The 56,100-nt window shown below is 53.1% G+C and carries 61 protein-coding genes (2 of these 61 only partly in view); 17 read left to right on the top strand and 44 right to left on the bottom strand.

The window, feature by feature from the left end; all coding sequences use genetic code 11:
• From OGX67_RS13455 to pmbA, 8 genes are all read right to left on the bottom strand, one after another.
• A protein-coding gene (locus tag OGX67_RS13455) for an amidohydrolase/deacetylase family metallohydrolase (protein WP_032948404.1) crosses the window boundary here: on the bottom strand, positions 1-925 show its 5' portion. It extends 209 nt beyond the left edge of the window; only the first 925 of its 1,134 coding nucleotides appear in the window; it begins with the start codon at positions 923-925; its stop codon lies off the left edge, out of view.
• A 58-nt stretch (positions 926-983) separates the two neighbouring features.
• A complete protein-coding gene (locus OGX67_RS13460; RefSeq protein WP_257651290.1) occupies positions 984-1,628 on the bottom strand; it encodes a DUF4310 family protein in 645 nt (214 codons plus the stop codon).
• An 11-nt stretch (positions 1,629-1,639) separates the two neighbouring features.
• Entirely contained in the window at positions 1,640-2,416 is a 777-nt protein-coding gene (locus OGX67_RS13465; RefSeq protein ID WP_003025764.1) for a DUF4311 domain-containing protein, read from the bottom strand.
• Between the two features lie 22 nt (positions 2,417-2,438).
• On the bottom strand, positions 2,439-2,738 hold the full coding sequence (locus OGX67_RS13470; protein WP_003025762.1) for a DUF4312 family protein: 300 nt from the start codon (positions 2,736-2,738) through the stop codon (positions 2,439-2,441).
• Positions 2,739-2,740: 2 nt separating this feature from the next.
• Positions 2,741-3,103 (bottom strand): SFCGS family glycine-rich protein, encoded by a 363-nt coding sequence (locus OGX67_RS13475; protein WP_003830384.1) that lies wholly within the window; start codon positions 3,101-3,103, stop codon positions 2,741-2,743.
• A 10-nt stretch (positions 3,104-3,113) separates the two neighbouring features.
• Positions 3,114-3,422: a glycine dehydrogenase gene (locus tag OGX67_RS13480; protein WP_003025758.1), complete on the bottom strand. Its 309-nt coding sequence runs from the start codon at positions 3,420-3,422 to the stop codon at positions 3,114-3,116.
• Between the two features lie 332 nt (positions 3,423-3,754).
• Positions 3,755-4,141 (bottom strand): cytochrome b562, encoded by a 387-nt coding sequence (gene cybC, locus OGX67_RS13485; RefSeq protein WP_003025756.1) that lies wholly within the window; start codon positions 4,139-4,141, stop codon positions 3,755-3,757.
• Between the two features lie 46 nt (positions 4,142-4,187).
• On the bottom strand, positions 4,188-5,540 hold the full coding sequence (gene pmbA / locus OGX67_RS13490) for a metalloprotease PmbA (RefSeq protein WP_257651291.1): 1,353 nt from the start codon (positions 5,538-5,540) through the stop codon (positions 4,188-4,190).
• Between the two features lie 95 nt (positions 5,541-5,635).
• Between pmbA and yjgA the strand changes: the two genes are divergently transcribed.
• Positions 5,636-6,187, top strand: coding sequence for a ribosome biogenesis factor YjgA (yjgA, locus tag OGX67_RS13495; protein WP_003025750.1), 552 nt, complete (start codon positions 5,636-5,638; stop codon positions 6,185-6,187).
• A gap of 107 nt (positions 6,188-6,294) precedes the next feature.
• Here the strand turns inward: yjgA and mpl are convergent, their stop codons facing one another.
• Complete coding sequence (gene mpl, locus OGX67_RS13500; protein ID WP_003025745.1) at positions 6,295-7,674, bottom strand: UDP-N-acetylmuramate:L-alanyl-gamma-D-glutamyl-meso-diaminopimelate ligase; 1,380 nt, start codon at positions 7,672-7,674, stop codon at positions 6,295-6,297.
• A gap of 175 nt (positions 7,675-7,849) precedes the next feature.
• Between mpl and fbp the strand changes: the two genes are divergently transcribed.
• The gene (gene fbp / locus OGX67_RS13505; protein WP_003025742.1) at positions 7,850-8,848 is read left to right on the top strand and encodes a class 1 fructose-bisphosphatase; all 999 of its coding nucleotides are present in this window, start codon (positions 7,850-7,852) and stop codon (positions 8,846-8,848) included.
• Positions 8,849-8,962: 114 nt separating this feature from the next.
• Here the strand turns inward: fbp and OGX67_RS13510 are convergent, their stop codons facing one another.
• From OGX67_RS13510 to ytfQ, 5 genes are all read right to left on the bottom strand, one after another.
• Positions 8,963-10,075 (bottom strand): methyl-accepting chemotaxis protein, encoded by a 1,113-nt coding sequence (locus tag OGX67_RS13510; protein WP_257651292.1) that lies wholly within the window; start codon positions 10,073-10,075, stop codon positions 8,963-8,965.
• Positions 10,076-10,178: 103 nt separating this feature from the next.
• A complete protein-coding gene (gene yjfF / locus OGX67_RS13515; protein ID WP_286526643.1) occupies positions 10,179-11,180 on the bottom strand; it encodes a galactofuranose ABC transporter, permease protein YjfF in 1,002 nt (333 codons plus the stop codon).
• A complete protein-coding gene (ytfT, locus tag OGX67_RS13520; protein WP_008323019.1) occupies positions 11,167-12,189 on the bottom strand; it encodes a galactofuranose ABC transporter, ATP-binding protein YtfT in 1,023 nt (340 codons plus the stop codon). The genes yjfF and ytfT overlap by 14 nt, the downstream gene beginning before the upstream one ends.
• Positions 12,190-12,202: 13 nt before the next feature.
• Entirely contained in the window at positions 12,203-13,705 is a 1,503-nt protein-coding gene (gene ytfR / locus OGX67_RS13525; RefSeq protein WP_016149467.1) for a galactofuranose ABC transporter, ATP-binding protein YtfR, read from the bottom strand.
• A gap of 102 nt (positions 13,706-13,807) precedes the next feature.
• Positions 13,808-14,764 (bottom strand): galactofuranose ABC transporter substrate-binding protein YtfQ, encoded by a 957-nt coding sequence (gene ytfQ, locus OGX67_RS13530; RefSeq protein ID WP_003025728.1) that lies wholly within the window; start codon positions 14,762-14,764, stop codon positions 13,808-13,810.
• Between the two features lie 309 nt (positions 14,765-15,073).
• Between ytfQ and ppa the strand changes: the two genes are divergently transcribed.
• Complete coding sequence (gene ppa / locus OGX67_RS13535; RefSeq protein ID WP_003025726.1) at positions 15,074-15,601, top strand: inorganic diphosphatase; 528 nt, start codon at positions 15,074-15,076, stop codon at positions 15,599-15,601.
• Positions 15,602-15,705: 104 nt separating this feature from the next.
• Here ppa and OGX67_RS13540 read toward each other — a convergent pair whose 3' ends face one another.
• From OGX67_RS13540 to tamA, 3 genes are read right to left on the bottom strand one after another with little or no spacing between them, the layout of a single operon-like run.
• On the bottom strand, positions 15,706-16,050 hold the full coding sequence (locus tag OGX67_RS13540) for a gamma-glutamylcyclotransferase family protein (protein WP_003025723.1): 345 nt from the start codon (positions 16,048-16,050) through the stop codon (positions 15,706-15,708).
• 2 nt (positions 16,051-16,052) lie between these two features.
• Positions 16,053-19,829, bottom strand: coding sequence for an autotransporter assembly complex protein TamB (tamB, locus tag OGX67_RS13545; protein ID WP_086504843.1), 3,777 nt, complete (start codon positions 19,827-19,829; stop codon positions 16,053-16,055).
• The gene (gene tamA, locus OGX67_RS13550; RefSeq protein WP_191213496.1) at positions 19,826-21,559 is read right to left on the bottom strand and encodes an autotransporter assembly complex protein TamA; all 1,734 of its coding nucleotides are present in this window, start codon (positions 21,557-21,559) and stop codon (positions 19,826-19,828) included. The genes tamB and tamA overlap by 4 nt, the downstream gene beginning before the upstream one ends.
• A 212-nt stretch (positions 21,560-21,771) precedes the next feature.
• Between tamA and msrA the strand changes: the two genes are divergently transcribed.
• Complete coding sequence (gene msrA, locus OGX67_RS13555) at positions 21,772-22,410, top strand: peptide-methionine (S)-S-oxide reductase MsrA (RefSeq protein WP_003025715.1); 639 nt, start codon at positions 21,772-21,774, stop codon at positions 22,408-22,410.
• Between the two features lie 274 nt (positions 22,411-22,684).
• Positions 22,685-24,025: a polyamine export protein PaeA gene (paeA, locus tag OGX67_RS13560; protein WP_048219853.1), complete on the top strand. Its 1,341-nt coding sequence runs from the start codon at positions 22,685-22,687 to the stop codon at positions 24,023-24,025.
• Between the two features lie 66 nt (positions 24,026-24,091).
• On the opposite strand, the gene OGX67_RS13565 is transcribed toward paeA, so the two are convergent.
• Positions 24,092-24,298, bottom strand: coding sequence for a DUF1107 domain-containing protein (locus tag OGX67_RS13565; RefSeq protein WP_003025710.1), 207 nt, complete (start codon positions 24,296-24,298; stop codon positions 24,092-24,094).
• A gap of 328 nt (positions 24,299-24,626) precedes the next feature.
• On the opposite strand from OGX67_RS13565, the gene OGX67_RS13570 reads away from it, so the two are divergent.
• Complete coding sequence (locus OGX67_RS13570; RefSeq protein ID WP_257651293.1) at positions 24,627-25,184, top strand: YtfJ family protein; 558 nt, start codon at positions 24,627-24,629, stop codon at positions 25,182-25,184.
• On the opposite strand, the gene cysQ is transcribed toward OGX67_RS13570, so the two are convergent.
• Entirely contained in the window at positions 25,174-25,914 is a 741-nt protein-coding gene (gene cysQ / locus OGX67_RS13575; RefSeq protein ID WP_003025705.1) for a 3'(2'),5'-bisphosphate nucleotidase CysQ, read from the bottom strand. The two genes, OGX67_RS13570 and cysQ, sit on opposite strands and share 11 nt — an antisense overlap.
• A 188-nt stretch (positions 25,915-26,102) precedes the next feature.
• Here cysQ and cpdB point away from each other — a divergent pair, with 188 nt between their 5' ends.
• A complete protein-coding gene (gene cpdB / locus OGX67_RS13580) occupies positions 26,103-28,046 on the top strand; it encodes a 2',3'-cyclic-nucleotide 2'-phosphodiesterase (protein WP_286526647.1) in 1,944 nt (647 codons plus the stop codon).
• Between the two features lie 97 nt (positions 28,047-28,143).
• On the opposite strand, the gene OGX67_RS13585 is transcribed toward cpdB, so the two are convergent.
• The gene (locus tag OGX67_RS13585) at positions 28,144-28,524 is read right to left on the bottom strand and encodes a winged helix-turn-helix transcriptional regulator (protein ID WP_003839526.1); all 381 of its coding nucleotides are present in this window, start codon (positions 28,522-28,524) and stop codon (positions 28,144-28,146) included.
• Between the two features lie 90 nt (positions 28,525-28,614).
• Between OGX67_RS13585 and OGX67_RS13590 the strand changes: the two genes are divergently transcribed.
• The 3 genes from OGX67_RS13590 (at position 28,615) to OGX67_RS13600 (ending at position 31,411) form a co-directional block, all read left to right on the top strand.
• Positions 28,615-29,463, top strand: a complete 849-nt coding sequence (locus OGX67_RS13590) for an SDR family oxidoreductase (protein ID WP_003839523.1) — start codon at positions 28,615-28,617, stop codon at positions 29,461-29,463.
• An 81-nt stretch (positions 29,464-29,544) separates the two neighbouring features.
• The gene (locus OGX67_RS13595; RefSeq protein WP_003025695.1) at positions 29,545-30,369 is read left to right on the top strand and encodes an AraC family transcriptional regulator; all 825 of its coding nucleotides are present in this window, start codon (positions 29,545-29,547) and stop codon (positions 30,367-30,369) included.
• A gap of 76 nt (positions 30,370-30,445) precedes the next feature.
• A complete protein-coding gene (locus OGX67_RS13600) occupies positions 30,446-31,411 on the top strand; it encodes a DMT family transporter (RefSeq protein ID WP_003025693.1) in 966 nt (321 codons plus the stop codon).
• Positions 31,412-31,474: 63 nt separating this feature from the next.
• Here the strand turns inward: OGX67_RS13600 and OGX67_RS13605 are convergent, their stop codons facing one another.
• The gene (locus tag OGX67_RS13605; RefSeq protein ID WP_286526650.1) at positions 31,475-33,028 is read right to left on the bottom strand and encodes a methyl-accepting chemotaxis protein; all 1,554 of its coding nucleotides are present in this window, start codon (positions 33,026-33,028) and stop codon (positions 31,475-31,477) included.
• Positions 33,029-33,273: 245 nt separating this feature from the next.
• On the opposite strand from OGX67_RS13605, the gene ytfE reads away from it, so the two are divergent.
• Positions 33,274-33,936 carry an iron-sulfur cluster repair protein YtfE gene (gene ytfE, locus OGX67_RS13610; protein ID WP_003025690.1) on the top strand — a complete coding sequence of 221 codons (663 nt, stop codon included), beginning with the start codon at positions 33,274-33,276 and terminating at the stop codon, positions 33,934-33,936.
• A gap of 83 nt (positions 33,937-34,019) precedes the next feature.
• Here ytfE and cycA read toward each other — a convergent pair whose 3' ends face one another.
• The gene (gene cycA, locus OGX67_RS13615) at positions 34,020-35,429 is read right to left on the bottom strand and encodes a D-serine/D-alanine/glycine transporter (RefSeq protein ID WP_003025688.1); all 1,410 of its coding nucleotides are present in this window, start codon (positions 35,427-35,429) and stop codon (positions 34,020-34,022) included.
• A 308-nt stretch (positions 35,430-35,737) separates the two neighbouring features.
• Positions 35,738-36,358, bottom strand: coding sequence for a BamJ family beta-barrel-assembly machinery protein (gene bamJ / locus OGX67_RS13620; protein WP_003025685.1), 621 nt, complete (start codon positions 36,356-36,358; stop codon positions 35,738-35,740).
• A gap of 219 nt (positions 36,359-36,577) precedes the next feature.
• Between bamJ and OGX67_RS13625 the strand changes: the two genes are divergently transcribed.
• Positions 36,578-37,228: a LysM-like peptidoglycan-binding domain-containing protein gene (locus tag OGX67_RS13625; RefSeq protein ID WP_257651296.1), complete on the top strand. Its 651-nt coding sequence runs from the start codon at positions 36,578-36,580 to the stop codon at positions 37,226-37,228.
• A gap of 29 nt (positions 37,229-37,257) precedes the next feature.
• On the opposite strand, the gene OGX67_RS13630 is transcribed toward OGX67_RS13625, so the two are convergent.
• The 6 genes from OGX67_RS13630 to OGX67_RS13660 all read right to left on the bottom strand — a co-directional run bounded on the left by OGX67_RS13630 (position 37,258) and on the right by OGX67_RS13660 (position 40,686).
• Complete coding sequence (locus OGX67_RS13630; RefSeq protein ID WP_200022314.1) at positions 37,258-38,181, bottom strand: DMT family transporter; 924 nt, start codon at positions 38,179-38,181, stop codon at positions 37,258-37,260.
• 142 nt (positions 38,182-38,323) lie between these two features.
• Complete coding sequence (rplI, locus tag OGX67_RS13635; RefSeq protein ID WP_003025676.1) at positions 38,324-38,773, bottom strand: 50S ribosomal protein L9; 450 nt, start codon at positions 38,771-38,773, stop codon at positions 38,324-38,326.
• Positions 38,774-38,814: 41 nt separating this feature from the next.
• Positions 38,815-39,042 carry a 30S ribosomal protein S18 gene (rpsR, locus tag OGX67_RS13640; protein WP_000135199.1) on the bottom strand — a complete coding sequence of 76 codons (228 nt, stop codon included), beginning with the start codon at positions 39,040-39,042 and terminating at the stop codon, positions 38,815-38,817.
• Between the two features lie 4 nt (positions 39,043-39,046).
• Positions 39,047-39,361 (bottom strand): primosomal replication protein N, encoded by a 315-nt coding sequence (gene priB / locus OGX67_RS13645; RefSeq protein ID WP_003025674.1) that lies wholly within the window; start codon positions 39,359-39,361, stop codon positions 39,047-39,049.
• A 6-nt stretch (positions 39,362-39,367) separates the two neighbouring features.
• Positions 39,368-39,763 (bottom strand): 30S ribosomal protein S6, encoded by a 396-nt coding sequence (rpsF, locus tag OGX67_RS13650; RefSeq protein WP_003025672.1) that lies wholly within the window; start codon positions 39,761-39,763, stop codon positions 39,368-39,370.
• Between the two features lie 158 nt (positions 39,764-39,921).
• Positions 39,922-40,686 (bottom strand): TSUP family transporter, encoded by a 765-nt coding sequence (locus OGX67_RS13660; protein WP_003025670.1) that lies wholly within the window; start codon positions 40,684-40,686, stop codon positions 39,922-39,924.
• 298 nt (positions 40,687-40,984) lie between these two features.
• Here OGX67_RS13660 and yjfY point away from each other — a divergent pair, with 298 nt between their 5' ends.
• On the top strand, positions 40,985-41,260 hold the full coding sequence (gene yjfY, locus OGX67_RS13665; RefSeq protein WP_003025668.1) for a DUF1471 family protein YjfY: 276 nt from the start codon (positions 40,985-40,987) through the stop codon (positions 41,258-41,260).
• Positions 41,261-41,391: 131 nt separating this feature from the next.
• Here the strand turns inward: yjfY and OGX67_RS13670 are convergent, their stop codons facing one another.
• Genes OGX67_RS13670 through ulaA form a run of 6 tightly spaced genes read right to left on the bottom strand, consistent with a single transcriptional unit; the run spans position 41,392 to position 45,801 of the window.
• Positions 41,392-42,078: an L-ribulose-5-phosphate 4-epimerase gene (locus OGX67_RS13670; protein ID WP_071696493.1), complete on the bottom strand. Its 687-nt coding sequence runs from the start codon at positions 42,076-42,078 to the stop codon at positions 41,392-41,394.
• The gene (locus OGX67_RS13675; RefSeq protein WP_003839508.1) at positions 42,078-42,932 is read right to left on the bottom strand and encodes an L-ribulose-5-phosphate 3-epimerase; all 855 of its coding nucleotides are present in this window, start codon (positions 42,930-42,932) and stop codon (positions 42,078-42,080) included. The genes OGX67_RS13670 and OGX67_RS13675 overlap by 1 nt, the downstream gene beginning before the upstream one ends.
• A 9-nt stretch (positions 42,933-42,941) precedes the next feature.
• Positions 42,942-43,592, bottom strand: a complete 651-nt coding sequence (gene ulaD, locus OGX67_RS13680; RefSeq protein WP_257651297.1) for a 3-keto-L-gulonate-6-phosphate decarboxylase UlaD — start codon at positions 43,590-43,592, stop codon at positions 42,942-42,944.
• A 12-nt stretch (positions 43,593-43,604) separates the two neighbouring features.
• The gene (gene ulaC, locus OGX67_RS13685; RefSeq protein ID WP_003025658.1) at positions 43,605-44,072 is read right to left on the bottom strand and encodes a PTS ascorbate transporter subunit IIA; all 468 of its coding nucleotides are present in this window, start codon (positions 44,070-44,072) and stop codon (positions 43,605-43,607) included.
• A gap of 10 nt (positions 44,073-44,082) precedes the next feature.
• Positions 44,083-44,388 (bottom strand): PTS ascorbate transporter subunit IIB, encoded by a 306-nt coding sequence (gene ulaB / locus OGX67_RS13690; RefSeq protein WP_003025655.1) that lies wholly within the window; start codon positions 44,386-44,388, stop codon positions 44,083-44,085.
• Between the two features lie 15 nt (positions 44,389-44,403).
• Positions 44,404-45,801, bottom strand: coding sequence for a PTS ascorbate transporter subunit IIC (gene ulaA / locus OGX67_RS13695; protein WP_257651304.1), 1,398 nt, complete (start codon positions 45,799-45,801; stop codon positions 44,404-44,406).
• A gap of 367 nt (positions 45,802-46,168) precedes the next feature.
• Here ulaA and ulaG point away from each other — a divergent pair, with 367 nt between their 5' ends.
• Both ulaG and ulaR read left to right on the top strand, forming a co-directional pair.
• Entirely contained in the window at positions 46,169-47,233 is a 1,065-nt protein-coding gene (gene ulaG / locus OGX67_RS13700; protein ID WP_003025649.1) for an L-ascorbate 6-phosphate lactonase, read from the top strand.
• A 106-nt stretch (positions 47,234-47,339) separates the two neighbouring features.
• Positions 47,340-48,095, top strand: coding sequence for an HTH-type transcriptional regulator UlaR (ulaR, locus tag OGX67_RS13705; protein ID WP_003025646.1), 756 nt, complete (start codon positions 47,340-47,342; stop codon positions 48,093-48,095).
• Here the strand turns inward: ulaR and yjfP are convergent.
• On the bottom strand, positions 48,092-48,841 hold the full coding sequence (yjfP, locus tag OGX67_RS13710) for an esterase (protein WP_048219860.1): 750 nt from the start codon (positions 48,839-48,841) through the stop codon (positions 48,092-48,094). The two genes, ulaR and yjfP, sit on opposite strands and share 4 nt — an antisense overlap.
• Positions 48,842-49,022: 181 nt before the next feature.
• Between yjfP and bsmA the strand changes: the two genes are divergently transcribed.
• Both bsmA and yjfN read left to right on the top strand, forming a co-directional pair.
• Positions 49,023-49,352, top strand: a complete 330-nt coding sequence (bsmA, locus tag OGX67_RS13715) for a biofilm peroxide resistance protein BsmA (protein WP_003025640.1) — start codon at positions 49,023-49,025, stop codon at positions 49,350-49,352.
• 147 nt (positions 49,353-49,499) lie between these two features.
• Positions 49,500-49,775, top strand: coding sequence for a DUF1471 family protease activator YjfN (gene yjfN, locus OGX67_RS13720; RefSeq protein WP_003025637.1), 276 nt, complete (start codon positions 49,500-49,502; stop codon positions 49,773-49,775).
• A gap of 85 nt (positions 49,776-49,860) precedes the next feature.
• On the opposite strand, the gene OGX67_RS13725 is transcribed toward yjfN, so the two are convergent.
• The 8 genes from OGX67_RS13725 to rlmB form a co-directional block, all read right to left on the bottom strand.
• Entirely contained in the window at positions 49,861-51,483 is a 1,623-nt protein-coding gene (locus tag OGX67_RS13725; protein WP_286526656.1) for an isovaleryl-CoA dehydrogenase, read from the bottom strand.
• An 84-nt stretch (positions 51,484-51,567) separates the two neighbouring features.
• A complete protein-coding gene (locus OGX67_RS13730) occupies positions 51,568-52,734 on the bottom strand; it encodes a glutathionylspermidine synthase family protein (protein WP_032948382.1) in 1,167 nt (388 codons plus the stop codon).
• Positions 52,735-52,736: 2 nt separating this feature from the next.
• Positions 52,737-53,378, bottom strand: coding sequence for a DUF1190 domain-containing protein (locus tag OGX67_RS13735; protein WP_286526659.1), 642 nt, complete (start codon positions 53,376-53,378; stop codon positions 52,737-52,739).
• Between the two features lie 9 nt (positions 53,379-53,387).
• Positions 53,388-53,786, bottom strand: a complete 399-nt coding sequence (locus OGX67_RS13740; protein ID WP_061547582.1) for a DUF350 domain-containing protein — start codon at positions 53,784-53,786, stop codon at positions 53,388-53,390.
• Between the two features lie 17 nt (positions 53,787-53,803).
• Positions 53,804-54,463, bottom strand: a complete 660-nt coding sequence (locus OGX67_RS13745) for a YjfK family protein (protein ID WP_061547583.1) — start codon at positions 54,461-54,463, stop codon at positions 53,804-53,806.
• Positions 54,464-54,521: 58 nt separating this feature from the next.
• A complete protein-coding gene (locus OGX67_RS13750; protein ID WP_086504830.1) occupies positions 54,522-55,220 on the bottom strand; it encodes a PspA/IM30 family protein in 699 nt (232 codons plus the stop codon).
• A gap of 15 nt (positions 55,221-55,235) precedes the next feature.
• On the bottom strand, positions 55,236-55,640 hold the full coding sequence (locus tag OGX67_RS13755) for a YjfI family protein (RefSeq protein WP_257651298.1): 405 nt from the start codon (positions 55,638-55,640) through the stop codon (positions 55,236-55,238).
• A 115-nt stretch (positions 55,641-55,755) separates the two neighbouring features.
• Positions 55,756-56,100, bottom strand: the 3' end of a protein-coding gene (gene rlmB / locus OGX67_RS13760; protein WP_003025615.1) for a 23S rRNA (guanosine(2251)-2'-O)-methyltransferase RlmB. Its footprint extends 387 nt past the window's final position; the window shows 345 of its 732 coding nt (coding positions 388-732); its start codon lies beyond the right edge, outside the window; the stop codon is at positions 55,756-55,758.

A 56,100-nucleotide genomic window follows, 5' to 3' on the forward strand; every position in this document is an offset into this window, starting at 1 on the left:
CGTCGGCAGCATTGGCGGTAACGCACTCAATAACCTGCGGAAGCGACATCCCAATGGCGAGAAATTTCGACATCACATTCGCCAGAGAATGCACCGGGCCGCTGATACGGTTGCGACAGTAAATATCGGAACTGATGGTGTGTGGCAAAATCCCCAGTTCAATAGCGCGTTTTGCCACCGCAAAGCTCAGGCTGGCGGTGCCATGCCCAACGTCCAGACGCACGCCGCGTGAAATCGCCCGCGTCACTGACGCCCGCAACTCGCCTTGCGGCGTCAGAATGCGGTTCGGCTTACCGTTGTAGCAGTGGGTAATGATGTCACCCGCGCTCAGGCGCTCGGCGATCTCATCCAGGTCCGGCGGGTTGTTGCCGATGTGCACCATCAGCGGCAGGTCGCCGTTCTCTTTTTGCATCGCTTTGGCGCGATCCAGCGGGGTGATGCCATTTTCACCGACTACGCTGCTACTCATACGTGCCTTCAGACCGACGATAAAATCAGGGTGGCGTTTCACCGCCTCTCGCACCGCATCAGCGTCAATATTGGCCATGTTGGCCAGCTCGTTCTGGGCGATAAGCCCAACGCGAGAGATATTCAGCAACGCATACACCTCGGTGGCAGCTTCCCGGGTCAGGGTGTAAAAATCGTCGATGTCATCCGACCCGGTACTGCCCGCATCCACCACAGTAGTGACGCCAGTCGCAATACCGACGCTATCCGGCTGGTCGTGGTAAATCGGGGATTTCGGGTAGCAATGAACGTGGGAGTCAATCCAGCCTGCGCTGACGTAGCACTCGCCGCCCAGCTCAATGGTTTTCAGCGCCGGGCCATCAACGTCGCCCAACGCCGCGATCTTGCCGTCTTTGAGCGCAATATCACTCACCGTATCGTCAACGAGGCGCGCACGGCGCAGGAGTAAATCAAACATCGCTCTCTCCTATGCCGGATGGCGGCGTAACCGCCTTATCCGGCCTGCAAATCAACAGTTAGCTAATGGCAATCGGGAAGATGGACCCGAGGATCATTGCCCCAAGGATCGCCCCGCCGGTAATCGGTTTTTGCCACAGATAAAACAGCAGCGCACCCGCCAGAGAACCGATTCCGATAGGAATAGAAGCCGTCATCGCGCTGAGGATAATCAACGGTCCGAGGAAGCGGCCGGAGGCGTTACCGGCCCCCATCATGACGTCCGCACCGTAGGTTGAGTCGCTCTGGTTGATGGTGAACTTACGCGCCAGAATGATGATGTAGCCAATCGCCAGACCAATCACCAGACCGGTGACCAGCGAGGCGGCAAAGTTGGCGACCGGGAAGATAATGCCCACGCCCAACAGCAGCGCCGGAACGCCTAACCCAACCCCGGTCTGAATCGCCCCGCCGATATCCAGAATCCCCACCAGCGAACCTTCAATGATGCGGGCAAACAGGAAACTTGCGCCAAATGCCGCCACCGCCCCGTAGGAGCCGGTATCCATTCCCGCCTTCAGCATCGCCACAAAAGCCACTTCGTTAAATGCGCCAATACCGTACAGGTAGTACATGTGCGTTCCGGCAAATACGCCGGATGAGAGCAGGCCCACGAAGATCGGGAACGACCAGTCAGCGAACCAAAAACCTTTATTCTGTTCCATGATGACCTCCGTTATTTGCCGCTGAGCGAGTTGTGGATAAGTTCGAGCCAGTTAGGCACGGTCAGATGGAAGGATTCGATCATCTTCATATCGAAACCGCGGAAGAAGCCGCTCAGGACAAACAGCGCGACGATAGCTACCATCATCACTTTCGTGACGTGGTTCCAGCCGCTTTCTTCAACACCTTTGCCGATCAGAATACCGAGCACCAGCCCCGGAACGGCGTTGCCCATGATCAACTGCGCCGCGCCGCCAAAAACGGTGGCCCAGAAGCCGGATTTCTTACCGGCGTCGATCGCCGCCAGCCAGAAGATCACCGGCATCACGGTGTTAACCAGCAGGTTAGCCGCTGGCACCAGCACCTTGACGGCGGTAACCTGCAGCGCTTCCGGTACGGATGACGCAGTGAGGTTCAGGAAGGTCACCACGATCATCCCGATAACGCCGCAGGCAATTGCCATGCGCTTAGGATCGTGCAGCGTTTCACCGACGTTGCGATTTTTAATCATCAGCGCGGCGGCACCCCAGTTGGGGATGATGCGATGGTCGACGTCCTGAGTGAACGCCCCCGCCGCAACGGAGGAAGCCCAGGCGTTAAAGAAGAAGCCCAGACCGAACGAGAAGTGAGAAGCCGGATCCCCTTCGCAGGAATTCAGTTCTCCAAGAGTACGAAACGCGCCCATCCCTTGAGTGGTAGGCGCATGAAACATGCGTGCAGCCCCAGCGCCGACACCAACGCCAACCAACGCGCCGATGATGAGCGATTTTATTAATATTATCAGGAACATAATTATGCCTTTTAATAGAAAATCAGCGTTGCGTAACGAAATCCACCTTGTCGAGATTGATGGCAGTCACGTTGACGGTCACGTCCAGCTCCACGCTGAAAGTGCGTCTTTCCCGGCGCAAAAAGAGGAATAAAAACGCCTCTTTACGCACCGATTCACGCGCTTGAACAACCTGCACATCCTGTGGCTCAATACGCAGTAAGATATGCGGCGACGCTTTCATCACCGCAGCCTGAACGTGGTTCAGGGCATCGGCAAAGGCGCGAGCTTTGGTCTCGCCCTTACCCGTGACTCTCACCGTGGTGGTGAATTGCTCTTTCATGCTTAAGCGCCGTGTTTCTTTTGCCAGGCCTGCACCAGGCGCTCGCCGAGCTCTTCTTTGTCCATAAAGCCGAATCCCAGTACGTTGCACCCTTCGTTGATGGCGGTTACCCCTTCATCGACCGAACGCATGCCGTATTTCGCTTTGTAGCCGTATTTGGTCTGCGCAGTAATCGCACCCGCACCACCGCTGCCGCAAAACGAGATACCAAAGGTGGCGTTTTCCGCCTTCATCACGTCACCCAGCTTCATATCTGCTGCAACGCCCGGCACCACAACGGCACGGCCACCCGCTTTCTCTACGCCTGCCGCCACTTTCTGGCCTTTACCCAGACGATCGCCAATCACTACGGTAATCTGTTCCATCTTTTTCTCCTTAAAGGTTGTCTTTCGCGACTTCAAAGTGCACCGACAGCAGCCAGGCCTCTTCCTCAGGAAGATTGCCAAACTCGGCGACCACGTCGCGGGCAAGCGCCATTGACTCGGCAGATATTTCATCAAACAAGCTGGCATCGACTTCTGGTAAGGGTTCACCCGTTACCGAGCGGTGCGCCATGGCGCGAACATGCGACGTCAGCATCTGTTCCTGTACGGCGTTGGGAATAATGTTGCGTTCACGCAGCAAGGCATACACCTGCGCCAGCATGCGGTCGGCCAGTTCCACCGATTCCCCCATGTCATTCATTACAGCTCCGTTATTCACTCGTCTTACCCCGTTAATGTCTCTGAGGGTAAATTAGCGACGGAGGTTATAAGTTTGTAGCGAGTTGTTTTCCACTTCGAAGTGGAAAGGTGTGCAGCGATAGTGATCTGTGCCGCAAAAAGGGCTGGAACCACGATTTATCACCGGAAGAATGTGATTGAGATCGCAAGAGTGGGCTGCAAAATGGAAGGAAGTGCGAACAATGAATGGACGATAAAAATGAAAAAATGTGATGGGGATAGCGTTTACTTATGGGACGTGCAGTAGCGGGGGATTTTATCCGGCCTACGGGTATGCAGGCCGGATAGCGCAGATTAGCGGAACTTCTTGTGGTTTTCGTTGCGCGTGGTTTTCAGCTCTTCCGCAACGGCTTTCGCCTCTTTAACTTTACCTTCGTTCGCCAGCTTCAGCGCGCCGTCAATCTGGCCGATCAGCGTGTCAAAGCCGTGGCGGAAATCTTTCATCTCCGGGCTGTCCGGGGATTTGTTTTCCAGCTTCGGCGGCGTACCTTTTTGCGCGTCCAGCGCGGCTGCACGCATTTTGGTTAACGCGTCTTTCAGTTCAGTCGCATTATCCGTTTTTTCGACAATTTTCAGGTTGTCGTTGAGGATCCCCATGTCATCTTCGAGATCGGCTGCAAACGCAGAAGAACCAAGAACCAGCGTTGAAGCCGCGACGATCGCTAACAGGTGTTTACGCATTGCTCACTTCCTTTTTTATTATTAAAAATTAACGCCTTAACGAGTATTACTGCCCGGCGATTTTCATCTCCGGTAACAATACCGAACCACATTGGATATTACTGCGCGTTTCAATATCGTTCCCCACGGTCACAATATTGCGCCACATCTCTTTTAAGTTACCGGCGATGGTAATTTCACTCACCGGATACTGAATTTCACCATTTTCGACCCAGAAGCCCGCCGCGCCGCGCGAGTAATCGCCGGTAATGCCGCTTACGCCCTGTCCCATCAGCTCGGTAACCACAAGACCTGTGCCCATCTCTTTGAGCAACTGCTCGAAGCTTAGACCTTGTCCCGGAATTCGCCAGTTGTGGATCCCGCCTGCATGACCAGTGCTCTTCAGCCCCAGCTTACGTGCGGAATAGTTGGTTAGCAGCCACTGAGTCAGCACGCCTTCTTTAATAATGTCGCGGCGTTCGGTCCGTACGCCTTCGCTGTCGAACGGTGAAGACGCCAGCCCTTTCAGCAGGTGCGGATGTTCTTCAATAGTCAGCCATTTCGGCAGAATTTGTTTGCCCAGCGAATCCAGCAGGAAGGTGGATTTGCGGTACACCGAACCGCCGGCGATCGCGCCGACCAGGTGTCCGAACAGTCCGGTCGCCACTTCGTTGGCGAAAATCACCGGCGCTTTCATGGTGGACAGCTTACGCGGAGACAGGCGTGATAAGGTACGGCGAGCACAGTCAGCCCCCACCCACTCCGGCGTTTGCAGATCGCCCATCGCCCGGCCAATGGTGTAGGCGTAATCACGCTCCATATCACCATTTTCTTCCGCGATCACACAGCTGGAAAGGGAATGACGCGTGGAGCAGTAGCCCTGCAGCATGCCGTGGCTGTTACCAAACACTTTGATGCCATAGTGGCTGTTAAAGCTGCCGCCTTCGGTATTGGTGATACGCTTATCAGCCTGCAGCGCCGCCTGTTCAGCACGAGCGGCCAGTTCGATGGCTTCATCAGGGGAAACTTCCGCCGGGTGGAACAGGTCCAGATCGGGCGCATCAAAGGCCAGCAGTTCTTTATCTGCCACGCCTGCGCACGGATCCGGCGAAGTGTAACGTGCAATGTCCAGCGCAGCCTGCACGGTGCGTGCAATCGCCTGCGGGCTTAAATCGGTGGACGATGCGCTGCCCTTACGGTTCTGGTGATAAACCGTAATCCCCAGTGCACCATCGCTATTGAATTCGACGTTCTCCACTTCACCATAACGGGTGCTGACGCTAATACCCGTGGTCTTGCTCACAGCGACTTCCGCGCCATCCGACTTACCTGACGCTAATTCCAGTGCCGTCGAGACTGCTTCTTCCAGAATCTTACGCTGCGCTTCAACTTGTGAGATTACTTTCATCGCAAATGCCATAATGTAGAGAGAGTTTCTCTGAAGTCTAACAGAGAACCGTTTTTCAGTGCGCATCTTAACTGGTAACATTAGCCTCTTTTTTTAAGGAGCCTGAAATGACAAAGCAGCCCGAAGACTGGCTCGACGACGTTCCCGGTGATGACATCGAAGACGAAGACGATGAAATTATCTGGGTCAGTAAAAGTGAAATTAAACGCGATGCCGAGGAGTTAAAACGCCTGGGTGCGGAACTGGTTGATCTGGGGAAAAACGCGCTGGATAAGATCCCGCTTGATGCGGATTTACGTGCCGCCATTGAGCTGGCCCAGCGTATTAAGATGGAAGGACGCCGCCGCCAGCTGCAGTTGATTGGCAAAATGTTGCGCCAGCGCGATGTTGATCCTATTCGTCAGGCGCTGGACAAGCTGAAAAATCGTCACAACCAGCAGGTCGTTGTCTTCCATAAGCTGGAGCAACTGCGTGACCGTATGGTTGACGGTAGCGATGAAGCCATCGAAGAAGTGATGAATCTGTGGCCTGACGCCGACCGCCAGCAACTGCGTTCGCTGGTGCGTAACGCCAGGAAAGAAAAAGCGGGCAACAAGCCGCCAAAATCTTCCCGCCAGATCTTCCAGTATCTGCGTGAACTGGCGGAAAACGAGGCCTAACCTCTTCGTCTGCCGAAAGTGCCGGATGGCGGTGCAATCACCTTATCCGGCCTACAATCCGTTAACACGTTGTAGGCCCGGTAAGCGTAGCGCCACCGGGCATTTTTTTACTCTTCCGCTTCTGCCTGAGCTTTCTTCGCCAGGCCATCCAGCAGTTTTTGATGAATACCACCAAATCCGCCGTTGCTCATCACCAGAATGTGATCGCCTGGCTGCGCGGTTTTCACCACCATATCTGCCAGGGCATCCACATCGCCACTCCAGTGTGCCGGCTGAACGCAGGCTTCAGCGACTTCGGCTACCTGCCACGGAATATGCGGAGGTTGCAGCAGGAACACTTCGTCCGCACGGCCTAGCGACGGCGCCAGATCGTCTTTGCACAGGCCCATTTTCATGGTGTTCGAGCGAGGTTCCAGCACTGCGATGATGCGCGCCGTACCGCCCACTTTACCGCGCAACGCCGCAAGCGTTGCCAGAATGGCCGTCGGGTGATGGGCAAAATCGTCATACACCGTCACGCCATTGGCTTCACCGCGCAGCTCAAGACGACGACGGGCGTTAATGAATGAACCGAGCGCATTAGCTGCATCTGCAGGCACGACGCCCACATGGCGCGCAGCCGCAATCGCCATCAGACCGTTATGCATATTGTGCTCGCCCACCAGGCCCCACTTCACTTCGCCGACTTTTTCACCGTCCAGCCATACTTCCCACTCAGAAGCATCGGTGGTCAGTTTTTTCGCCTGCCAGTGACCTTGTTCGCCCACCAGCTCTTGTTCGCTCCAGCAGCCCATCGCCATCGTTTGTTTCAGATTGATGTCGTTTTCCGGGTAGATGATGCGTCCCTGGCCCGGCACGATACGCACCAGATGGTGGAACTGTTTCTGGATCGCTTTCAAATCGTCAAAGATGTCCGCGTGATCAAACTCAAGGTTGTTGAGGATCAGCGTACGCGGGCAGTAATGCACGAATTTAGAACGCTTGTCGAAGAACGCGCAGTCGTACTCATCCGCTTCAATCACGAAGAAGTCGCTTTCGCCCAGACGCGCAGAAACCTCGAAGTTACCCGGTACGCCGCCGATCACAAAGCCAGGCTTATAGCCGCAGGCTTCGAGGATCCAGGTCGCCATTCCGGCGGTGGTGGTTTTGCCGTGCGTACCCGCAACCGCCAGTACCCAGCGGTCGCGCAATACAAAGTCATGTAGCCACTGCGGGCCAGACATGTACGGAATGTTCTTCTCGAGAACCGCTTCCACGCACGGATTACCACGGGTCATGGCATTGCCGATGATCACTAAGTCCGGCTGCGGGTCGAGCTGGCTGGCATCGTAACCCTGAATCAGATCAATGCCTTGCCTCTCAAGTAAGGTACTCATCGGCGGATACACATTGGCGTCCGAACCGGTTACTTCATGACCGAGCGAGCGCGCCAGCATCGCCAGACCGCCCATGAAAGTGCCACAAATTCCCAAAATATGAATGCGCATACGTCACTATCCTTTTTTAATCTGGGGGCCATTTTACGCACATGTCCGGCAAGTGAGAAACGCATTTCAGGATATTCCGCAGTTTGCTGGCGCGATTCACCTAAGCGCAACAATGGAAATATTTGTTAATATTGTTGCGGTCGCTTTACTCCACATAAATTGCAGGGAAAGTGTTATGAAAACGTTAGGTGAATTTATTGTCGAAAAGCAGCACGAGTTTTCTCATGCTACCGGTGAACTCACTGCTTTGTTGTCGGCAATAAAGCTGGGCGCCAAGATCATCCACCGCGATATCAACAAGGCCGGTCTGGTCGATATCCTGGGTGCCAGCGGTGCCGAGAACGTGCAGGGAGAGGTTCAGCAAAAACTCGATCTGTTCGCGAACGAAAAACTGAAAGCTGCACTGAAGGCGCGCGACATTGTGGCGGGCATTGCCTCGGAAGAAGAAGATGAAATCGTCGTCTTTGAAGGCTGTGAACACGCTAAATACGTTGTGCTAATGGATCCGCTGGATGGCTCATCCAACATCGATGTTAACGTCTCTGTCGGTACGATTTTCTCTATTTACCGCCGCGTAACCCCAGTCGGCACACCGGTCACGGAAGAGGATTTCCTGCAACCGGGCAACAAGCAGGTTGCTGCAGGTTACGTGGTTTATGGTTCTTCCACCATGCTGGTGTACACCACCGGCTGTGGCGTGCACGCCTTCACCTACGATCCTTCTCTGGGCGTATTCTGCCTCAGCCAGGAACGTATGCGCTTCCCGGCGAAAGGCAGCACGTACTCCATTAACGAAGGTAACTACATCAAATTCCCGAACGGCGTGAAGAAGTACATTAAATTCTGCCAGGAAGAAGATAAGTCAACCCAGCGCCCGTACACCTCGCGCTACATTGGCTCTCTGGTTGCCGACTTCCATCGCAATCTGCTGAAAGGCGGGATCTACCTGTACCCAAGCACTGCCAGCCACCCGGAAGGGAAACTGCGTCTGCTGTATGAATGCAACCCAATGGCCCTGCTGGCCGAGCAAGCGGGCGGCAAGGCGAGCGACGGTAAAAATCGTATTCTGGATATCATCCCGGAAAGCCTGCACCAGCGCCGCTCCTTCTTCGTGGGTAACGACCATATGGTTGAAGATGTAGAACGCTTTATCCGCGAGTTCCCGGACGCGTAAGCGCAACATCCGGCCTACAGCACGCTGCAGGCCGGATAAGCGAAGTGCCATCCGGCACAATACGGTGATATTGCCGGATGGCGGCGTAAACGCCTTTATCCGGCCTACGCACGGTTACGCTGTCTGTAGCTTAAATACGGCCATTGCTTCGATTAGCGCTGAAGACTGTTCTTCCAGCGAGCGGGTAGCCGCTGACGACTGCTGTACCAGCGCCGCATTTTGCTGCGCCGTTTCATCCATCTGAATCACCGCAATATTCACCTGCTCTATGCCGCGACTCTGTTCCTGGGACGCACTGGCAATTTCACGCATCAGTTTGGTCATGCGCATGACTTCATTGGCAATCTCATCCATGGTTTCGCCCGCCTGCTGCGCCAGTTCGCTGCCTTCCCCTACGTGGGTGTGCGAATCGCTGATTAACGTGCGGATCTCTTTGGCCGCCTCGGCGCTGCGGCTGGCCAGATTACGTACTTCACCTGCAACAACCGCAAAGCCCCGCCCCTGCTCACCGGCGCGCGCCGCTTCAACGGAAGCGTTGAGCGCCAGGATATTGGTCTGGAAAGCAATACCGTCGATTACGCTGAGGATGTCGGCGATTCGGCTGGAGCTGCCGGAAATATCGCGCATTTTCTCGATCACATAGCACACCATTTCACTACCGCGATCGGCGGTATCCGACACCGATTTTGCCAGTTGGTGAGCCTGTTCCGCGTTCTGCGCATTCTGTTTCACCGTCGCCGTGAGTTCTTCCATGCTGGCGGCAGTCTGCTCCAGTGAAGTGGCTGTCGATTCAGTGCGTTGCGCCAGATGCTGGTTCCCGGCCGTCAGTTCACGACTGCCAATATCAATTTGCGAACTGGCATCGCGTACGCGTTGTACCGAGTCGCCCAGCGCATGGCGCATGTCATCCATTGCCGCGTTCAGGCGGTTGAATTCAGCGCTGGCCGACAGCGTGGTAACCGGTGATAAATCCCCCGTCGCCAGACGTTCCAGTTGCTCAACCATACTATCCAGCGGTTTGAGAAACTTATTTCGTAGCATAAACCAAATAACCGCCAGCAATGTGATAGCAGTCAACATCGCAGCGCTCATAATACCGTGATAAATCAATGAGGTAATGACACGCGTAGAGGCATATAGCCCCATACCACCGGTCAGTAACAGAAGGAAAGTCAGCAAAGACAATAACACCAACAAACTTGATCGAATTGAAAGGGATTTTGGCATCGTTATATTTCCGGTTGTAGGGTTAAAACAGACCTGTACAGAACCTATCGACTACAACCGGAAAAAGTTTAGGTATTTAAATGTTTTGTGCAAAATCAGGATGTTACTTTGGTGTTGCCGCCGTACCCACTCGGGTAACCGGCGAGCTTTGACGATTTTCCCAAAGCACCGTCAGGCCGCGTTGTAACGCTATAAAAATAAACAATAAAATGCCAATCGCGATCTTCGTCCACCAGGAACTTAATGTGCCATCAAAATTAATGTAGGTCTGGATCAGCCCTTGGATCGCCACGCCAAAAAGCGTACCCAACACCGTTCCCACGCCGCCGCTTAGCAGCGTTCCGCCAATCACCACTGAGGCAATCGCATCCAGCTCAACGCCAACGCCCGCCAGCGCATAACCCGCCTGGGTGTAAATGGAAAACACAATGCCGGCAAGCGTCGCCAGCCCGGTAGACAGCATATAAATGCGGATCGTTGTGCTGCGAGTAGAAATGCCCATCAGGTTAGCAGAGGTGGCGTTGCCGCCAATGGCGTAAACCTGATTACCAAAGCGCGTACGATGCGCAAGGAAGATGCCAATCACCACCACGCCCAGCATTAACAACCCCATCGCGCTCAGGCGACCGCCGCCAGGAATTTTCCATGCCAGACTTGAGAGCGTGTCATAAATCGGATGGTTAATCGGGATGGATTCTTCTGAAACCAGATAGCTGACGCCGCGCAGGAAGAACATTCCCGCCAGCGTAATAATGAATGCTGGGATCTTCAGCGCATCAATCAGTAACCCCATAAACGCGCCAAACGCGCAGCCCATCAGCAAAATCAGGGGGAACGCCAGCAGCGGGGAAATACCCCAATAGCCAATGGCCTTCGCCAAAAATACGCCGGTAAACGCGATCACCGAGCCAACGGAAAGGTCGATCCCGCCAGAGAGGATCACGAAGGTCATGCCCACGGCGATAATCCCTAAAAAAGCGTTATCGGTCAGGATATTGCAAATCACCCGGGTGGAAGCAAAAGCTGGAAACTGCGTCAGGCAGTAAAGGTAGCCCAGCACAAACACGCCGAGGGAGATCATCAGCGGTAAATTACGTTTTATCATGACCACGCACTCCTTTTATCAGGCTGATAAAGCGTTGTGACTGCACGACCAGCACACACAACACCACCACGGCTTTGACCACCTGATTCAGTTCCGGCTGGAAGCCCGACAGCAAAATCCCGGTGTTCATGCCCTGAATAATCAACGCGCCTACCACCGACAGCAGCAGGTTAAAGCGCCCGCCCATTAGCGAGCCACCACCGATGACTACCGCCAGGATGGCATCCAGTTCCAGCCATAATCCGGCGTTATTGGCGTCTGCCCCGCGGATATCCGCCGTGACGATAATGCCAGCGATAGCCGCGCACAGGCCGCTCAGCACATAGGTGAGCATCACGATAATGCGGGTGTTCACCCCAGCGTTTTTTGCCGCACGAATGTTGATACCCACCGCTTCGATAAACATACCCAGCGCCGTTTTCCGCGTCAGCAGCCAGAACACCACCAGCGTGAGCAGTGCAATAATTACCGGCGTAGGGAACAGTAAGAGCGAGCCGCTACCAAACCACGACAGCTCGGGCGAGTTGAAAGTGACGATTTGCCCGGAAGTGATAAGCTGCGCCACTCCACGCCCGGCCACCATCAGGATTAGCGTGGCAACAAACGGTTGGATCTTGAGTATGGCCACCAGAATCCCATTCCACAGCCCAGCCAGAATGCCGGAGCCTAAGGCGGCAAGCAGCACCACCGGTAGACTGTGCCCGGCCACCGTCATCGCCGCAGTAGTGGCGCCAGCAATAGCCATGACGGCCCCCACGGAAAGGTCGATGCCGCCGGTGGCAATCACCAGCGTCATACCAATCGCCAACAGCGCCACGGGAGCGGCGCGGTTGAGAATATCAATCGGGCTACCAAACAGCCGACCATCCTGCAAAATCACCTGGTAGAAGTGCGGGGCGACCAGGCTATCCACCAGCAGCACCAGCAGTAACGCCACCAGTTGTGGCATCCCCTTTGGCCAACGGAACCGCCGTTTAGGCGGATTGGATTGAGGGAGAGATTGAGGCATCACCATAGTCTCCTTAGGCCGCAATGGCGTTCATGATCGCCGGTACGGACAGTTCAGCCAGTGGGATCTCGGCCACTTGTTTGCGATCGCGCATAATAATGACCCGATCGGCATAGCCCACTAACTCTTCCAGTTCGGATGAAATGACCAGCAGCGCCAGACCATCCGCGCACAGCGTTTCGATCAGTCGGATAATCTCCGCATGCGCGCCGACGTCGATCCCACGTGTGGGTTCATCGAGGATCAGGAACTGCGGTTTGGTCAGTAACCAGCGCGAGAGCAATACTTTTTGCTGATTGCCGCCGGAGAGAAACTCGATCGGCTGTTCAGCGTTAGGGGTGCGAATTCCGAGCTGGCGGATAAAACGCTCGGCAATCTCGTTTTGTTCTTTCCGTGGGATAGGCCGCAGCCAGCCGCGCTGCGCCTGCAATGCCAGAATGATGTTTTCCCGCACCGAAGCGGCGGCAATAATACCATCCGTTTTGCGATCCTCCGGACAGAAACCGATCCCCAAACACGAAGCCTGATGCGGCGATCGCAAAGTCTGCGGTTTGCCTTTGATCAGCGCACTTCCGCTGTCGGCGGGTTTAATACCGAAGATCACCTCTGCCGTTTCCGTTCGCCCGGATCCCAGCAGTCCTGCGAGACCGACGATCTCACCGGGACGCACCTGTAGATCAAACGGCGCGATGGTGCCTTTTTTGCCAAAGTCGCTAAAGGCCGCCACCGGCTTATCGCTAAGCAATGTGCGGCCCGCACGCTGTAGCGCATGGGTATCCAGTTCTCGACCCAGCATCATTTTGACCAGTTCAATTTGCGGTAATTCCCGGGTTTCACGGCAGCCAACGAAGCCGCCGTTACGCAGAACGGTGATGCGATCGCTGACCTGATAAACCTGATCGAGGAAATGAGTGACGAAGATCAGGCTGACGCCCCGATCGCGCAGATGACGCATCAGGCCGAACAGCATTTCAACTTCCTGGGTATCGAGGCTGGCGGTCGGCTCATCGAGGATCAGCACTTTCGCGGAGAGATCGATCGCCCGACAGATGGCGACGATTTGTTGCATCGCCACGGAAAAGCGGTTCAGCGGCTCACGCACGTCAAGGGAAAAACCGTATGACGCCATCAGCTCCGTCGCGCGTTTTTCCATCTGCTTGCGCTGAAGCAGGCCAAAACGCCGCGGCTCACGGCCAATAAATAAGTTATCGGCGACCGACATATTGGGCAGCAGGTTCACTTCCTGGTACACGGTGCCAATCCCCAGTTGCTGGGCATGGGCGGTGTTTTTGGGGGAGATCGGTTGGCCTTCGAGCCAGATAGTGCCGCGATCTGCATGGTAAACGCCGGTCAGCGCTTTGATGAGCGTCGATTTGCCGGCTCCGTTTTCCCCCAGCAGCGCCATAATTTCACCGCGACGTAAGCTGAAATCCACGTTATCCAACGCTTTGACGCCGGGAAAGAATTTGCTTAATCCTTCGGTGCGGAGGATTTCCTGATGTTGGTCGGTGGTCATGATTCCCCCTGCATCACGCCGGATGGCGCTACGCTTATCCGGCCTACAAAAGAGCGTAATGTAGGCCGGGCAAGCGCAGCGCCCCGGCATTTTCATGAAGGCTTAGTAGCCCATGTTTTTCTTCTTCTCTAACTCTTCTTTCGCCGTATCCGGCAGATAGAGGATCGACTTGGTAATGGTCAGCTTCTCAGGCATCGTGCCGTCTTTTTTGAATTTCTCCAGCGCGTCGAATGCCGGACCGGCCATATTCGGCGTCAGTTCGACGCTGGCGTTGGCTTCACCGTCAATCATCGCTTTGTAGATATCCGGTACGCCGTCGATAGAACCGGTGAGAATATCTTTGCCGGGTTTCAGGCCCGCTTCTTTGATCGCCTGGATAGCACCGATCACCATGTCATCGTTGTGGGCGTAAACCATGCAGATGTTCTTGCCGTTGTTTTCTGCTTTGATAAAGCTCTCCATCACTTCTTTCCCTTTACTGCGGGTGAAGTCACCGGACTGAGAACGGATAATTTTGATGTTTGGCGCACTGGCGATGGCTTCAGCAAAGCCTTTTTTACGATCGATCGCCACGCTGGCCCCGACGGTCCCTTGCAGCTCAACGACGTTACACGGCTTGCCGTCCACTTGTTTAATCAGCCAGTCGCCAATCAATTTGCCTTCCAGCACGTTGTCGGCGGTGACGGTGGTCATATAGAGAGATTTGTCTTTTACATCGATGGAACGATCAAGCAAAAAGACCGGAATGTCGGCATCTTTCGCTTCTTTTAAAACCGGCTCCCAACCTGTTGCCACGACCGGCGCAATAAAGATGGCGTCGACGCCCTGCGCAACAAATGAGCGAACTGCTTTAATCTGGTTTTCCTGCTTTTGTTGGCCATCAGCGATTTTCAGCGTAATTCCCCGCTTTTCGGCCTCGCTTTTCGCGACGTTGGTTTCTGCTGCGCGCCAGCCGGATTCAGAGCCAACCTGCGAAAATCCTACGGTTAAAGGGGCTGCCATTGCCATAGACGACATGGCTGCCGAAACTGCTGTGACTAAAAGTAAGCGCTTCCACATAAGTGCGTCCTCGTAGGGTGATTATTGTTGGTTAATTAACCGTTGCGAAAAAACTATAGACAATTGAGCATGTAACGGATTGCGTTACATCACACTTCAAAAAAGTAAATAAAACGTTAATCACAACTTTGTAATCGCTTTCATCTCGCTATGAAAAATGCGGCTGAAGATATGGATTTTTCTGTCACGAGAGAGAGGCGAAAAGAAGAAAATGCACGCAGAGAAAGCGAAAACAAGCGGAGACATTCCGCGCGAGTTGGCTATAATACCCGCCACTTGTTTGCCATAGCTTATTTAAAGGAAACAGACATGAGCTTACTCAACGTCCCTGCCGGTAAAGACCTGCCGGAAGATATCTACGTTGTTATCGAGATCCCTGCTAACGCAGATCCGATCAAATACGAAGTTGACAAAGAGAGCGGCGCCCTGTTCGTTGACCGCTTCATGTCCACCGCGATGTTCTATCCGTGCAACTACGGTTACATCAACCACACCCTGTCTCTGGACGGTGACCCGGTAGACGTTCTGGTCCCGACTCCGTACCCGCTGGAGCCAGGTTCAGTGATTCGTTGCCGTCCGGTTGGCGTACTGAAAATGACCGACGAATCCGGTGAAGATGCGAAACTGGTTGCGGTACCGCACACCAAGCTGAGCAAAGAATACGATCACATCAAAGATGTGACCGACCTGCCGGAACTGCTGAAAGCGCAGATCACCCATTTCTTCGAACACTACAAAGATCTCGAAGCTGGCAAATGGGTAAAAGTTGACGGGTGGGACAACGCTGAAGCCGCTAAAGCTGAAATCGTTGCTTCCTTCGAGCGCGCGAAGAAGTAAGTTTTACTTTTGATGCTTAGCCCCGCATGTCGGGGCTTTTTTGTGCCCTGATACAAGTGCAACAGGCACATAAAACAACGCCACCCGAAGGTGGCGTGTTCACATCAGTACTGGTCTCTGTCTAACCAGTTACCGCTTTCAATCAGCGTTAAGCCATCAACCGGACGTTGGTACACGTACATCCATGCACTTCCGTACGGCGTTTGAATTAACTGGCGTGCGTATTCACCGCCGCGGGTACGCAGAGCGTCAAGCTCTGCCAGCGTGGCGTTATCAATACGATAAACTTCCCCGTGTACTGTTCCATTTCCCGGAACCGCGCCTGGATAGTGGCCCAGGCTGTACAACTGGTAGTTATCGATACTGAAATTTCCCAGCAACAGGGCATTGGTCATCCAGTGGCTGTTGCCTTGTTTGGTTCGTAAACTGCCGTAGACAAATATTCGCATTGCTAAAACTCGAACTGATAGAGCAAATCAAGTGCCTGATCTACGCCAGACACTGCTTCCAGATATAGCTTAGGCATCAGACGATAACGTAGCGTGAGTGTCGCTAAGGAGTCAAATATACCCACACCATATTTCACCTGCAGACCTGGCAGTACGTATCCGCTGACAACCACCTGAGATGAGTCGCCCACCCCTTGCGTGTCCAGTGCCAGATTGCTTACGCCAAATGTCTCCCCGATTTTACCCACAACCTGACCACTTTGTGCAACCCCCAGACCAATAAGCATTGAGGTCATCGCTGCGCTATCGCTCTGCTCGCTATCCAGCCCTTGTCCGCGTAGCAGGTAGGAAAGCGCCATTTGCTGCGACATTGCCGGGTCAGAGAAGATCTCCGCCTTCGGTTCATCGGCGGTACCAGTGACGCGAACGCCAGCGATCACGTCGTCTTCGGTGGCATCAGGGTTACGAATCGCTTCGATGTTGAGCAACGGCTGATCCGGCGGACCGGAGAACAACAGCTCGCCCTTACGCACAATCAGATCCTGACCATAGGCATGGAAGCGACCGCTCGGAATATTAATTTGGCCGTTCAGCCCCAGCCCCTGCTTATCCTGCACCACTTTCAGATCGCCCGTCAGACGCGCTTTCAGACCAAAGGCGTCAAGACGCACGTTGTTACCGACGTGGATGTTCAGGTTGCTGTTGATCGGAATGCCGGCGGTCTGCGGTTTCTCGGGCTGCAGATTGTTGTTAAGCATGACCATATCGCTGGAAACCCCAACCGCGCTTTCCGGCAGGTCATGTACCACGATACGCGCCCACGGCACATCCACGTTGCCATCGAGGGTGAACAGGCTTGGCGTGGCTTCAAAGACCACGTCCGGCGAGACATCCAGGCGGACCATTGGCGGTACGGTAATACGTACCCTACTGCCTTTAGCCGCGACGCGCGCCCGCCAGTTGTCTATCTGACTCCAGTCGGCATCGCCGCTCAGGTTAATTTCTCCCTGCTGCGTACGCACCACGCCCGCCAGCGTTGAGCGTGTTCCGGTGAAGTTAACGGCTAACTGGCTTGGCTGCATGTCAAACGGCATAAAGTTACCGTCTATATCCAGACCGCTCAGTTGCAGCTGTCCGAGCAACTGCGGGCTTTGCACATCGCCGCCCAGCCGCAGGTTGGCGTTGATCATCCCTGCCGCTTTTTCACCGCGCGAGAAGATGGGGTTCACCATCGCCAGATTGAAGTTGCGAATATTGACGTTACCGCCCAGATTACGGCGCCCTTGCGGGTCTGTTACCTGCACCTGTCCGTCAAACTGTCCGTTGTTGGTCAGACGAATCAGCCAGCCCAGCTCGGCACGGTTATTGTGCAGGTCGGCGGTCAGATTCAACGTCTCAAACGCCACGGGGAGCGGCGCATCATTCACGCTTTGCGTGACCTTCACGTTACGTCCGCTCAGGGTGACCTGCCCCTGTGGCAGCCCCTCTTTGGTGGTGTCCCAACTCACATCGGCTTTACCGGTGAACACGCCGCTGGCCTGGGTTGTCTCCGGCATAAACGGTTTTAGCATCGCCAGGTCGAAGCGGTTTAGATTCACCACCGCGCGCCCTTCCGCGCCCGCATCAATCGTCTGTGGTACGCACAGCTCCGCATTCGGGTTGTTCCAGCAGTGCGGTCCGATACTAATTTTTTGTTCCTGATTACGGTAATCCAGCGCGATAGCCCGGTTGAGCGACCACGGACCGACCGGCGTCTGGAAGCGGGTATTGCTTAACTCTCCTTTCCAGCGCTGTTCTTTGCGATCAAAGCTCCCGGCAAGATCCAGTTGCCCGGAAACCGGTTCCCCCTGAATGCGCAACTGCAGCTCGTGCTGCTTTTCACTGCCTTTGGCGTTGAGCGTCACCAGGCCAATATTCACGTCAGGTTGTACAATCCGCTCTACGCGAACATTAAGATTACCGGCAATTTGCTCGGCCGATTTCACATCCCCTTCAACACGTACCTGAGCAACGGAAAGTTCCTGCCAGCGCAGACCACGGGCGGTAATATCCGCCAGCAGCTGTGGTGCTTCAACCGTACCGCGAACTTTTACCAGCCCTTTCGCCGTACCGCCCAGCCCCGGCAGCGCGTTATCCAGGCTTGGGGCATCAATCGTCGCGTCGAGGTTGAGGTCTTTAACCCCCAGTTCACCTTTTACGTCCGCACTGTTGCGCCCCAGTTCCAGATGCAGGCCCGGGATCGTCCACTGCAGGTAGCTGTTCCCCTTCAGCGAACCGTTCACATTGACCTTGTTCTGCTTCACGTTGCCGGTCAGCTTCAGCTCGGGAACCTCCATCTGCCAGCTTCCGCCGTACAGACTGCCGCGCGTTTTCACCAGGCCATTCAGTTTTGACGGCCAGTCCGGGATCGCTTTTGCGGTGTTGATGCCATCCAGCGTTAGCTCCCCGCGCCAGCTGATCGCCTGCTGCCAGTCCACCAGCGCTTTCAGCTCGGTTTTCCCTTCCAGCGCCGCAACGCTGAGTTTGTCGAGATTGATCTGCTGCTCGTTGCCTTTGGCGTCCAGCGTGATGGTAGCCGGTGGAATATCCTGACCTTTCACGGCGGTACGCATCGACAGCGTATAGTCGGTCATCTTACCGGTCAGTTTGAGTTTGATGTCATCGGCCTGGAACTGTTTCTCACCGGTAAACGGCCAGTAAACCTGCTTACTCACCACCTCAATGTTGAGCGGTAATCCGGCTTCAGCCAGACGCGTCTGTGCACGCAGGTCCATATCCACCGGACCAGACAGATTGACGCCGACTTCCAGCTGCTCGCGCAGCGCGCCGCCGACCTTCAGCTTCACCTTTTCGCCTTTTAACGGGTCGATGTTTAGCGTGCTGTTTAACGTAATATCAACCGGCCACGTGTCGGTCAGTTGCGCTGTGCCGCTGGCTTTTACCGTTCCCTGATTCGAGTCAATGTCCAGCGCGTCGAGCTTCATGTTGCCGTCAATGCTGCTCACTTTTAGCAGCATGCTATGGACCGTTAAATCCGTATCTCCGGTCACGCGCAGCTGCTCGCCGCGAAACTCTTCAATATTGAGATTGAGCGGCAGATGGACATCGGTCATTTCCGGCAGCACCGGCTTTGAGAACAGATCTTTTAGCGTTTCGCCGAGCGGCTTTTCATCCGGCTGCGGGTTTTGAATCTTCGGTTCGACAACCTCTTCCTGCGCCACTTCCGCCACTTTGGGCAGAGCAATCAGTAGCCCCTGTAATGACGTTGGCTTCAACGTCAGCGTTTTTTCCTGCCAGTTCAGGCCGGAGGTAAAATCCAGCACCGAAACCGTGGTGTCATCGATTTTGATATTGATGTTGTTCAGCGCCACGCGCGAAAGCGTGATGGGGTAAGGCGTGGAAAGATTAAGCGGACCGCTCTCTTCTTCCTCAACCGGCGCGGATGGCGGCATCTTTTTGCTGTCGATCGCCACATTGATATTTTTCAGCGACAGATCGTTGACGCACAGACTGCTGTTCCACAGGCAGTTAAGCCCCACGGCCAGGTGTACTTCGCCAGCATTCACCGCCACGCCAGGCTGGTCATAACGAATATTTTTCAGTGATAAATCCCGCCAGCCACCGGTGACCTGACCAATCTCCAGCCCCGGAACCCAACGATTAGCTGCTTTGAAGATCAGATGCAGGCCCGAGGTGGTACCGACGAGGAACGCCACCGTGCCTAACAACAGCAGGATAAAAATCAGCACACCGAGGCTTATCTTCTTCCATAAACTCATAATTCAGGCCCCAGACCGATGTAAAACTGTAAACCATGTTCATCTTTGTCACCGACCGGGACGGCAAAGTCGAGCTTGATAGGCCCCACTGGTGATTGCCAGCGTACGCCGACCCCGGCACCGGTTTTGAAATCGCTTCGGCGAATATCGCTGACCGCTTCACCGCTATCGACAAACATCGCGCCCCACCATTTACCGGTCACGTTGTACTGGTATTCCAGCGAGCCAGTTGCCAGCTTGGAGGCCCCTTTCAGCTTGCCGTCGCTACCTTCCGGCGAAATAGATTTGTATTTATAGCCGCGAATACTGCGATCGCCCCCGGCGAAGAAACGCAGGTCCGGTGGTACTTTGTCGAAGTCTCCGGTCTCAATCCAGCCGAGGTTGCCGCGCATCACAAAGCGATGGCGATCGTACAGCGTACGGATCCAGACGTTTTGCGCCTGGAAAACGGAGAAATCAACATCTGACCCCCAGGCGGTGTTGGAGTAATCAATAGAATAACGCTGAGAGTCGCCCCAGACAGGCATCAAGCCGCCGCGTGAACGCGTCCGGCTGATCATCACGCCCGGATAGAGCAGCATAGTGGTGTTGGTGACGTTACCCTGGGTAAAGTGGTCGAGGCTCCAGCGCAGGTTAATCGCGCGCTGCCAGCCGCTGGAGAGGTCCCAGTAGCGGGAAACCGCAAGCGTCGTGGAGTCCTGCTCGGTATCGTTTAAATCGGTTCGCTTAAAGCCGCCCTGTACCAGGTAATACTGTTCCAGCGGGTTCTTTAACAGCGGCATTTTATAGCTGAAATCAAGCACCTGCTCTGGTGCCGAGATACTGGCGCTGGTCGTCAGGCTGTGGCCGTAGGAGTTCATCCACGGCTTTTTCCACGAGGTCTTCACCCGTGGTCCAACATCAGTTGAATAACCGACCCCGGTTTCGATGGTGTTTTCGGTGCGCGGTGAGACCACGCCTTTCAGCGGCAGCACTTTGGTTTTGCGGGCTTTATCAAACTCCGGCGCGACGACCACGGAGTTAAACCATCCGGTCGCCGACAGACGACGGTTCAGTTCGCCCAGATCTTTCGACTCGTACTCTTCACCTTCTTTAAAGGGCACCAGATTTTGCAGATACTCATCGCGAATTTGCGAGCCTTCAAAGGTGACATGCCCAAAGCGATAGCGTTCACCGCTGTTGTAATCGATATCCCAGAACGCCTGGCGGCGCTCAAGCGCTATTCCAAGCTGGCTTTTATTAAATTCACTGTCGAAATAACCTTTGCGCAGCGCCACGCTGGTGAGTGACTTTTTGAAGTTGTCATAGTCCCCCTGATTCAGCACAGTGCCGATTGCCGGGCGCGTTTTCAACAGCTCCAGATAATCCTTATCCGTACGCGCGCCACCACGCAAAATCACCTCGGTGCCACCAATCAGCACCGGCTCGCCGGGGGTCACTTTGGCGATCAGCACCTGGCGGCCTTTCGCCGGCGGTGGACGTAGTTCAAAATCAATGGTCGGCTCAAAGTAGCCCAGCGCTTTTAGCCCTTCGCGGATGGCATCATCAACGCGCGCACGAAAGCGTCGGTCTGGAGTGACTTCATCACTTTGAATCGTGGACAGCTGCGCACGGACGTTTTTCTCCAGCGGTCCTGATAATCCTTCGACCTGTAAGCGAACATTCGCGGCGGCGGCGGAGCCACTTAAGCACAGTAATCCCACCCAACATAACTGACGGATATGTGGCACATTTTCTCCTGAATATCCTTTTTTCCCACCCCTGGAAAAAAATACTATGCCGTTCCTCGGCTTAACAAAAAATCAACAATAAGAGTTGAAAAACAGACGACAACCCAAATATTTCTTATGTTTAACTCTAGACGTATTCACGCCGTTTATTGTGGGCAAAGACGCGTCTCGTTACAACCTTAACCCAAATGACTGATTTCGGGAGAACGGCCATGAGTTTATTTGATAGAAAGCATCTTGTTACTCAAGCAGATGCGCTACCTGGACGCAACACCCCGATGCCAGTGGCAACGCTGCATGCGGTTAACCAACATTCGATGACCAACGTGCCCGACGGTATGGAGACCGCTTATTTCGCCATGGGATGTTTCTGGGGCGTTGAGCGTTTATTCTGGTCATTACCCGGTGTATACAGCACGGCAGCCGGATACACCGGCGGCTACACCCCAAACCCAACCTATCGGGAAGTGTGTTCTGGCGACACCGGGCATGCCGAAGCGGTACGCATCGTCTATGACCCGCATGTTATCAGCTACGAACAACTGCTGCAGGTGTTCTGGGAAAATCACGATCCGGCGCAGGGCATGCGTCAGGGGAACGACCAGGGTACGCAGTATCGCTCCGCCATTTACCCGTTAACGCCGGAACAAACCGCTGCCGCACAGGCCAGCCTTGAGCGTTTTCAGGCAGCTATGACCGCCGCAGGCGACGAGCGCACCATTACCACGGAAATCACTACGGCAACGCCTTTCTACTATGCCGAGGACGATCACCAGCAATATCTGCATAAAAATCCTTATGGATATTGTGGCATTGGCGGGATTGGCGTTTGCCTGCCGCCACAAGGATAATCGCCGCCCTCTGGCGGCTTTACAGTACCTTACGCTATACTAGCTTCTGAAATTACCGGTCCACTCCCTTCGGACCGGTTTTCATTGAATATTCCATTGGATTTATACTCTATGGATTTCGAGTTGCAGGCAGGCGGCAAACTCGTGAATCCCCAGGAGCATAGATAACTATGTGACTGGGGTGAATGAGTGCAGCTAACGCACCCGCAGCTTGAAAGACGACGAGTATCAACTTCTCCCTTCCGAGGATCTGACCTGAACGGTCGGATAAGATATGTTAAACAGTATTTTAGTCATTCTCTGCCTGATCGCCGTGAGTGCGTTTTTCTCGATATCTGAGATCTCGCTTGCTGCATCACGCAAAATAAAACTTAAACTGCTTGCCGATGAAGGCAACGTAAACGCACAACGTGTTTTGAAGATGCAGGAAAACCCCGGCATGTTTTTTACCGTCGTGCAAATTGGCCTTAACGCGGTCGCCATTCTCGGCGGTATCGTCGGTGATGCGGCATTCTCCCCGGCTTTTCACAGCCTGTTCTCAAAATACTTCGCTCCAGAGCTGTCCGAACAGTTAAGCTTTATTCTGTCATTCTCGCTGGTTACTGGCCTGTTCATCCTGTTCGCGGATTTAACCCCGAAACGCATCGGTATGATTGCGCCAGAAGCTGTGGCTTTGCGTATCATCAACCCGATGCGCTTCTGCCTGCTGGTCTTCCGCCCGCTGGTGTGGTTCTTTAACGGTCTGGCAAACAACATTTTCCGTCTGTTTAAGATCCCAATGGTGCGAAAAGATGACATCACCTCAGACGACATTTACGCCGTGGTCGAAGCCGGTGCGCTGGCAGGTGTTCTGCGCAAACAGGAGCATGAGCTGATTGAAAATGTGTTCGAACTGGAATCGCGTACCGTCCCGTCTTCAATGACCTCGCGCGAGAATATTATCTGGTTCGATCTCCATGAAGATGAGCAAAGCCTGAAGAACAAGGTGGCGGAACATCCGCACTCCAAATTCCTGGTGTGTAACGAAGATATCGACCACATCATTGGTTATGTCGATTCAAAGGATCTCCTCAACCGCGTACTGGCGAACCAAAGCATGGCGCTGAACAGCGGCGTACAGATCCGCAATACGCTGATCGTCCCGGACACGCTGACGCTCTCTGAAGCACTGGAAAGCTTCAAAACCGCAGGCGAAGACTTTGCCGTCATCATGAACGAGTACGCGCTGGTGGTAGGGATTATCACGCTCAACGACGTGATGACCACGCTGATGGGTGATTTAGTTGGCCAGGGTCTGGAAGAGCAGATTGTGGCGCGTGATGAGAACTCATGGTTGGTTGATGGCGGTACGCCGATTGATGACGTTATGCGCGTGCTGGATATCGACGAGTTCCCGCAGTCCGGCAACTATGAAACCATCGGCGGCTTTATGATGTTCATGCTGCGTAAAATCCCGAAACGCACCGACTCGGTGAAGTATTCTGGCTACAAATTTGAAGTGGTGGATATCGATAACTACAAGATCGATCAGCTGCTGGTGACGCGTCTGGACAGCAAACCTACAGTTCTGGTACCAAAACTGCCAGATGCAAAAGAAGAGGCAAAGGCGTCGTAACGCCTTACAGAAACATCAACGGCTCCTGTCCAGGAGCCGTTTTTTTAACTACTGCATAGCACTTGATCAAGCCATCTCAGTTTGCAGACGCAAGACCTGACGGTTAACTTCGGACATCACGGAAAAATGCAGCTTGTCCTTCACTTTTGGGATAAGAATCTTACCCTTATCAAATTCAAAAGCGCCTACATCCTTGATATATAACCGTCCACGAAACAGGATCTTCACGTACTTCGCCACCTGCAGCGGGTTGTATCGTTGGAAAATTTTCATTGTTGTCTCCTGCTGAGCATTACGCCTTTGCGGTACCACAATCGGTCCGACAATCCTCAGGCGCAAATTTTAATGCCCTATGACTATAGACTATCTCGTTGATGTTTCCAGCGTGTATAAGTTTATTTACCTTCAGGTTACAATTATTCAGAATTATCTTTTCAACGCTTCGCTGTCTTCAGTATAAGCCTTCATTTTTCGCAGGATTTGTGCGCCCGTCCGCAAACTGGCATCGCGCTTGCGGGAAAAAGCATCAATCGCACATATGATTAAATTCCAGACCCAAGTGGTCGGATCACCTGCAAAATAAAAGAAAGAAGGAAAACCTATGACCTTACGAAAACTGTTGGCGCTGTCGTTTCTGCTGCTGCCGATGATTGCCTCCGCACATAAGTTTGAGACTGACCAACGCGTACCACCGGTGGGGATCGCCGATCGCGGCGAACTGATTCTCGATAACGATAAGTTTAGCTACAAAAGCTGGAATAGCGCGCAGTTGCCTGGGAAAGTGCGAATTGTGCAACACATTGCCGGACGCACCTCCGCCAAAGAGAAAAATGCGACACTGATCGAGGCAATCAAAGCCGCCAACCTGCCGCACGACAAATACCAGACCACCACTATCGTCAACACAGATGACGCCATTCCCGGCTCCGGTATGTTTGTGCGCAGCAGTCTGGAGAGCAATAAGAAGCTCTACCCGTGGTCGCAATTCATTGTCGACAGCAATGGCATTGCGCGTAAAGCCTGGCAACTGGATGAAGAGAGCTCCGCTATCGTCGTACTCGATAAGGACGGACGCGTGCAGTGGGCAAAAGATGGCGCATTAACGCAGGATGAGGTGCAGCAGGTAATTGCCCTGCTGCACAAATTGCTCAGTAAATAGAAACGCGGAAGCCGGGGTTGAGGAACGATTCACGTGGGGTGTAATCCAGAGGTTTCCCCTGCCAGTCGTGAACGTGCGCTCCGGCTGCGGCGGCAACAGCGTGGCCCGCGGCGGTGTCCCATACGTTAGTGGGCCCAAAACGCGGATACAGCTGTGCGTGCCCTTCCGCCACCAGGCAGAACTTCAACGATGAGCCAATCGACGTGGTCTGGTGCTCGCCCAACTGTTGCAGATACTCTTTTAACTCATTATCGGCATGCGAGCGGCTAATGACCACCAGCGGCGGACGCGCGTCACGAACCTGAATTTGTTTACGTACGCCGCACTCTTCTTTCCACGCTTTACCTTCTGCTGCGCTGTACATCACTTTCATTACCGGCGCGTAAACCACGCCCAGAACCGGCTTTCCCTTTTCGATCAGCGCAATATTGACCGTAAATTCACCGTTACGCTTAATGAACTCTTTGGTCCCGTCCAGCGGGTCCACCAGCCAGTAGCGCTGCCAGTGCTGGCGGACATCCCAGCCAGGAGGCGCTTCTTCAGACAGGACGGGAATATCCGGCGTCAGCGCCAGTAATCCCTCGAGGATAACCTTGTGCGCGGCGATATCCGCCGCCGTGACCGGAGAATCATCCTGCTTGCTGGTAATCTCCATCGGTTTGATTCCATCGTAGACCTGCATAATGGCATCGCCCGCGTTCCGTGCAAGCTGGCATACATGTTCTAGCATTCTCCACCTCGTTTCTGTCAGTGGTGTTAACTCGTTGTTTTACTTATACCCGATCGTCAGGGGATCCGCCAACTGTGATAGCGTCTGCGGTTTTAAACGCTATATTCATGTCATGATTCACAGTTCTGTAAGCAAGAAGATTTATATACATTTTCTTTTGTGGCTTAGATCTTAAAAGGATGCCCCTGATGATTAAGTTTAGTGCAACGCTTCTGGCAACGCTGATTGCAGCCAGCGTCAATGCCGCGACCGTCGATCTGCGTATAATGGAAACCACTGATTTGCATAGCAATATGATGGATTTCGATTATTACAAAGATACACCGACTGAAAAATTCGGTCTGGTACGTACGGCAAGTCTTATCAACGCTGCGCGTGGAGAAGTCAAAAACAGCGTGCTGGTTGATAATGGCGATCTGATTCAGGGCAGCCCGCTCGGGGATTACATGGCGGCCAAAGGGCTGAAAGCGGGCGAAACTCACCCGGTATATAAGGCGCTGAATACCCTGGATTACGCGGTGGGTAACCTCGGCAACCATGAATTCAACTACGGCCTTGAGTATCTGCACAACGCGCTGGCAGGGGCGAAGTTCCCTTACGTTAACGCCAATATCATCGACGTTAAGACCAAAAAGCCGCTATTTACGCCTTATCTGATCAAAGACACTGAGGTTGTCGACAAAGAAGGGAACAAGCAGACGCTGAAGATTGGCTATATCGGTTTTGTGCCACCGCAGATTATGACCTGGGATAAAGCCAACCTCAGCGGTAAAGTGACGGTGAACGACATTACGGAAACTGCACGCAAATACGTTCCCGAAATGCGAGAAAAAGGTGCCGATGTCGTGGTGGTAGTTGCTCACTCCGGGCTTTCTGCCGACCCGTATCAAACCATGGCGGAAAACTCCGTTTATTACCTCAGTGAAGTCCCGGGCGTAGATGCCATTATGTTTGGTCACGCTCACGCCGTTTTCCCTGGTAAAGACTTTGCCAACATCAAAGGTGCAGATATCACAAAAGGTACGCTGAATGGGGTTCCGGCGGTGATGCCGGGTATGTGGGGCGATCATCTGGGGGTGGTGGATTTAGTGCTGAATAACGACAGCGGTAAATGGCAGGTCACCCAGGCGAAAGCCGAAGCACGTCCGATTTATGACGCGGCAGCGAAAAAATCACTGGCAGCAAAAGACAAAAAAATCGTTGAGATCCTGAAAGCCGATCACGACGCCACGCGTGAGTTTGTCAGCAAACCGATCGGTAAATCCGCCGACAATATGTACAGCTATCTGGCGCTGGTACAGGATGATCCGACCGTACAGGTGGTGAACAACGCGCAGAAAGCCTATGTGGAACACTTTATTCAGGGCGATCCGGATCTGGCAAAACTACCGGTACTTTCCGCCGCCGCGCCGTTTAAGGTCGGTGGGCGTAAGAACGATCCGGCAAGCTTTGTAGAAGTCGAAAAAGGCCAGTTAACCTTCCGTAACGCCGCTGATTTGTATCTCTATCCCAACACTCTGGTGGTGGTGAAAGCCAGCGGTAAAGAGGTGAAAGAGTGGCTGGAATGTTCCGCCGGGCAGTTCAATCAGATTGATATCCACAGCAGCAAACCACAGTCGTTGATTAACTGGGACGGCTTCCGTACCTATAATTTCGACGTGATTGATGGCGTGAATTATCAGATTGATGTTTCACAACCCGCCCGCTACGACGGGGAATGTCAGACCATTAATCCGAAAGCGGAACGTATTAAAAATCTGACCTTTAACGGCAAACCAATCGATCCGAATGCTACCTTCCTCGTCGCGACCAACAACTACCGCGCCTACGGCGGTAAGTTTACCGGAACCGGCGACAACCACATCGCGTTTGCTTCTCCGGATGAAAACCGCTCGGTGCTGGCCGCGTGGATTGGTGCGGAGACGAAGCGTGCCGGTGAAATTCATCCGGCGGCAGATAACAACTGGCGTCTGGCGCCAATTCACAGCGATACGCCACTGGATATTCGCTTTGAAACATCACCGTCTGATAAAGCCGCGGCGTTTATTAAAGAGAAAGGCCAGTATCCGCTGAAAAAAGTCGCGACCGATGACATCGGTTTCGCCATTTACCAGCTGGATTTAAGTAAGTAATTTTCGTGCCGGATGCGACGCAATAGCGTCTTATCCGGCCTACGAGTCGAAGTAATCAGTAGGCCGGATAAGGCGTTAGCCGCCATCCGGCAATACTTTACGCCGCCCGCTCTTCCCGCTGCGCTAAAACCTGCGGCAAATTCAGTTCTATCCAGTCCGCCAGCGCGGCGACTTTATCGCTCACCTGCTCACCCAACTGCGTCAAACTATATTCCACGTGCGGCGGTACCACCGGATATGACACCCGATTGATAAACCCGTCCTGCTCCAGCGCCTGCAGAGATTGCGCCAGCATCTTTTCACTGACCCCGCCCATCTTACGGCGCAAATCGCTGAAACGGTGCGTACCGTCGCGCAGCGCCACCAGAATCAATACACCCCAGCGGCTGGTGACGTGTTTTAACACCTCGCGGGAGGGACACTGTTCGGCAAACAAGTTGCCATCGCGTAACTGCTGGGAGAGCGTCGAAGCTGTCATTTTCATACTAACCTTTTTGTACGTACTTACTAAAAGTAAGTTTAGGTGTTAGCGTGATTAAACACAAGACCAATACCAAGGAGTCACCCCATGATCGCGATTACCGGCGCCACCGGCCAACTGGGCCAACACGTTATTGAATCTCTGTTGAAAACCGTTCCTGCCAGCCAGATTGTGGCAATCGTGCGTAATCCCGCTAAAGCGACGGCGCTTAGTCAGCAGGGCATTACCGTTCGTCAGGCGGATTACAGCGATGAAGCCGCCTTTACAACTGCCTTACAGGGTATCGACAAGCTACTGCTGATCTCCTCCAGCGAAGTGGGACAACGTGCCCCGCAGCATCGCAACGTGATTAACGCAGCGAAAGCCGCTCACGTGAAATTTATCGCCTACACCAGCCTGCTGCACGCTGACACCTCCCCGCTGGGGCTGGCTGATGAGCATGTGGCAACCGAGCAGATGCTGGCTGAATCCGGTATCGCCTACGCGCTACTGCGTAACGGCTGGTACACCGAAAACTATCTCGCCAGCGCACCGGCTGCTCTGGAACATGGCGTGTTTATCGGGGCTGCAGGTGAAGGCAAAATTGCCTCAGCGACCCGCGCCGACTATGCCGCTGCCGCCGCGCGTGTCATCAGTGAAGACGGTCACGCCGGTAAAACCTATGAGCTGGCGGGCGACGCAGGCTGGACCCTGAGCCAGTTGGCTGCCGAGCTGGCAAAACAGAGTGGTAAAAAAGTGGTGTATCAGAACCTGAGCGAAGCTGATTTTGCCGCCGCGCTAAAAGGTGTAGGTCTGCCTGCCGGACTGGCGGACATGCTGGCTGACTCAGACACTGGCGCCTCCAAAGGCGGTCTGTTCGACGACAGCCATACGCTAAGCAAACTGATTGGTCGCCCGACCACCTCGCTGGCTGACAGCGTCAAAGGCATCGTGTAAGTGTTAAAAATTAGTTAATTGTGGTGGCATCCCCGCGCATCCTCTCTGATAATGACAGGATGATGCGTGGGGAGAGAAAACGTGCAAGGTGTACCTGAGCAGTTTATTGATGAGAAAGACAGCGCCCGCTTTCGCCATCTGGCGCAGGTGCCGGGCGTAGAGCTGTATCATGCGCACATCTCACGTTACGCCTTTGAGCCGCACACCCATGAAGCGTTCGGCATTGGCGCGATAGAAGCCGGAGCCGAACGTTTTCGTTATCGCGGCACGCAGTACGTGGCCCCCGCCCATTCCGTCGTCACCATGAATCCCGATGAGCTGCATACCGGCGAGGCCGAAACCGCCGATGGCTGGCGCTATCGGATGATTTATCTTGAGCCCGATCTTCTGGAAGAGGTCACTGGGATCCGCCACTGGTGGTTTCATGACGTAACGCGTCACGATCCGCTGCGCTCGCGCCAGATCTGCTCGCTGATCCACGGCCTGTGGAACACGGAAGATCCGCTGGCGCAAAAAGGACTATTGCTCGATCTGATCGACACGTTCCAGCCGCTGGCCCGCCATGCACCGGTATTGCCGGAGGGGGCGCATCGCTTTGAACGAGTACGCGAGTATCTGCACGATAATTATATGCATCCGGTCACGCTCGACGAGCTGGCGCGGGTTGCATCGCTGAGTCCCTGGCATTTTCAGCGCCAGTTTAAATCTCATTTCCACGTCACGCCGCACCAGATGTTGATGGCGATCCGCCTGTGGCGAGCCAAAGGTTTTCTCACTTGCGGTATGCCCGCCGCTGAAGTCGCCGCCGCAACCGGCCTCACCGACCAGTCGCATCTCACCCGCGCGTTTACCCATCGCTACGGCATCACGCCAGTGCGTTATCAGAAACAAGTCGTCCGGCGTTGATCAGCAATCTCATACAATACGGCGGCATTTTTCCTGCCTACACTCGACGTATTGTTAAGCGATGTGGATATCAAAAATGATTAGCGGTGTGTTGTATGCCCTGCTGGCCGGGCTGATGTGGGGATTAATTTTTGTTGGACCGCTGATCGTACCGGAATACCCGGCGGTATTGCAGTCGATGGGGCGCTATCTGGCGCTGGGGCTGATCGCATTGCCGATTGCCTGGCTGGGACGTGTGCGCCTGCGTCAACTCGGGCGGAAAGACTGGGTAACTGCGCTGACGCTAACAATGATGGGGAATCTGATTTATTACGTTTGCCTGGCAAGCGCTATCCAGCGCACCGGCGCACCGGTCTCCACGATGATTATTGGTACATTGCCGGTGGTGATCCCGGTCTTCGCTAACCTGCTCTACAGCCAGCGTGACGGCAAATTATCATGGTGGCGTTTGTCGCCTGCGCTGGTATTGATTGGTATAGGCCTGCTGTGCGTGAATATCTCGGAGCTGAATCAGGGACTCCCTGACTTTAGCGGCTGGCGATATGGCTCTGGCATCGCACTGGCGCTGATTTCGGTGGTGTGTTGGGCGTGGTATGCGCTGCGTAATGCCCGCTGGCTGCGCGAGAATCCGGATAAGCACCCGATGATGTGGGCGACGGCTCAGGCTCTGGTAACGCTGCCTGTTTCTCTGCTCGGCTATATTGCCGCCTGCCTGTGGCTGAACGGGCAAACGCCGGACTTCGCTCTGCCCTTCGGTCCGCGTCCAGCCGTGTTTATCGGCCTGATGATAGCCATTGCGGTATTGTGTTCTTGGGTTGGCGCACTGTGCTGGAACGTCGCCAGCCAGAAGCTGCCGACGGTGATCCTCGGCCCGTTGATTGTCTTCGAAACGCTGGCTGGCCTGCTGTACACCTTTATACTGCGCCAGGAATTTCCACCGTTGCTGACGGTAAGCGGTATTACGCTGCTGATGGTTGGGGTAGTGATAGCCGTCAGAGCCAAGCCGCAGAAACCCAGCGTCATGGTGGTTTCACAATCATAATGTGCCGGATGGTGCTCCGCTTATCCGGCCTACTGGATAATATCTTGTAGGCCGGAGCAGACGTTAAACTTTAAACACCGCCACCGTCTGGTTCAACCGTGCGGCCTGCTCTTCGAGCGCGGCTGCGGCGGAAGCGGATTCCTCCACCAGCGAGGCGTTTTGCTGCGTGACGCGATCCATCTCAGCCACCGCCTGACCGACCTGATCGATACCCCGGCTCTGTTCATCAGAGGCCGACGCAATTTCACCCATAATATCGGTTACCTGGGTGACGGCACTGACAATTTCCGCCATCGTCTCACCCGCTTCATGCACCAGCGCCGTACCGGCATTGACCCGATTTCCTGAGTCATCAATCAACGCCTTAATTTCTTTTGCCGCCTGAGCGCTACGCTGCGCCAGCGTGCGCACCTCACCTGCGACTACAGCAAAGCCACGCCCCTGTTCGCCAGCGCGCGCCGCTTCTACCGCCGCGTTCAGCGCCAGGATGTTGGTCTGGAAAGCAATGCCGTCGATAACAGTGGTAATTTGCGCAATTTTGCTGGAACTGGTGGCGATTTCATCCATCGTACGCACCACGCTATCAACCACTGTTCCGCCTTTTTGCGCCGTATGTGAGGCGTTTTTTGCCAGGCTGGTCGCCTGACGCGCGTTATCCGCATTCTGTTTCACGGTTGCGGTAAGTTGTTCCATGCTGGCTGCGGTCTCCTCCAGAGAGGCGGCCTGCTGTTCGGTACGTGACGAGAGATCGTTACTGCCAGCGGCAATTTCACCCGCGCCGGTATAGATGGTGTCAGCCCCATCACGCACCACGCTGACTGTGTTCGCCAGCGCCTGCTGCATGTCGCGGACGTTGCCTGCCAGCAGCGCCATTTCATTACTGCTATCGGCGTTGATGCGGTGCGTCAAATCACCTGCGGCAATATGGCGAATATGTCCCATCACCTCGTGGAGCGGCTTGAGCAGAACTCGCTGCATTGCCAGCCAACTGGCGATAATCACGGTGACGACAATCAGCATCACCGCGGACAGCAGCCAGATTATCTTCTGGTAGTCACTCTCATTGTCCTGCACTCCGGCAGTGGCCAGCGCCGTTTGCGCGCTACGCCATTCCCGATAAACTTCCTGCATGGCCGTTTGCTTTTGCTCGGCATTCTGCTTGAACATCTCTTCCAGCTTTCCTTCAGCCAGCAGCGCGTTCATTTTTGCCAGCGTCGCAGAATAGATGCCGTACTGTTCTTCCAGTCGATCGGCCAGATGCTCATCCAGCCCCGGCGTTTCCGGTAGAGCGTAGTATTTATCGTAATGCTCTTTCGATTCGGCCAACAGGCGATTTGCCGTGTTCACCAGCTCCTTCAACTGACCGCCGTTAATCTCGCTGGCCATCGTTCCCTGTAAACGCAGCATGCCCCGGTTGAGCGTGACGCGAGCCTGGTTCAGGCTAATCCACGCATCGGTAAACTCGGCCACGTTCTGGCTGGAAAGTTGAGACACGTTAAAGTTCTGCTTATCGTTATTGAGTGCGCCAATAAAAACGCCCGCGGAGATGAGCTGCATTGCGCCCAGGGCGAGTAACACGGTGATAAGTAAGGTTATCACTTTGATTCGTTTGAACATCTGTAGCCTTTTTATTATGCAGGTATTGTCTGAGGTCTAACTATCGGCAGCGGCGTGCGCTTATTTAATCCTGTCGTGCCGCTTTTTTCGCCGCCCCTCACCTTTCCAATAAGATTCAGCACCTTAACGAAATTAGAAATTTTCGTGACGTTCATCACAAATCACCCCACCCCGAAAGGGTTATATCCTTCGCAATAAGTTGCATTTAAAATACATCTTATATTATTGAGAATGAGGTAACGGCAATGTCTTATCGCGATCAACCTTTAGGTGAACTGGCGCTCTCTATTCCTCGCGCTTCGGCCCTGTTTCGTAAATACGATATGGATTACTGCTGCGGCGGTAAGCAAACGCTGGCACGCGCTGCCGCGCGTAAAGAGCTGGATTTAGACGTTATTGAGGCGCAGCTCGCGCAGCTGGCTGAACAGCCGCTGGAGAAAGACTGGCGTACCGTGGCTCTGGCTGAAATCATCGACCATATCATCGTGCGTTATCACGACAGACACCGCGAACAGCTGCCGGAGCTGATCCTGCAGGCCACAAAAGTTGAACGCGTTCACGCAGACAAACCGAACGTACCGCGCGGTCTGGCGAAAAACCTGACCATGCTGCATGAAGAGCTGTCCAGCCACATGATGAAAGAAGAGCAGATCCTGTTCCCGATGATCAAACAGGGCATGGGTAGCCAGGCGATGGGGCCAATCAGCGTGATGGAAAGCGAACATGACGATGCGGGTGAACTGGTGGAAGTGATCAAACACATCACCCACAACGTGACGCCGCCGCCAGAAGCCTGCACCACCTGGAAAGCCATGTATAACGGCATTAACGAAATGATCGATGACCTGATGGAACACATCAGCCTGGAAAACAATGTGTTGTTCCCGCGTGCCCTCGCAGGTGAATAAAAAAAGGCGCCCGAGAGCGCCTTCCTGAAGTCCGAATTCGGCCACTACTTATGTGGCCTTTTTTGTGTCCGATATGACAACGCTTAACGCATACCCGCCATACGTTTCTTACCGATAAACAACCAGCCCAGACCCAACGCGATGAACCACAGCGGCGTCACCATCAACGCCTGACGAGTATCATCTTCCAGCGTCAGCAGTACCAGTACGAAGACGAAGAACGCCATACATACCCAGCACATCAGCTTGCCTAACGGCATCTTGTAGATTGATTTTTCATGCAGGTGAGGACGTTGCTTGCGGTACACCAGGTACGAGCAAAGAATGATGGTCCAGACGAACATGAACAGAATCGCCGACACGGTGGTGATCATGGTGAACGCGCCAATCACGCTCGGGTTCACGTACAGCATCACCACGCCGCCCAACAGACAGATACAGGAGAAGGTTAACCCCTTCGCCGGAACTGCGCGTTTAGACAGCTTGGCAAATGCTTTCGGTGCAACGCCTTCCTGCGCCAGGCCGAACAGCATACGGCTGGTAGAGAACACGCCGCTGTTTGCGGAAGAGGCAGCTGAAGTCAGAACCACAAAGTTGATCAGGCTCGCCGCAGCAGGCAGACCAACCAGCACAAACAGTTCAACGAATGGGCTCTTGGTTGGTACTACCGAGCTCCACGGCGTTACGGACATAATCACGATCAGCGCGAACACGTAGAACATGATAATACGGATTGGAATCGAGTTAATGGCGCGCGGCAGAGATTTCTCAGGATCCTTGGTTTCCGCAGCGGTCGTTCCCACCAGCTCAATACCCACAAACGCGAACACCGCTATCTGGAAGCCGGCAAAGAAGCCGCTCAGACCTTTCGGGAACCAGCCACCGTCATTCCACAGATGCGTGAACGATGCCTGAACGCCGGTTGGCGACTGGAAGTGCGTCAGCACCATCACCAGACCGACGACAATCAGGCCGATGATGGCGACGATTTTGATCATCGCAAACCAGAACTCCATCTCACCGAACATTTTTACGGTGGCGAGGTTGAGGCTCAGCAGCAGCACAATCACCGCCAGCGAGGCGACCCAGTCTGACAGTTCGGGGAACCAGAATTGCGCATACGCGGTAATCGCGACAACGTCTGCCATCCCAGTAACGACCCAGCAGAACCAGTAGGTCCAGCCGGTAAAATACCCGGCCCACGGCCCGAGCAGGTCGGAGGCGAAATCACTAAACGATTTGTACTCCAGATTCGAGAGCAGCAATTCACCCATTGCCCGCATCACGAAAAACAGCATAAAACCGATGATCATATATACAAAGATGATCGACGGTCCGGCGAGACTGATGGTTTTACCGGAGCCCATAAACAGGCCAGTACCGATAGCACCACCAATAGCAATAAGTTGAATATGACGGTTTGTGAGATTGCGCCGTAGCGACTGTTCAGACGACGCCTCTTCAGCGGTGTCGACTTTTACCTGATCTACCATGTTTTTTCTTCCTGTACCTGTCTGTGTTGTTCGGGCTCTACGGCCTTTAGTGTGTCTATGATACGACGATCCTGTTATCAGGACTCATCGATATTAGGTAAGAATTGGCGGGATGAATACTAAGATTTAGATATAATGTTAATTTAATGTTTAAAGTGAGTGTCATATCACTCTGATAGCGCGAATCAGCTCACAAAAATACACGCTGATGCGGCATTTGCAAGATAAAATATCGACAACGACGTAACTATAGCTTTTCACGCTATTTTTTTGTTCCCCCCAGCCTCGGGGGGAACAGAAGTCACTGCTTACAGGATCTCAAGCAGCTCAACGTCGAACACCAGCGTGCTGAACGGAGGAATGGACGCGCCAGCACCACGCTCGCCGTAAGCCAGTTCCTGAGGAATAGTCAGTTCCCATTTCGAACCTACCGGCATCAGGGTCAGTGCTTCAATCCAGCCAGGGATTACGCCGTTAACCGGGAATTCAGCCGGTTCGCCACGTGCGACAGAGCTGTCAAACACGGTACCGTCGATCAGTTTACCGGTATAATGCACGCGAACGCGGTCAGTACGCGCCGGAATAGCCCCTTCGCCCTGAGTCAGAACACGGAACTGCAAACCGGATTCAGTGCTGTTCACACCCTCTTTCTCACGGTTTTCTTCCAGATATTTGACGCCATCAGCCGCCATAGCCTGGAAGCGTTCGCGACGTACTGCATCAGCGCGTTCATGGATTTCACGCAGCGCGCGATGCACAACATCAACCGGTACTGCCGGGTGCTTACCTTCCAGCGCGTCAGCGATACCCGCTACCAGCGCTTCAGGCAACAGTCCTTCCAGTCCGGATTCGCTCAGCTGTTGTCCTACCTGCAAACCAATGCCGTAGCTTGCTTGCGCTTCGATAGTGTCAAAAGTCGGGTTAGCCATCATATTTCCTTTCATCGGATGTAAAGTAGCGGGCAGCATATCAGCCATGCCGCATCCGGTAAAACTTTGTCTCGGGAACAGATGACAAATCGCGAGGAAACATAAACAATAGGAATATCCCGCGTTGACGTCACGAAAGCGGGTAATATGACGAACATCATAGCGTTAGCCATCTATACTCTATGATCGAGGAACGAGACGCGGAGCAGGAGGAAAGCCATGCCCGGGCGCTTTGAATTAAAACCAACCCTGGCGAAAATCTGGCATGCACCGGACAATTTTCGCATTATGGATCCGCTACCGCCTATGCACCGCCGCGGCATTATTATTGCTGCTATCGTGCTGGTGATAGGTTTCCTGCTTCCTTCCAGTGACACCAGCGATGCCCCTGTGGTGACGCGTACTGCCCAGCTGGATTTACAGTCACAGTCGCAGCCACCAACTGAGGCTCAGCTACAGGCACAGTTAGTCACCCCGCAAAACGATCCCGGCCAGGTCGCTCCGGTTGCTCCAGAGCCAATCCAGGAAGGAGAACCTGATGCGCAGCCGCAGGCTCAGCAATCTCAGCCGCAGACGCAACCTTTCCAACAGGATAGCGGAATTGAGCAACAGTGGCGCTCTTATCGCGTAGACTCGGGCAAAACGCTGGCCCAGGTCTTCCGTGACCATAACCTCCCGCCAACCGATGTGTATGCAATGGCGCAGGTTGAAGGCGCGGGAAAACCGCTAAGCAACCTGAAAGACGGTCAGATGGTGCAGATCAGGCAGAATGCCAATGGCGTGGTGACGGGATTAACCATTGATACCGGGAATGGCCAGCAGGTTCTGTTTACCCGCCAGCCAAACGGCAGTTTTATTCGCGCCCGTTAAGCGACGCCATCAGGCATCAAGGTGAAGCGTCAGCGCTTCACCTTATTCACCCACCAGATCCCCGAACAGACCAGCACCAGCGCCAGTGCGTATTTCCATTCGAGAATGTTTTCGCCGAGGAATATCGCCGACAGCAGCGCCCCCGAAACCGGGATCAGGAAGTTAAACGGCGCAATCATTCCCACACGATTATGCTTGAGCAGAATACTCCACAAGGCAAAGGCGACAGAAGAGAGTAACGTCAGGTAGCCCAGAATTGCCACCGAAGACGCACCGTGTACGGTCAGCGTGCCGCCAAAAGCGTAGCCACCGATAACCAACGCCAGACCGCCACCGCCCAACTGGTACCCTGTCATTACCGTCGGATCCACCGTCTGAGAAATACGTTTTCCATATAGCGTGGCAGCAGAAAGAATAAAGGCCGCCATCACTACTGAACCGTCTCCTAACAGGCTGAAACTAAAATCCATTCCGCTGCTAAAGTTCACTACCATCACCCCAGCAAAGCCGAGGATACAGCCCAGCGCTTTGTTGTAGCTCAGTTTGTCATTATGGTAGATAAAATGGGCCAGTAGCACGCTGAAGAAGGTCCCGGTCGCATTCATAATGGACCCTTTCACCCCCGTCGTGAACGCCAGGCCGATATAGAAGAAGATGTATTGCAGCGAGGTTTGTGTCAGCCCCAACAGCGTGAGTTGGCCATACTGACGCGGGCTTAACCGGCCAATCGGTTTTCGCTGTGCCAGCGCCAACAGTAGCAGCAATATTCCCGCAAACAGAAAGCGATATCCGGCAAAGACAATCTTTGAGGGAATGTCATCCGTGGCAATCTGGAAGATCTCATATCCGCTTTTGATCGCCGGATAGGCGCTCCCCCACAGCAGGCAGCAGAACGCCGCACTCAGATAGACAACATTTTTACGCGCAAACAGAGGTTGGTGCGTTGGTTCCATTCCATCACCACTTTGAAATAATGTTTTATTTTTGTGATTATCCCGAAAAGGATAAAGAATAGCCAGAGAGAAAAGCGGGGGAACAGAAAAGCAAAACGCCGGCACAGGGCCGGCGCTTTTACGCGGTCATCAGAATAAAAACTTATTCTGCAACTACGTTTACAGTCAGCTTAGCAAACACTTCGCTGTGAACCTGGAAGCTCACTTCGTGCTCACCAGTGGTACGCAGAACGCCGTTCGGCAGACGAACTTCGCTCTTAGCTACTTCAACGCCAGCTGCAGTTACAGCGTCAGCGATGTCGCGAGTACCGATGGAACCGAACAGTTTACCTTCGTCGCCAGCTTTAGACGCGATGGTTACGGTTTCCAGTGCGTTGATTTTCTCAGCACGAGCTTCAGCAGCGGACAGAACGTCAGCCAGTTTAGCTTCCAGCTCAGCGCGACGCGCTTCGAAAAATTCAACGTTTTTCTTGGTAGCAGGAACAGCTTTACCCTGTGGTACCAGGAAGTTACGAGCATAGCCCGCTTTAACGTTAACCTGATCACCCAGGCTACCCAGGTTTGCTACTTTATCAAGCAGAATAACTTGCATTACCTTATCCTCTCAAAGTCGTATTAATGGACCGTGACCGATTACTGATGACGATCAGTGTACGGCAGCAGAGACAGGTAGCGAGCGCGTTTGATAGCGCGAGCCAGCTGACGCTGGTATTTTGCACGGGTACCGGTGATACGGCTTGGGACAATCTTACCGCTTTCGGTGATGTAGTTTTTCAGCGTAGCGATATCTTTATAGTCGATCTCTTGAACGCCTTCCGCGGTGAAACGGCAGAACTTGCGACGACGGAAATAACGTGCCATATGGCTAGTCTCCAGAATCTATCAATTCAATCTGCTCGGCATGCAGAACCATTTTGCTCAGGCCGTTCTTTGCCTTGTGGCAAGAGATGAACCCCTGAACGGTCACTGCGCTACCGACCGTTATACTGTGAGTAATGGCCTGGTTTTCGTGTCCGCTAATAATAACGGGCATTTGGCACCACGCCTGCCGGTGAAACCCGGCTTCCTCCTGCACAGAACGATGCTCAAGCACGAACTGGCAATGAGGAATTCCTGATGGACTGACCTTTCGAAGGGGAGCCCTGCACACGGTGCCGGACAACGCCAGACGGTTGGTCATCAGAAATTACTCTTCAGAATCCCCAGCTTCAGCATCATCTGCGGTTTCGTTAGCGAAATCATCGCGACGCTCACGGCGCTCGTCTTTCGCTTTAACCATCGGAGATGCTTCGGTAACAGCGTGTTTAGTACGCATAACCATGCTGCGGATAACGGCATCGTTGAAGCGGAAGGTAGTTTCCAGCTCATCGATCACTTCCTGCGGCGCTTCAACGTTCATCAGAACGTAGTGAGCTTTGTGCAGTTTGTTGATCGGGTAAGCCAGCTGACGGCGGCCCCAGTCTTCCAGACGGTGGATCGTGCCTTCTGCACCAGTGATGGCAGCAGTGTAGCGTTCGATCATACCCGGAACCTGTTCGCTCTGGTCAGGATGGACCATAAAAACGATTTCGTAATGACGCATCGAATTGCTCCTTACGGATTATTCAGCCTCCTGTCTGGGTCAGCCGAGGCCCATGGAGGCAAGGAACGTGTTAAAGGTCGGCTGAAAAATGACGCGTTATAATACTGGGGTCAGCAGTTAAACTCAAGGTGCTTGTACGATTATTTATCATGTCGCCATTAATACATATCCAGCAGCATTTTGACGCTGATACAAATAGAGACGATGACAATCATGGGTCGGATGACTTTCTTGCCGCGCGTCAGTACAACTGTCGCACCCAGACGTGCGCCAAGGGATTGTCCGGCAAACATCACCAGCCCCAGCGACCAGATCATTTTACCGCCGAAAATGAAGAACAGAATCGAGGCAATGTTCGACGCCAGGTTAATAAAATTCGAGTGGATTTGCGCTTTATCGATACTGTACCCCCACAGCAGGATATAGCAGAGCGTATAAAAGGAACCGGCCCCGGCACCGAGAAAACCATCATAAAACCCAATACCTCCCCCGCAGATCAACGAGAAGAGAAACAGGGACACCTGCTGCTTCCTTTTCGGTTCGCTAAGATTAGGCGCAGAAATAAAGTAGATAGCGACCGCGATAATCAGGATCGGCAGCAGTTTCTTCAACACGTCCGGTTCAATAAACTGGATAAGCGTTGTGCCCATCGCAGAACCGATAAAGGCAGATAAAAAGACATATTTGTGCTCCTGCACATTAATATGTCCCCGGCGTAAAAAGTAAATTCCGGAGGTTAGCGAGCTACCCAGTGCCTGAATTTTATTGGTTGCCAGCGCATTAGCCGGGGGTAAACCAGAAATTAAGAGAGCGCCAATAGAGAGAAAACCACCGCCGCCCGACACCACGTTAATAAAGCCAGCCACCAGCGCGACCATAAACATAATCACGAAATAGCTGAAATCCATGAATGAAGTATCCATAAGTTTTTGCCTAATTATCATAAAGTTATATTAATTATCTGGCTCACTATAAACGGCGTACTCACCCGATTAAATTGACTATTTGGTAAGAGCTTATGCGCGTAAGGCAGGTATTTTTAACCGTAGCGGAAGGCATCAGCTGATTGTTAATTAAAGAAAAGATGGCTTTGCGGTAATTTTTTGAACAACTGCATCAGAAATGGTCGCTATCGACTGCGCCGGCAGCGGTTAAAATTAAATCAGAAGTTATCCACTCACAGGAGAGAGCTAACCAGAGACCGCAGTCGAGGAGGTACATATGCGAGCCCGTGTTTTGACCCTTCTGGCTGTACTTTTGCTCAGTGCAAATGCAACGGCAGCCATCAAAATTGACAATCATCAGGCCAGGAATATGGATGATGTGCAGAGCTTAGGCGTTATTTACATAAATCATAACTTCGCCACTGAAAGTGAAGCCACTCAGGCCCTGAATGAAGAAACCGATGCGCAAGGCGCAACCTACTATCACGTGATCCTCACCAGGGAACCCGGTAGTAACGGAAATATGCACGCCAGTGCAGATATTTATCGCTAGCACCAGAAACAACCAACGAGAACATTGCCACAGTTTGACTTGCCCCCTTCACTGGGGGCTTTTTTTGCAAAACAATCCCGAAGCCAGACCGATCTCATCCCCATGAAGAGTTGGCTCCGGAACGTTTTTTCTTACTTCTGGCCGTAATAGGCATTTGGGCCGTGCTTACGCATGAAGTGCTTATTCATCAGGTAACTGTCGATGGGGCTGAGCGCCGGATTAATGCCACGCGCAATCCATGCCATTTTTGCCACCTCTTCCATCACCACAGCGTTATGTACCGCGTCGTGAGCATCTTTGCCCCAGGCAAACGGGCCATGTTGGTACACCACTACGCCAGGCGTATGTAAAGGTTCCACCTCCCCGAGCGTTTCAATAATCACCCTACCGGTATTAAGTTCATACTCCTCCTGAACTTCAGCTTCAGTTAAAGCCCGGGTACAGGGAATATCGCCAAAGAAGTAGTCAGCATGCGTCGTGCCGAGCGCAGGAATTGCCAGACCTGCCTGCGCCCATGCCGTCGCGTGGGTTGAGTGGGTATGCACCACGCCGCCGAGAGAGGAATAACGGCGATACAGCGCCAGATGGGTGGCGGTATCGGAAGAAGGACGATAGCGTCCCTCCACCACATTACCGAGCAGATCCACAACCACCATGTCATCCACTGTCATTGTTTGGTAGTCGACGCCGCTGGGCTTAATCACCACCAGCCCGCGTTCGCGGTCGATGGCGCTGACGTTACCCCAGGTAAACGTCACCAGACCGTAGCGCGGCAGATCCATGTTGGCCTCAAAAACCTGCTGTTTACGTTTTTGCATTACACTGCCTCCACCAGGCCCGCGCTGGCCATACGCGCTTTCACCCAGTCGCGCGCCTTCGCCACTTCACGTGCCGGGTCGTCCGACGTTTCGCTCCACATCTCAATCAAGTATGGCCCGCAATACCCACTCTGTTTGAGCGTCGCAAAACAACGTTCAAAATCGACAACCCCTTCACCAAACGGCACATTTTTGAATACGCCAGGTTTGGTATCTTTCACGTGTACGGCAACTATATGGCCCATTCCCGCCTGCAGCTCCATCTGCACGTCGTTATCCCACGCCGATAAATTGCCAATATCGGGATACAGCTGGAACCACGGATTGTTGAGATAGTGGGCGTATCCCAGCGCCTTACTGATCGAATTCATCAGTGGATAATCCATGATTTCCATCGCCAGCGTCACCTGTGCACGGCTCGCCATCTCTACGCTCTCTTTCAGCCCATCGCGAAACCGACGACGCGTTTCGTTATTGGCCTGCTGGTAATAAACGTCGTAACCCGCCAGTTGAATAACGCGAATACCGATATCCTGCGCAAACTGAATGGCTTTACGCATGATCTCCAGCCCCTGTTCGCGTACCGCATCATCTTCACTACCAAGCGGAAAACGACGATGAGCGCTCAGGCACATGGACGGTACCCGTATCCCAGTGTCGGCGATAGCGGCCACCAGCGCCAGTCGCTGCTCGCGGTTCCAGTCAAGACGCGCCAGGCGAGCGTCGGTTTCATCAACCGACATTTCGACAAAGTCAAAGCCCAGTTCCTTCGCCAGTTGCAAGCGTTCCAGCCAGCACTCCCCGCCGGGGAGTGCTTTTTCATAAATACCGAGCGGGACCTGTTTCGACAACATAGTCGCTCCTTATCCCCACAGTTGGGCGATAGAACGTTTGAACTGACGGGCCGCTTCCACCGGAGAGGCGGCATCGCGAATACTGCGGCCAGCAATAAAGACGTGAATCGGAATTCCCTGGAACAGCGGCAGATCTTCCAGCGCCAGACCGCCGGTGACGGTGACTTTAAAGCCCATCTCGGACAGACGCTTGATCGCGCTGATATCCGCTTCTCCCCACGCCACGCCCGCCGCCTGCGCATCACGACTGCGGTGATATACAACTTGCCCAATCCCTGCGTCACGCCACTCTTGCGCCTGCTCCCAGGTCCAGTAACCAGTCAGTTCAATCTGTACATCACCGTTAAATTCTTTCGCCACCTCCAGCGCACCCTTGGTGGTGTTGATATCGGCACAGCCGATGACGGTAACCCAGTCAGCGTTGGCTTCGAAACACATGCGGGAGAGGATTTTTCCCGCATCGGCAATTTTGGCGTCCGCCAGTACAATTTTATGTGGGTAAAGCGCTTTCAGATCGCGAACGGCGCGCACGCCCTCTGCCACACAAAGAATAGTGCCCACCTCAATGATATCGACCTCTTCGGCAATCAGACGCGTCGTTTCATACGCGGAAGACATTGATTGGTTATCCAGCGCAACCTGCAACATAGGTAATGACATTTTGGTATCCTTTTAAACAGCCGCCGCAGTGGCGTTATCAATTAAATCCAACACTTCCTGCGCGGTGCGGCAGGCGCGTAAACGGTCGAAATTGGCTTCGTCATCAAAGAGATTCACGATCTGCATGATGCCCACTTCCTGATGCGTGTTAGCGTCAACTGCCGCCATCGTGATCAGAATGTCGACCGGGTCGTTATCTTCGTGGTTAAACACCAGTGGCGTTTTCAGCGTCACCAGCGCAAAACCGGTTTTCTTGACCCCTTCCTCCGGACGGCCGTGCGGCATCGCCAGGCCTGGCGCAATCACAAAGTACGGGCCAAACTGCTCAACGCCATCAAGGATGGCCTGGTAGTAGCGTGGTTCAACCACATCAGCCTTAACCAGCAGATCCACGCCAAGCTTTACCGCTTCCTGCCAGGTACTGGCCTCGGCTTGCAAAAGGATGGAACTATTGTCTGCCAGCGAGTCACGTAATTTCATATGCCGCCCCTTACTTCACGTCCTGCGGAAAATGCGCTTTGATCACTTCCAGCAGTTTTGGTCCAAAATCGGCAGGAGACAGCATGTTGCGTACGCCAACGACATATTTATTGCCAGAAACGGTAATCTCACCGGCGATATGCGTAGAGGCGATGATAATATCCGCGCCGCTCAGTTCACTTTTGTATTCACCCACGGCGCAGCTGTTTACCGTATGGTCAATATTTGACTGGGTTAAAAACTGGTCCACCTTCATTTTCATGATCATGGAACTGCCCTGCCCATTGCCACACACAGCCAGAATACGTACGGTCATAATCGGAACTCCTTATTAAGCAGAGTGTTCTGCCAGTTGTTTTTCTGCGTCTTCCTCAGCACGCAACGTGCGTCCTGCGAAAAACATATAAGCCAGTGCAATCAGAATAATGACGGCCATAAACACGATGCCGATGGAGGCAAAGCCTTGCATCATCGGCGGTGCCAGAATTGACCAGTCCGCCATGCCCATCCAGGCGCTCATACCGGTGAGCTTCACCGCCCAGACGCAGCCGAAGATTTCGATCATCCCCATCACCAGGCAAATCTTGAGCGCTGCGCGCCAACCGCCAAAGTGGTTAGCAAATACGCCGATAGTGGCGTTCGAGAAGAACATCGGGATAAAGCCTGGGATAATCAGAATGGAAGAGCCGCAGGCCACAAGGATGCCCACCGCAATCAGTTGGCCGATGGTCCCACACATAAAGCCCCAGACCACCGCGTTAGGAGCAAAGCTATAAATCGCCGCGCAGTCGATGGCCAGTACCGCGCCCGGGATCAGACGTTGAGAGATACCGTTGAACGCTTCTGAAAGTTCAGCAACGAACATACGTACGCCCTGGGTGATGATGAAGATAGCGACAGCAAACGAAAAACCGGTTTGCAGGATATACACGGTCCAGTGGGTTTTACCCGCCATCGCCTGAACCACATCAATGCCGAAAGAGAGCAGGATCGCCCCGAAGAAGATGGTCATCACAATCGCGGTAGAAACGATGTTGTCATGGAAGATATTCAGCCAGCCTGGCAGCTTGAGATCTTCTACGCTCTCCTCTTTCTTACCCAGATACGGCGCGACTTTGTAAGCAATCCAGGAGGCGAACTGCTGCTGGTGACCGATGGAAAAACCACAGCCGTCGGTCACTTCCTGGGTCGGCTTGTACATCATATTGGAGGTAATGCCCCAGTAGAGCGACACCAGCACCGCGGTACAGATGATGGTGGTCCACATGGAATAGCCAAAGATGTAGAAAGAGACGGCGATCAGGCCCGCCTGCTGGAACATGATGTGCCCGGTCAGCATGATGGTACGAATACCGGTAATCCGCCGTAGCAGCACGTAACAAATGTTTAGCGCCAGCGCCAACAGTACCGCGTACCCTACCCAGCTATAGGCATCCCCCATACGTTCGATGGTTGCCATCATGGAGGCATAGGTATCGGAAATCGCACCGTTGATACCGTAAACCTCGGACATCTTCGCCACTACCGGTTTAAACGTGCTGGTCAGAATGCCCGACCCTGCCTGCAATAACATAAAACCAATAATCGTTTTGATCGTGCCTTTGATAATAACGCTGACACTTTTACGCAACAGGATGTAGCCGAGGCAGGTCACAATACCCAACAGCAACGGTGCATTGGTCATGACCTGATTAAAAAAGACGGTAAAGATGTTGTAGAGGATCTCCATAACGATCTCCAGTAGACGAAGTTGCTGAACATTCATTACAGATGCCCAGGATGTTGTGCCCTCACTCTAATTTTCAAAAGTAATCACAACAAGATTGAATTTGATTAAATGTGATGCAGTACGCAAATAATTCTCTTACTTGCAGAGTGGATTTACTCCTAATTCATTCAATTCAAAATAAAACCAATCAAAACAATAAAATACAAAAATACATTTCATATAAACCATCTTGTCACGTTGTAATTTGTTAACAATTTTTCATTCAACACCAAAAATCAACGCATTGCCTTCTTGAGAAAATGATGTCAGTATCAATCAAAACAAATCAAAATTTGATTCAACTTGAACAAACATGAAGGTAATTGCGATGAGTAAAGTAAAAAGCATCACGCGTGAATCATGGATCCTGAGCACATTCCCGGAGTGGGGAAGCTGGCTGAATGAAGAGATCGAGCAGGAACAGGTCGCACCAGGTACTTTCGCGATGTGGTGGCTCGGCTGTACCGGAATTTGGCTGAAGTCGGAAGGCGGGACTAACGTCTGCGTCGATTTCTGGTGCGGCACGGGCAAACAGAGTCACGGTAACCCGCTGATGAAAACCGGTCACCAGATGCAACGCATGGCAGGGGTGAAGAAGCTGCAGCCAAACCTGCGCACCACGCCGTTTGTTCTTGATCCGTTTGCCATTCGTCAGATCGATGCGGTGCTGGCCACACACGATCATAACGATCACATCGACGTAAATGTTGCGGCAGCCGTCATGCAGAACTGTGCCGACGACGTGCCGTTTATTGGACCGCAGACTTGTGTGGATCTGTGGATCGGTTGGGGTGTACCAAAAGAGCGCTGCATCGTGGTAAAACCAGGCGATGTGGTGAAAGTGAAAGATATTGAAATTCATGCGCTTGATGCGTTCGATCGTACTGCGTTAATCACCCTGCCCGCCGATCAAAAAGCCGCTGGCGTGCTGCCGGATGGTATGGATGCCCGCGCCGTAAACTATCTGTTCAAAACGCCGGGCGGTACGCTTTATCATAGCGGCGACTCACACTACTCCAACTACTATGCAAAGCATGGCAACGAGCACCAGATCGACGTCGCACTCGGATCCTACGGCGAGAACCCACGGGGTATTACGGACAAAATGACCAGTTCTGACATGCTGCGTATGGCGGAGGCCCTGAATACAAAAGTGGTGATCCCTTTCCATCATGATATCTGGTCAAACTTTCAGGCCGATCCACAGGAGATCCGCGTACTGTGGGAGATGAAAAAAGATCGCCTTAAGTATGGCTTTAAGCCATTCATCTGGCAGGTAGGTGGCAAGTTCACCTGGCCGCTGGACAAAGATAACTTTGAATATCACTATCCGCGCGGCTTTGATGACTGCTTCACCATTGAACCGGATTTACCGTTTAAATCGTTCTTGTGATCCACACAAAATGCCGGGCCATCCCGGCATTTTTTCCCATTTACTTTAGTATTTCCAGGCTATTTCAAATATCATCTTTTCAAATCAATTTGTATCGGAATAGCTCATGACTGAAGCACAAAGACATCAAATATTGCTGGATATGCTGGCGCAGTTGGGCTTTGTTACCGTTGAAAACGTAATTGAGCGTCTGGGGATTTCACCCGCCACAGCGCGCCGGGACATCAACAAGCTCGACGAAAGCGGCAAACTCAAGAAAGTACGCAACGGCGCAGAAGCTATTACCCAACAGAGACCGCGCTGGACGCCAATGAATCTGCACCAGGCGCAGAACCACGATGAAAAAGTTCGCATTGCCAAGGCAGCATCCCAGCTTGTGAATGCGGGTGAAAGCGTAGTGATCAACTGCGGATCGACCGCTTTCCTGCTGGGTCGCGAAATGTGCGGCAAGCCGGTGCAGATCATCACCAATTATCTGCCGCTGGCGAACTATCTGATCGACCAGGAGCATGACAGCGTGATCATCATGGGCGGGCAATACAACAAAAGCCAATCCATCACGCTTAGCCCGCAAGGCAGTGAAAATAGCCTGTATGCCGGACACTGGATGTTTACCAGCGGCAAAGGGTTGACCGCGGACGGACTGTATAAAACCGATATGCTGACCGCGATGGCCGAGCAGAAGATGCTTAACGTGGTAGGCAAACTGGTGGTACTGGTCGATAGCAGTAAGGTCGGTGAACGCGCGGGGATGCTGTTCAGTCGCGCCGATCAAATCGATATGCTCATTACCGGTAAAAACGCGAACCCTGAGATTCTGCAACAGCTTGAAGCTCAGGGCGTGAGCATTATGCGTGTTTAAAGGTGCTGGCGGAAAAACGTCACTGTTGCGGCCAACGCTTCTGGCGTGATGCGATGTCGTACGCCCGCTTCCCACAGGCAGGTCAGATTGTTGTCCAAACCTGCCTGAATCAGCGCTTGCTGTAAGCGGAAGGTTTCAACAGCCGGTACAACATCATCATCCTGTCCATGCCACAGCAGCAACGGCCTGTCGGCGAGGCGTGGCAACTGATGCGTAACGTCCCATTCGGCAAGCGGGGCGATAACGGCATCAAATTCCACCTGTTGCTCTGGGGTCTGAACCAGTAAAGGAGGAAAAAGCGTCTGCGCAAGCCGGGTAAAATATCCTGAGCCCATCAGGCTGGCTACACATTTAACCTCAGGATGACGCGCCATTATGCCCAATGCAGTCATTCCTCCCATTGATGCCCCACCGACGGCAAGCCGCTCATCTGAAAGCCAATTTTCTGCCACCAGAGCCGCACGTAACGTCGTAAACTCCTGCATGTTTTGCTGCAATATATGCCAGAAGCGGAACATTCGCTCCTGAGCATTACCGTTAAATCGGGCGCCATGTTCGGGCGCATCTGGCATGACGACGCGAAACCCGGCCTGAGCCAGCGCAACGGCAAAATAACTGTAGACCAGACTTGAAGATGTAAACCCGTGATAAAAGAGAATACAAGGGAGTGAACATTCGCGTTTACCAGCCGGAACGGCGTGCAGGACAGGGATACCAGCTAACTGTCGTGTCTCAATTTCTATCATTTGTTGCCCCTTTTTTTCTGGTATGCCATGCAGCAATACTTAACGCAAGCGAATGTGGTCGGTAATGATTCATAATGTTGAGAACTGGGTTACGCTTTCGCAACATTTTCATTCGAAAATCGCGTGAGAGATAACAATTCGGGAACATTCCCCTAAAGGGAAATTAATAAGGCACTACACTATGGCTATCAGGAAACGAGATAGAGTTATGCGTCGGTTTGCCTCTTTGTTGCTGGTTATGTTTTTAAGCGCCTGTAGCGTGCTACAGGGAACGCCGCAACCCGCACCGCCCGTTGCCGACCACCCGCAGGAGATCCGCCGTGACCAGAGTAATGGGTTACAGCGATTAGGGACGGTTAGCGCGCTGGTAAGAGGCTCTCCGGATGATGCGCTGGCAGAGATCCGTGCCAAAGCCGTCGCGGCTAAAGCTGATTACTACGTGGTTCTATTAGTAGATGAAACCATCGTGACAGGCCAATGGTATTCACAGGCAATTTTGTATCGTAAATAACATTGGGTTGAAATTTAGTCAGCTTTACATTGCTTTGCGCCTCTATGCGTTTACCTGTGCACAATAAACCAACAGCAGGAAGCTTGAGGTTTATTATCGCGATGGAATGCCCTGCCGTGTGTAGGGGTACGAATAATGGAGCTGACGATGAAACAATCTCTTGCCTTATCCTCACTGCTGCTTTCTGCCGGACTGGCAGGCACTACGGCGCAGTCTGCCGAATTCGCCAGTGCTGACTGCGTTACGGGCCTGAACGAAATTGGCCTGATCTCTGTCAGTAACATTGCAGGAAATCTGCAGGATGTAGAACGTGTAATCGCGTTAAAAGCGGATGAACAAGGTGCCTCATGGTATCGGATCATTCAGATGTACGAAGACCAGCAGCCCGACAACTGGCGCGTACAGGCCATACTTTATGCGTAACAGATTGCCGGATGGCGTAAACTTATCTGACCTGGACTGAGCGTAGGCATGATAAGACGCACCCGCGTCGCCATCAGGCAAGTTATTACCGTAACCCCCCCGTTGCCCGCAGGAGCAAATCGTTCAGCACCTGTTCAGACAATCGTAGTCCACCCCGCGTATCAAGCATCATTTGGCACCAGGCCTGCGCCACTGGCGGAGAAGAATAACGCAACATCTGCGCCCCGCAACCGAGCAGGAAAAGCTGCTGCGTAATCTCCCGTCCCAATGCCTCACTGGGTTTACGTAAACGCTGCTGCAACTGACGCACCATTCGATCGTAATGCCGATCCTGCCCCTTTACCTCCGCAAAGGCTTCGCTGAGCATATCGTAGATGCCGGGTTGTTTTGTCAGTACCCGCAATACATCAAGGCACATAATGTTGCCGGAGCCTTCCCAGATACTGTTTACCGGCATCTCACGATACAGGCGCGGCAGCTCACTCTCCTCGCAATAGCCAATCCCGCCCAGCACTTCCATCGCCTCAGCCACAAACGGCATACCGACCTTGCAAACTGAGAATTTCACCGCAGGCGTGAACAGCCTGGCCCACAGCGCTTCTTTGGCATCAGCACGACGGTCCCAGGCCCTCGCCAGTCGAAACAGTAGCGCCGTCTGACCTTCCAGTTGGAGCGCCATCCGGCCTAATACCTGACGCATCATCGGCTGTTCAATCAATGGCTTGCCAAAAACCTGTCGCTGGTGCGCATGATAAATCGCGATGGAAAAAGCACGTCGCATCATGCCGTGACTGCCGAGCGCGCAGTCAAAACGCGTCATCCCGCCCATCTTCAGGATATGGCGGATACCCTCCCCTTCTTCGCCCAATAGCCAGCCAATCGCATCGTGGAATTCAACCTCGCAGCTGGCGTTGGAGCGGTTGCCTAACTTATCTTTCAGTCGTTCAAGACGGATGGCATTACGCTGCCCGTCAGGTAAAAATCGCGGTACAAAAAAGCAGGATAAGCCGCCCTTTGCCTGGGCCAGCACCAAATGGGCATCGCTTTGCGGTACGGAGAAAAACCACTTATGTCCCACCAGCCGATACGAGCCGTCGACAAGACGTTCTGCCTGAGTGGTATTGCTCAGCACATCTGAACCACCCTGTTTTTCGGTCATACCCATACCAATCAGCAGCCCACGCTTTTGCCCTGCGGGCAGTAAATGCGAGTCATAACGGTCGCTTAGCAGCGGCGTCAGCCAGTCGTGAAAGGGGGCGGGTAACATTTGAAGTAACAGCGGCGTAGCGGCAAACGTCATGGTCACCGGACACAACGTGCCTGCTTCAACCTGCGCATGCAGCATGAAACGCGCCGCCCGGGCAACAAATGTTCCCTGCCTCGCGTCTTCTTCCCAGGCCAGATTATGTACGCGGTTGGCGCACAATCCCTGCATCAGCAAATGCCAGGCAGGATGAAAACGCACATCATCCAGCCGCAGCCCCTGCGGGTCGTAGCGCAATAGTTCAGGTGGAAAAGCATTGGCCAGACGACCAAGTTCGAGCGACTCGGCAGTCCCTAGCTGCTGACCAATACTGGCGAGAAGATCGCTATCCCAGCCAGCGCCTTCACGGATAACCGCTTCGCACAGCGCGCCGTCGGACAAATATAAGTTACTGTTATTGAGCGGTACAGGTTGGTTAAAAACGGTATGCGTTTGCCAGTGCATTGTGTTTCCCTCCGTCAATGGACGTCGCCTTAAGTATGGTCAGAACCCCATGATTCGCGACGGAGGAAGATCACAAAAGTAGGGTTAGCCCGCAATATAGTGAGGAATAAAACGAGACGTATCTTTAGTGATCAACGTATTATCTTCGCGGATCCCCATACCACATGCTTCATCATCTACGATCCAACTGCCGATCAGCGTGTAGCTGTCGCCAAAGTGCGGTAACGGCTGAAATGCCTGATAGATCATCGGCTCTTCGGCGTAATCACCCTCAGCATGCTCAACGACCTGCTGCTGACCATCAAAAATGGTGACGTTTCCTCCCTCGCGGGAGAATATCGGTTTGCGCACATAGCTTTCACCTGGCGCAATTTGTGGCGTTTCACCGTCAAACCAGGCGGGTAGCAAGTTGGGATGATTGGGAAAGAAACGCCACAGTAACGGCATCAACCCTTTATTGCTGAGCACGCTCTTCCACAACGGTTCAACCCACTGTTCGCGGCGATGGCGCAGCAAGGGGCCATTCTCATCTCGCATCATCCACTCCAGGGGATAGAGCTTAAAGGCGCGACGAATGACGTTATCGTCAAGGTCTGTGAGAACGCCGCCAACGCCAAGCCCCAGATCCTCAACGTAAATAAATCGCGATTCTTGCCCGGCCTGCTGTGCGCAATCCTGTAAATACAGCACCGTGGTACGGTCTTCATCGGTATCTTCACAGCAGCAGAAATAGAAGGGATCCGGGCTATACAGCTCAGCAAAACGGGATATTAGCCGCTCCTGAATAGCGTTGTACTGATCGGCATCGCGTGGAATCACCCCGTTGCGACGCGCATCTTCCAGCCATAACCACTGGAAATACGCTGACTCATAGAGCGACGTTGGCGTATCCGCGTTGTACTCCAGCAGCTTGACCGGCGATTTATTTCCGCACCAGACAAAATCCATACGGCCGTACAGAGAGGGATCGCGATTGCGCCAGCTTTCGGCAATAACGTCCCAGTACAGCGGCGGGATCGCCAGTTGCTGCATAATCTGTTCGTCGTTAACTGCTCGTTCGACGACATCCAGACACATCTGGTGCAGTTCCGCAGTAGGTTTTTCGATCTGCTCTTCCACTTGTCTGAGCGTAAAGCGGTAAGCCCGACTCTCATCCCAGTAGATTTCGTTATCGATAATATGAAAATCGAAACCGTGATCGTAAGCGATCCTGTCCAAATCTTGCCGAACAGGAACATCATGTCGCAGCATCGTTACCCTCCCCAGTGCCCACGCGCGCTGGACGAACGTCCGTAGCCACCGCGTGAAACCGTCGAAACTTTCTTTGTCGTATAGCTATGGCTGGTCGCGGTATCATTTTTTCCACTACCGGAACGCCAGCTGTAATCCCCAGAAGTCGTGCGCCAGACCGGGCGCGAAGCATAAGAAGAACCGCCGCTGCTGTAGACATACTGTTCGTCGCTATTTTTACGAATGACGCGACTGAGTAAAAAACCGGTGAATACAGGCACCCAGCTTTGATCGGTGCTGTCGAGATAGCAGTCGCCAAACTGGGTCTGACAGCTTTGCTTATTCATCTGCTTTGGCAGGTTGGAGTAGAACTCTGTTTTCGCATTGTTCCAGCCATCAGCACAAACGGTGGCGCTATTGCCATCGTCAATACATTCACTCACCGCGGAGTAAAAGGTACCGTCGCCATCGTTGTCTGCCCCTGCGTCATCACTACACCCCTTGAGGATAAAAAATGCCGCTCCGCCCATAATAGCCAGCGTCAGATACTTTCCGCTGTAACGACTGCGTTTTCTTACAAAGGGGTTAACCGGGCGATCGATTCGCGTGATAGCAGAATGCCCTGATGTTCTGTTTTTGTTTCCGGATTTACGTTTTCTTGCCATGATCGTCCATTACCATGTCATGCAGGCGGCGTTAAAAATGCCTCCCGCCAGCGCGGCGGTTCCCATAAATAGTCCCGCTGCGGTGTTGTGATTAATAATTTTTTCACTCAGTGCCGGCATATATAAACGCACGCCGCCGTAAATGATCAGTTGTATCACTAGCGCGATGCCGCCCCAGGCAAAATAATCCGGGATGCTGACGGCGTTAATTGCCGCGCTGGATAACGGAATGACGTAACCCAGCAACGTGCCGCTAAACGCCAGCGACGCCGCCATATTGTTATTTTTAATCAGCTGCCATTCATTGTGCGGCGTAATTTTTGAGTAGATGACCAGAAAAACAATCACCATGGCTGCGCCAATAAAAAAATAGGCGCCAAAAGCCAGTAATGAACTCAGTATGTGCATTAAAACCTTCCCTGAAATTAACCAATAATATTAAGTGACGTCAATGGGATATCCACGCCCAGCGCCCGTGAGAATACCCACTCAGGCTCGCCCTGCTCATTGAACGACTCTTCACCGTTTAACAGCAGGTATTCCCAGGTATCATCAGCAACCTGTCGCTGATAGCCCATGGTAAAATTATGCACTTCCCACGTGGCGTGCTGCTGGTTTTCCACTTTTTCCAGCATATAAACTGGCTCTATATTCCCCGGCTCTTCGTCGTTAAAAAAGCGCTGCCAGCGCGCTTCCTGCCAGGCGAGCGTCGGTGTGCCTATTGCGGCCGGACTAATCGCAGACTGCCAGTGTTTTTTCTGCGAAATCCCGTAGCTTTCTTCATAAACAAAGAATTTGATATCGTCGATATCATCCATGTCTGCGCCGCCCGTGGTATTGATTTGCAGAAACTCTTCTCCGGACGTGTAGTAGCGGAAAATCTGACTTCCGCCGCCTAAATCAATGTGGCTGACTGCAGCAACGGTGTACTCCTCACCGGGCAATTCGATCAATAAAGCCTCTTCTAACAGGCGAAATGCCAATGTATTGAGCGTAAACCCGGCATTCAGATGTAACCCCAACGGCCCGCGAACTGGCGCAGCAACATCCGCTTTACCAAATAAACGCTGGAAAAAACTCGTCATCATTTATCCTTAATGATGTGCCAGCCTCCGGTCGATGCTGGCATATATCGCCGTATGATTACTCGCCTTGCTGGCGCTGCAATCGTGCCAGCACATCCTGAGCAGAACTTTTATTGCTTGCGCCAATACCTGCTTCGGCCAGCTTCTCGTCAAGGTCACGCCCATCCGCAACTTTTTCCAGCTGTGCGGCAGCATCCAGACGCGCCTGACGCTCTGCCTGGCGCATTTGTAAACGCTTGAGCGACTCTGCGGCGGTAGACACGCTGGAAGACGCGCCCACGGTCGACGTGGTCACGGCCTGCTGGGCGCGCTGCATCGCTTCTGTAGCCTTTACCACCTCCAGTTGCTGCTCGAACTGTGCAATCCGTTGAGCGGTAGCACTAACCGCTTTCTCAACGCCATCACGAGAGGCCTCAAGGTTAGTAAGCACTTGCTCTTCAGCGGTAATGACATTCTCCAGACGGGCAATTTCTTCTGCAACTTCGTTAATCAGAGACGGGTTAGCGTTTTTACTCAGTGCTTCCAGCACTCGCGTTTCCAGACTGGATTTGCGTGCCCGCAGATCGCTTAACTTGTCATTACTCATCTTCACGCGTGCCAGCAGGTCAACCCGCGATTTGCCGGCTTTATCCAGTTCACCTTTCGCATCACGAATATGCTGTTCCAGCATCCGCACACCCTGCGCTTCTTCAATTGACTCTTCCGCCTGAGAAAGTACGGACTTGCCGAGGGTAAACAGGCTTTTTAAAATTCCCATAAATAGCGTTCCTTGTTATTCGTGAGTGTATTCTTCAGTGATTTCAGCCAAATCCAGAGCGTTATCCGCAAGCGTCGTCATCTCCAGGACCACATCATCCAACGATGAGTTCAGGGAAAGCGCCCCAAATGCGACGTAATATTCATCCTGCTGAATGCGGGAAATTCCCACAGAAGACAGTGGAAGGAGTTTCTGATTACGTAATAAGAAAACATTAAATTCATCCTGATGATGAATGCTGCTGACAGGACAAATAATGGTTTCAATAATAATCTGGCGGGATATAAATAACACACTGAGCGGCAAATCGCCATAATCATTCATTTTAATAATTAATGACCGCTCATTATTTTCAATATCTATATTTAATTCTTGAAGAGTTTGTAGTGCTTCAGCAAGCACCTGCGGATTCCATGCCATATATTTCCCATATATTAGTTAATTAGAAATAAATATCATTTTTCAGCCTTTATCATACTTGTTTAAGATAAAAAAAAGCCATCCGAATCAGGATGGCTTTTTCCGAAAATTAAGCTTAGCTGCGCTGACGGACTGCTTCAAACAGGCAGATGCCCGTCGCAACTGAAACGTTCAGCGACGAAACGCTACCTGCCATCGGGATGCTGATGAGTTCGTCACAGTGTTCACGGGTCAGACGGCGCATACCTTCACCTTCTGCTCCCATCACCAACGCCAGACGTCCGGTCATTTTGCTCTGGTAGAGAGTATGGTCGGCTTCACCAGCGGTTCCGACGATCCAGATATTCTCTTCCTGCAGCATACGCATGGTGCGCGCCAGGTTGGTCACGCGGATCAGCGGTACGCTTTCTGCCGCACCGCAGGCCACTTTTTTCGCCGTCGCATTCAACTGAGCGGAACG

This window comes from Citrobacter sp. Cf118 (assembly GCF_030334095.1).
Taxonomy (GTDB): Bacteria; Pseudomonadota; Gammaproteobacteria; order Enterobacterales; family Enterobacteriaceae; genus Citrobacter; species Citrobacter freundii.

Coding starts and splice junctions, on each gene's coding strand:
- OGX67_RS13460 (WP_257651290.1), bottom strand. CDS start 1,628: ATGGAACAGAATAAAGGTTTTTGGTTCGCTGACTGGTCGTTCCCGATC.
- OGX67_RS13465 (WP_003025764.1), bottom strand. CDS start 2,416: ATGTTCCTGATAATATTAATAAAATCGCTCATCATCGGCGCGTTGGTT.
- OGX67_RS13470 (WP_003025762.1), bottom strand. CDS start 2,738: ATGAAAGAGCAATTCACCACCACGGTGAGAGTCACGGGTAAGGGCGAG.
- OGX67_RS13475 (WP_003830384.1), bottom strand. CDS start 3,103: ATGGAACAGATTACCGTAGTGATTGGCGATCGTCTGGGTAAAGGCCAG.
- OGX67_RS13480 (WP_003025758.1), bottom strand. CDS start 3,422: ATGAATGACATGGGGGAATCGGTGGAACTGGCCGACCGCATGCTGGCG.
- cybC (WP_003025756.1), bottom strand. CDS start 4,141: ATGCGTAAACACCTGTTAGCGATCGTCGCGGCTTCAACGCTGGTTCTT.
- pmbA (WP_257651291.1), bottom strand. CDS start 5,540: ATGGCATTTGCGATGAAAGTAATCTCACAAGTTGAAGCGCAGCGTAAG.
- yjgA (WP_003025750.1), top strand. CDS start 5,636: ATGACAAAGCAGCCCGAAGACTGGCTCGACGACGTTCCCGGTGATGAC.
- mpl (WP_003025745.1), bottom strand. CDS start 7,674: ATGCGCATTCATATTTTGGGAATTTGTGGCACTTTCATGGGCGGTCTG.
- fbp (WP_003025742.1), top strand. CDS start 7,850: ATGAAAACGTTAGGTGAATTTATTGTCGAAAAGCAGCACGAGTTTTCT.
- OGX67_RS13510 (WP_257651292.1), bottom strand. CDS start 10,075: ATGCCAAAATCCCTTTCAATTCGATCAAGTTTGTTGGTGTTATTGTCT.
- yjfF (WP_286526643.1), bottom strand. CDS start 11,180: ATGATAAAACGTAATTTACCGCTGATGATCTCCCTCGGCGTGTTTGTG.
- ytfT (WP_008323019.1), bottom strand. CDS start 12,189: ATGCCTCAATCTCTCCCTCAATCCAATCCGCCTAAACGGCGGTTCCGT.
- ytfR (WP_016149467.1), bottom strand. CDS start 13,705: ATGACCACCGACCAACATCAGGAAATCCTCCGCACCGAAGGATTAAGC.
- ytfQ (WP_003025728.1), bottom strand. CDS start 14,764: ATGTGGAAGCGCTTACTTTTAGTCACAGCAGTTTCGGCAGCCATGTCG.
- ppa (WP_003025726.1), top strand. CDS start 15,074: ATGAGCTTACTCAACGTCCCTGCCGGTAAAGACCTGCCGGAAGATATC.
- OGX67_RS13540 (WP_003025723.1), bottom strand. CDS start 16,050: ATGCGAATATTTGTCTACGGCAGTTTACGAACCAAACAAGGCAACAGC.
- tamB (WP_086504843.1), bottom strand. CDS start 19,829: ATGAGTTTATGGAAGAAGATAAGCCTCGGTGTGCTGATTTTTATCCTG.
- msrA (WP_003025715.1), top strand. CDS start 21,772: ATGAGTTTATTTGATAGAAAGCATCTTGTTACTCAAGCAGATGCGCTA.
- paeA (WP_048219853.1), top strand. CDS start 22,685: ATGTTAAACAGTATTTTAGTCATTCTCTGCCTGATCGCCGTGAGTGCG.
- OGX67_RS13565 (WP_003025710.1), bottom strand. CDS start 24,298: ATGAAAATTTTCCAACGATACAACCCGCTGCAGGTGGCGAAGTACGTG.
- OGX67_RS13570 (WP_257651293.1), top strand. CDS start 24,627: ATGACCTTACGAAAACTGTTGGCGCTGTCGTTTCTGCTGCTGCCGATG.
- cysQ (WP_003025705.1), bottom strand. CDS start 25,914: ATGCTAGAACATGTATGCCAGCTTGCACGGAACGCGGGCGATGCCATT.
- cpdB (WP_286526647.1), top strand. CDS start 26,103: ATGATTAAGTTTAGTGCAACGCTTCTGGCAACGCTGATTGCAGCCAGC.
- OGX67_RS13585 (WP_003839526.1), bottom strand. CDS start 28,524: ATGACAGCTTCGACGCTCTCCCAGCAGTTACGCGATGGCAACTTGTTT.
- OGX67_RS13590 (WP_003839523.1), top strand. CDS start 28,615: ATGATCGCGATTACCGGCGCCACCGGCCAACTGGGCCAACACGTTATT.
- OGX67_RS13600 (WP_003025693.1), top strand. CDS start 30,446: ATGATTAGCGGTGTGTTGTATGCCCTGCTGGCCGGGCTGATGTGGGGA.
- OGX67_RS13605 (WP_286526650.1), bottom strand. CDS start 33,028: ATGTTCAAACGAATCAAAGTGATAACCTTACTTATCACCGTGTTACTC.
- ytfE (WP_003025690.1), top strand. CDS start 33,274: ATGTCTTATCGCGATCAACCTTTAGGTGAACTGGCGCTCTCTATTCCT.
- cycA (WP_003025688.1), bottom strand. CDS start 35,429: ATGGTAGATCAGGTAAAAGTCGACACCGCTGAAGAGGCGTCGTCTGAA.
- bamJ (WP_003025685.1), bottom strand. CDS start 36,358: ATGGCTAACCCGACTTTTGACACTATCGAAGCGCAAGCAAGCTACGGC.
- OGX67_RS13625 (WP_257651296.1), top strand. CDS start 36,578: ATGCCCGGGCGCTTTGAATTAAAACCAACCCTGGCGAAAATCTGGCAT.
- OGX67_RS13630 (WP_200022314.1), bottom strand. CDS start 38,181: ATGGAACCAACGCACCAACCTCTGTTTGCGCGTAAAAATGTTGTCTAT.
- rplI (WP_003025676.1), bottom strand. CDS start 38,773: ATGCAAGTTATTCTGCTTGATAAAGTAGCAAACCTGGGTAGCCTGGGT.
- rpsR (WP_000135199.1), bottom strand. CDS start 39,042: ATGGCACGTTATTTCCGTCGTCGCAAGTTCTGCCGTTTCACCGCGGAA.
- priB (WP_003025674.1), bottom strand. CDS start 39,361: ATGACCAACCGTCTGGCGTTGTCCGGCACCGTGTGCAGGGCTCCCCTT.
- rpsF (WP_003025672.1), bottom strand. CDS start 39,763: ATGCGTCATTACGAAATCGTTTTTATGGTCCATCCTGACCAGAGCGAA.
- OGX67_RS13660 (WP_003025670.1), bottom strand. CDS start 40,686: ATGGATACTTCATTCATGGATTTCAGCTATTTCGTGATTATGTTTATG.
- yjfY (WP_003025668.1), top strand. CDS start 40,985: ATGCGAGCCCGTGTTTTGACCCTTCTGGCTGTACTTTTGCTCAGTGCA.
- OGX67_RS13670 (WP_071696493.1), bottom strand. CDS start 42,078: ATGCAAAAACGTAAACAGCAGGTTTTTGAGGCCAACATGGATCTGCCG.
- OGX67_RS13675 (WP_003839508.1), bottom strand. CDS start 42,932: ATGTTGTCGAAACAGGTCCCGCTCGGTATTTATGAAAAAGCACTCCCC.
- ulaD (WP_257651297.1), bottom strand. CDS start 43,592: ATGTCATTACCTATGTTGCAGGTTGCGCTGGATAACCAATCAATGTCT.
- ulaC (WP_003025658.1), bottom strand. CDS start 44,072: ATGAAATTACGTGACTCGCTGGCAGACAATAGTTCCATCCTTTTGCAA.
- ulaB (WP_003025655.1), bottom strand. CDS start 44,388: ATGACCGTACGTATTCTGGCTGTGTGTGGCAATGGGCAGGGCAGTTCC.
- ulaA (WP_257651304.1), bottom strand. CDS start 45,801: ATGGAGATCCTCTACAACATCTTTACCGTCTTTTTTAATCAGGTCATG.
- ulaG (WP_003025649.1), top strand. CDS start 46,169: ATGAGTAAAGTAAAAAGCATCACGCGTGAATCATGGATCCTGAGCACA.
- ulaR (WP_003025646.1), top strand. CDS start 47,340: ATGACTGAAGCACAAAGACATCAAATATTGCTGGATATGCTGGCGCAG.
- yjfP (WP_048219860.1), bottom strand. CDS start 48,841: ATGATAGAAATTGAGACACGACAGTTAGCTGGTATCCCTGTCCTGCAC.
- bsmA (WP_003025640.1), top strand. CDS start 49,023: ATGGCTATCAGGAAACGAGATAGAGTTATGCGTCGGTTTGCCTCTTTG.
- yjfN (WP_003025637.1), top strand. CDS start 49,500: ATGAAACAATCTCTTGCCTTATCCTCACTGCTGCTTTCTGCCGGACTG.
- OGX67_RS13725 (WP_286526656.1), bottom strand. CDS start 51,483: ATGCACTGGCAAACGCATACCGTTTTTAACCAACCTGTACCGCTCAAT.
- OGX67_RS13730 (WP_032948382.1), bottom strand. CDS start 52,734: ATGCTGCGACATGATGTTCCTGTTCGGCAAGATTTGGACAGGATCGCT.
- OGX67_RS13735 (WP_286526659.1), bottom strand. CDS start 53,378: ATGGCAAGAAAACGTAAATCCGGAAACAAAAACAGAACATCAGGGCAT.
- OGX67_RS13740 (WP_061547582.1), bottom strand. CDS start 53,786: ATGCACATACTGAGTTCATTACTGGCTTTTGGCGCCTATTTTTTTATT.
- OGX67_RS13745 (WP_061547583.1), bottom strand. CDS start 54,463: ATGACGAGTTTTTTCCAGCGTTTATTTGGTAAAGCGGATGTTGCTGCG.
- OGX67_RS13750 (WP_086504830.1), bottom strand. CDS start 55,220: ATGGGAATTTTAAAAAGCCTGTTTACCCTCGGCAAGTCCGTACTTTCT.
- OGX67_RS13755 (WP_257651298.1), bottom strand. CDS start 55,640: ATGGCATGGAATCCGCAGGTGCTTGCTGAAGCACTACAAACTCTTCAA.